At 44.6% G+C, this 51,807-nt stretch carries 46 protein-coding genes, 1 tRNA gene and 2 riboswitches; of the genes, 41 read left to right on the top strand and 6 right to left on the bottom strand.

Going from position 1 to position 51,807, the window contains the following annotated elements; all coding sequences use genetic code 11:
* Window positions 1-171: 171 nt before the first annotated feature.
* Window positions 172-273, top strand: a riboswitch (SAM riboswitch).
* 86 nt (window positions 274-359) lie between these two features.
* The 19 genes from metK to GPK88_RS08640 all read left to right on the top strand — a co-directional run bounded on the left by metK (window position 360) and on the right by GPK88_RS08640 (window position 23,706).
* A complete protein-coding gene (metK, locus tag GPK88_RS08730) occupies window positions 360-1,547 on the top strand; it encodes a methionine adenosyltransferase (RefSeq protein WP_215707699.1) in 1,188 nt (395 codons plus the stop codon).
* Window positions 1,548-1,697: 150 nt separating this feature from the next.
* Window positions 1,698-2,855, top strand: coding sequence for a sensor histidine kinase (locus GPK88_RS08725; RefSeq protein ID WP_173762177.1), 1,158 nt, complete (start codon window positions 1,698-1,700; stop codon window positions 2,853-2,855).
* Complete coding sequence (locus GPK88_RS08720) at window positions 2,848-3,537, top strand: response regulator transcription factor (protein ID WP_148445746.1); 690 nt, start codon at window positions 2,848-2,850, stop codon at window positions 3,535-3,537. The genes GPK88_RS08725 and GPK88_RS08720 overlap by 8 nt, the downstream gene beginning before the upstream one ends.
* Before the next feature lie 112 nt (window positions 3,538-3,649).
* A complete protein-coding gene (locus GPK88_RS08715) occupies window positions 3,650-5,086 on the top strand; it encodes an aminotransferase class I/II-fold pyridoxal phosphate-dependent enzyme (protein WP_178004997.1) in 1,437 nt (478 codons plus the stop codon).
* A 27-nt stretch (window positions 5,087-5,113) separates the two neighbouring features.
* A complete protein-coding gene (locus GPK88_RS08710; protein WP_173771665.1) occupies window positions 5,114-5,701 on the top strand; it encodes a nucleoside/nucleotide kinase family protein in 588 nt (195 codons plus the stop codon).
* Between the two features lie 101 nt (window positions 5,702-5,802).
* Window positions 5,803-6,792, top strand: coding sequence for a DNA polymerase III subunit delta' (holB, locus tag GPK88_RS08705; protein ID WP_148445752.1), 990 nt, complete (start codon window positions 5,803-5,805; stop codon window positions 6,790-6,792).
* 1 nt (window position 6,793) lies between these two features.
* Window positions 6,794-7,684 (top strand): PSP1 domain-containing protein, encoded by an 891-nt coding sequence (locus GPK88_RS08700; RefSeq protein WP_215707698.1) that lies wholly within the window; start codon window positions 6,794-6,796, stop codon window positions 7,682-7,684.
* Window positions 7,674-8,414, top strand: coding sequence for a tRNA1(Val) (adenine(37)-N6)-methyltransferase (locus GPK88_RS08695; RefSeq protein WP_148445756.1), 741 nt, complete (start codon window positions 7,674-7,676; stop codon window positions 8,412-8,414). The genes GPK88_RS08700 and GPK88_RS08695 overlap by 11 nt, the downstream gene beginning before the upstream one ends.
* A gap of 578 nt (window positions 8,415-8,992) precedes the next feature.
* Complete coding sequence (gene rsmI, locus GPK88_RS08690; RefSeq protein ID WP_173762182.1) at window positions 8,993-9,844, top strand: 16S rRNA (cytidine(1402)-2'-O)-methyltransferase; 852 nt, start codon at window positions 8,993-8,995, stop codon at window positions 9,842-9,844.
* Window positions 9,845-10,069: 225 nt separating this feature from the next.
* A complete protein-coding gene (gene gyrB, locus GPK88_RS08685) occupies window positions 10,070-11,995 on the top strand; it encodes a DNA topoisomerase (ATP-hydrolyzing) subunit B (protein WP_021976143.1) in 1,926 nt (641 codons plus the stop codon).
* Between the two features lie 14 nt (window positions 11,996-12,009).
* On the top strand, window positions 12,010-14,565 hold the full coding sequence (gene gyrA / locus GPK88_RS08680) for a DNA gyrase subunit A (protein ID WP_173762183.1): 2,556 nt from the start codon (window positions 12,010-12,012) through the stop codon (window positions 14,563-14,565).
* A gap of 15 nt (window positions 14,566-14,580) precedes the next feature.
* Window positions 14,581-15,210, top strand: a complete 630-nt coding sequence (locus GPK88_RS08675) for a hypothetical protein (protein ID WP_252197723.1) — start codon at window positions 14,581-14,583, stop codon at window positions 15,208-15,210.
* 22 nt (window positions 15,211-15,232) lie between these two features.
* Window positions 15,233-15,949, top strand: a complete 717-nt coding sequence (locus GPK88_RS08670; RefSeq protein WP_215707697.1) for a lysophospholipid acyltransferase family protein — start codon at window positions 15,233-15,235, stop codon at window positions 15,947-15,949.
* 422 nt (window positions 15,950-16,371) lie between these two features.
* On the top strand, window positions 16,372-17,703 hold the full coding sequence (locus tag GPK88_RS08665) for an ABC transporter substrate-binding protein (protein ID WP_215707696.1): 1,332 nt from the start codon (window positions 16,372-16,374) through the stop codon (window positions 17,701-17,703).
* A gap of 98 nt (window positions 17,704-17,801) precedes the next feature.
* The gene (locus tag GPK88_RS08660; RefSeq protein ID WP_215707695.1) at window positions 17,802-18,695 is read left to right on the top strand and encodes a carbohydrate ABC transporter permease; all 894 of its coding nucleotides are present in this window, start codon (window positions 17,802-17,804) and stop codon (window positions 18,693-18,695) included.
* Window positions 18,696-18,725: 30 nt separating this feature from the next.
* Window positions 18,726-19,565, top strand: a complete 840-nt coding sequence (locus GPK88_RS08655; RefSeq protein ID WP_215707694.1) for a carbohydrate ABC transporter permease — start codon at window positions 18,726-18,728, stop codon at window positions 19,563-19,565.
* A 47-nt stretch (window positions 19,566-19,612) separates the two neighbouring features.
* Window positions 19,613-20,860 carry an alpha-L-fucosidase gene (locus GPK88_RS08650; protein ID WP_148445770.1) on the top strand — a complete coding sequence of 416 codons (1,248 nt, stop codon included), beginning with the start codon at window positions 19,613-19,615 and terminating at the stop codon, window positions 20,858-20,860.
* A 20-nt stretch (window positions 20,861-20,880) separates the two neighbouring features.
* Window positions 20,881-22,344 carry an alpha-L-fucosidase gene (locus tag GPK88_RS08645; protein WP_215707693.1) on the top strand — a complete coding sequence of 488 codons (1,464 nt, stop codon included), beginning with the start codon at window positions 20,881-20,883 and terminating at the stop codon, window positions 22,342-22,344.
* A gap of 45 nt (window positions 22,345-22,389) precedes the next feature.
* Window positions 22,390-23,706: an alpha-L-fucosidase gene (locus tag GPK88_RS08640; RefSeq protein WP_173771650.1), complete on the top strand. Its 1,317-nt coding sequence runs from the start codon at window positions 22,390-22,392 to the stop codon at window positions 23,704-23,706.
* Window positions 23,707-23,757: 51 nt separating this feature from the next.
* On the opposite strand, the gene GPK88_RS08635 is transcribed toward GPK88_RS08640, so the two are convergent.
* On the bottom strand, window positions 23,758-24,318 hold the full coding sequence (locus GPK88_RS08635; RefSeq protein ID WP_330626645.1) for a substrate-binding domain-containing protein: 561 nt from the start codon (window positions 24,316-24,318) through the stop codon (window positions 23,758-23,760).
* A 98-nt stretch (window positions 24,319-24,416) separates the two neighbouring features.
* Between GPK88_RS08635 and GPK88_RS08630 the strand changes: the two genes are divergently transcribed.
* From GPK88_RS08630 to GPK88_RS08610, 5 genes are all read left to right on the top strand, one after another.
* Window positions 24,417-25,493 carry a LacI family DNA-binding transcriptional regulator gene (locus GPK88_RS08630; protein WP_215707692.1) on the top strand — a complete coding sequence of 359 codons (1,077 nt, stop codon included), beginning with the start codon at window positions 24,417-24,419 and terminating at the stop codon, window positions 25,491-25,493.
* A 170-nt stretch (window positions 25,494-25,663) separates the two neighbouring features.
* Window positions 25,664-26,689 (top strand): sulfate ABC transporter substrate-binding protein, encoded by a 1,026-nt coding sequence (locus GPK88_RS08625; protein ID WP_252197722.1) that lies wholly within the window; start codon window positions 25,664-25,666, stop codon window positions 26,687-26,689.
* 37 nt (window positions 26,690-26,726) lie between these two features.
* Entirely contained in the window at window positions 26,727-27,566 is an 840-nt protein-coding gene (cysT, locus tag GPK88_RS08620) for a sulfate ABC transporter permease subunit CysT (protein WP_215707691.1), read from the top strand.
* On the top strand, window positions 27,566-28,402 hold the full coding sequence (gene cysW, locus GPK88_RS08615; RefSeq protein ID WP_148445782.1) for a sulfate ABC transporter permease subunit CysW: 837 nt from the start codon (window positions 27,566-27,568) through the stop codon (window positions 28,400-28,402). The genes cysT and cysW overlap by 1 nt, the downstream gene beginning before the upstream one ends.
* Window positions 28,392-29,450 (top strand): sulfate/molybdate ABC transporter ATP-binding protein, encoded by a 1,059-nt coding sequence (locus GPK88_RS08610; RefSeq protein ID WP_195566353.1) that lies wholly within the window; start codon window positions 28,392-28,394, stop codon window positions 29,448-29,450. The genes cysW and GPK88_RS08610 overlap by 11 nt, the downstream gene beginning before the upstream one ends.
* 155 nt (window positions 29,451-29,605) lie before the next feature.
* Here the strand turns inward: GPK88_RS08610 and GPK88_RS08605 are convergent, their stop codons facing one another.
* A complete protein-coding gene (locus GPK88_RS08605) occupies window positions 29,606-30,553 on the bottom strand; it encodes a serine hydrolase domain-containing protein (protein ID WP_215707690.1) in 948 nt (315 codons plus the stop codon).
* Window positions 30,554-30,574: 21 nt separating this feature from the next.
* On the bottom strand, window positions 30,575-31,408 hold the full coding sequence (locus GPK88_RS08600; protein WP_118063617.1) for a MurR/RpiR family transcriptional regulator: 834 nt from the start codon (window positions 31,406-31,408) through the stop codon (window positions 30,575-30,577).
* A 260-nt stretch (window positions 31,409-31,668) separates the two neighbouring features.
* Between GPK88_RS08600 and GPK88_RS08595 the strand changes: the two genes are divergently transcribed.
* The 6 genes from GPK88_RS08595 (at window position 31,669) to GPK88_RS08570 (ending at window position 38,235) form a co-directional block, all read left to right on the top strand.
* Entirely contained in the window at window positions 31,669-33,015 is a 1,347-nt protein-coding gene (locus GPK88_RS08595; RefSeq protein ID WP_021653084.1) for an APC family permease, read from the top strand.
* Window positions 33,016-33,020: 5 nt separating this feature from the next.
* A complete protein-coding gene (locus tag GPK88_RS08590; RefSeq protein WP_173762190.1) occupies window positions 33,021-33,953 on the top strand; it encodes a serine hydrolase domain-containing protein in 933 nt (310 codons plus the stop codon).
* A 192-nt stretch (window positions 33,954-34,145) separates the two neighbouring features.
* Window positions 34,146-34,253, top strand: a riboswitch (TPP riboswitch).
* 198 nt (window positions 34,254-34,451) lie between these two features.
* The gene (gene thiS, locus GPK88_RS08585; RefSeq protein ID WP_021977212.1) at window positions 34,452-34,655 is read left to right on the top strand and encodes a sulfur carrier protein ThiS; all 204 of its coding nucleotides are present in this window, start codon (window positions 34,452-34,454) and stop codon (window positions 34,653-34,655) included.
* Window positions 34,656-34,712: 57 nt separating this feature from the next.
* Complete coding sequence (locus GPK88_RS08580) at window positions 34,713-35,498, top strand: thiazole synthase (RefSeq protein WP_021977211.1); 786 nt, start codon at window positions 34,713-34,715, stop codon at window positions 35,496-35,498.
* Window positions 35,499-35,544: 46 nt separating this feature from the next.
* Window positions 35,545-36,786 carry a 2-iminoacetate synthase ThiH gene (gene thiH / locus GPK88_RS08575; RefSeq protein WP_148445792.1) on the top strand — a complete coding sequence of 414 codons (1,242 nt, stop codon included), beginning with the start codon at window positions 35,545-35,547 and terminating at the stop codon, window positions 36,784-36,786.
* A 432-nt stretch (window positions 36,787-37,218) separates the two neighbouring features.
* The gene (locus tag GPK88_RS08570; protein ID WP_215707689.1) at window positions 37,219-38,235 is read left to right on the top strand and encodes a sulfate ABC transporter substrate-binding protein; all 1,017 of its coding nucleotides are present in this window, start codon (window positions 37,219-37,221) and stop codon (window positions 38,233-38,235) included.
* A gap of 104 nt (window positions 38,236-38,339) precedes the next feature.
* On the opposite strand, the gene GPK88_RS08565 is transcribed toward GPK88_RS08570, so the two are convergent.
* The 3 genes from GPK88_RS08565 to GPK88_RS08555 form a co-directional block, all read right to left on the bottom strand.
* Window positions 38,340-39,626, bottom strand: a complete 1,287-nt coding sequence (locus GPK88_RS08565) for a hypothetical protein (protein WP_173762192.1) — start codon at window positions 39,624-39,626, stop codon at window positions 38,340-38,342.
* 143 nt (window positions 39,627-39,769) lie between these two features.
* Window positions 39,770-40,483, bottom strand: coding sequence for a response regulator transcription factor (locus tag GPK88_RS08560; RefSeq protein ID WP_021977207.1), 714 nt, complete (start codon window positions 40,481-40,483; stop codon window positions 39,770-39,772).
* Complete coding sequence (locus GPK88_RS08555) at window positions 40,484-41,674, bottom strand: sensor histidine kinase (RefSeq protein ID WP_330626644.1); 1,191 nt, start codon at window positions 41,672-41,674, stop codon at window positions 40,484-40,486.
* A 304-nt stretch (window positions 41,675-41,978) separates the two neighbouring features.
* Between GPK88_RS08555 and GPK88_RS08550 the strand changes: the two genes are divergently transcribed.
* The 11 genes from GPK88_RS08550 (at window position 41,979) to GPK88_RS08500 (ending at window position 51,573) form a co-directional block, all read left to right on the top strand.
* Complete coding sequence (locus tag GPK88_RS08550; protein WP_215707688.1) at window positions 41,979-43,217, top strand: O-acetylhomoserine aminocarboxypropyltransferase/cysteine synthase family protein; 1,239 nt, start codon at window positions 41,979-41,981, stop codon at window positions 43,215-43,217.
* A gap of 39 nt (window positions 43,218-43,256) precedes the next feature.
* Window positions 43,257-44,120: a ferredoxin-like domain-containing protein gene (locus tag GPK88_RS08545; protein ID WP_148445800.1), complete on the top strand. Its 864-nt coding sequence runs from the start codon at window positions 43,257-43,259 to the stop codon at window positions 44,118-44,120.
* Complete coding sequence (locus tag GPK88_RS08540) at window positions 44,113-44,355, top strand: sulfurtransferase TusA family protein (RefSeq protein ID WP_148445802.1); 243 nt, start codon at window positions 44,113-44,115, stop codon at window positions 44,353-44,355. The genes GPK88_RS08545 and GPK88_RS08540 overlap by 8 nt, the downstream gene beginning before the upstream one ends.
* A gap of 15 nt (window positions 44,356-44,370) precedes the next feature.
* Window positions 44,371-44,580 (top strand): sulfur carrier protein ThiS, encoded by a 210-nt coding sequence (gene thiS, locus GPK88_RS08535; RefSeq protein WP_021976045.1) that lies wholly within the window; start codon window positions 44,371-44,373, stop codon window positions 44,578-44,580.
* Window positions 44,580-45,386 carry a thiazole biosynthesis adenylyltransferase ThiF gene (gene thiF, locus GPK88_RS08530; protein ID WP_144093822.1) on the top strand — a complete coding sequence of 269 codons (807 nt, stop codon included), beginning with the start codon at window positions 44,580-44,582 and terminating at the stop codon, window positions 45,384-45,386. The genes thiS (GPK88_RS08535) and thiF overlap by 1 nt, the downstream gene beginning before the upstream one ends.
* 77 nt (window positions 45,387-45,463) lie before the next feature.
* A complete protein-coding gene (locus tag GPK88_RS08525) occupies window positions 45,464-45,880 on the top strand; it encodes a M67 family metallopeptidase (protein WP_021976043.1) in 417 nt (138 codons plus the stop codon).
* Between the two features lie 5 nt (window positions 45,881-45,885).
* On the top strand, window positions 45,886-47,592 hold the full coding sequence (locus tag GPK88_RS08520; protein ID WP_118063706.1) for an adenylyl-sulfate reductase subunit alpha: 1,707 nt from the start codon (window positions 45,886-45,888) through the stop codon (window positions 47,590-47,592).
* Window positions 47,576-47,887: a 4Fe-4S dicluster domain-containing protein gene (locus GPK88_RS08515; protein WP_015526617.1), complete on the top strand. Its 312-nt coding sequence runs from the start codon at window positions 47,576-47,578 to the stop codon at window positions 47,885-47,887. Before GPK88_RS08520 ends, GPK88_RS08515 begins: the two co-directional genes overlap by 17 nt.
* A 39-nt stretch (window positions 47,888-47,926) precedes the next feature.
* On the top strand, window positions 47,927-48,841 hold the full coding sequence (gene cysD / locus GPK88_RS08510) for a sulfate adenylyltransferase subunit CysD (RefSeq protein ID WP_330383055.1): 915 nt from the start codon (window positions 47,927-47,929) through the stop codon (window positions 48,839-48,841).
* Between the two features lies 1 nt (window position 48,842).
* Window positions 48,843-50,528 carry a sulfate adenylyltransferase subunit CysN gene (gene cysN / locus GPK88_RS08505; RefSeq protein ID WP_195566342.1) on the top strand — a complete coding sequence of 562 codons (1,686 nt, stop codon included), beginning with the start codon at window positions 48,843-48,845 and terminating at the stop codon, window positions 50,526-50,528.
* A 957-nt stretch (window positions 50,529-51,485) separates the two neighbouring features.
* A tRNA-Ser gene (locus GPK88_RS08500) sits at window positions 51,486-51,573 on the top strand.
* The last annotated feature ends 234 nt before the right edge of the window (window positions 51,574-51,807 follow it).

Raw genomic sequence — 51,807 nt, 5'->3', positions numbered from 1 at the left:
TTTGTTGGTACTTCAATTATACATCCTTCTACAGAGGGTGTCTTTCTTTTGTGCAATATTTTGGATTTGCTCATTTATAGTTATCAAAAGAGAATTTTGCAGAAAAAATTTCTTGACATTTAGGGATGAGAAGTATATTGTATGTGTTGCAGTAATTTTATAAAAGATAGCCTTTTATTCAGAGTGGTGGAGATACAAAGGATCTGAGAAGCCACGGCAACCCCGGAGTATTCTGGAAGGTGCCAACCTGAGCGAGCAATCGAACAATAAGAGGATTGTTTACAGAATTTAAACAGTCCGGATTGTACGGGCTGTTTTTTATGTCTATAACCGTTGTTTTGATACAAAAGGAGAAAAACATGGAGAAAATTTTATTTACATCTGAATCTGTAACTGAAGGACATCCTGACAAAGTCTGCGACTCTATTTCCGATGCCATCCTTGACGCTATGATGGAGCAGGATCCTATGAGCCGTGTTGCATGCGAGACTGCTACTACTACGGGTCTTGTACTTGTTATGGGTGAGATCACAACAAAGGCTAACGTTGATATCCAGAAGATCGTTCGTGATACTATCCGCGAGATCGGATATGACAATGCAGAGTATGGTTTTGATGCAGATACCTGTGCAGTGATCACAGCTCTTGACAAACAGTCCACAGATATCGCTATGGGTGTTGACAAGGCTCTTGAGCAGAAAGAGGACGATATGAATGAGGACGAACTGGATTCCATCGGTGCCGGTGACCAGGGTCTTCAGTTCGGTTATGCTACCAATGAGACTGAGGAGTATATGCCATATGCCATCAACATGGCACATAAGCTGGCTCAGCAGCTGACAAAGGTTCGTAAAGACGGTACTCTGAAATACTTAAGACCAGATGGAAAAACTCAGGTTACCGTTGAGTATGATGAGGCTGGCAAACCGAAGAGAATCGATGCGGTTGTATGCTCTACACAGCATGACCCGGATGTTACTCAGGAGCAGATCCATGAGGACATTAAGAAATATGTTTTTGATGCAATTATCCCGGCTGATATGGTTGATGCTGATACCAAATATTTCATCAATCCGACAGGCCGTTTCGTAATTGGTGGACCTCACGGTGACAGTGGTCTGACAGGACGTAAGATCATCGTTGATACCTACGGTGGAACAGGCCGTCATGGCGGCGGTGCTTTCTCCGGTAAGGACTGCACAAAGGTTGACCGTTCTGCTGCTTATGCTGCCCGTTATGTTGCAAAGAATATCGTTGCAGCAGGTCTTGCTGACAAGTGCGAGATCCAGCTTTCCTATGCGATCGGTGTTGCTCATCCGACATCTGTCAGTGTGAATACTTTCGGAACCGGTAAACTTTCTGAGACCAAGCTTGTTGAGATCGTTCGTGAGAACTTTGATCTTCGTCCGGCTGGTATCATCAAGATGCTTGACCTTCGCCGTCCGATCTACAAACAGACAGCAGCTTATGGTCATTTTGGTCGTACAGATGTTGACCTTCCATGGGAGCATCTGGACAAGGTTGAGACTCTGAAGAAATATCTGTAAGAGATAATAATAGTTCCAAAAGAACAAAGATTGAAGCCCCCGGTAGTGTCAGTACCGGGGGCTTTTTTATAGAAAATTTAGAGATGGGTAATATAGTTTATGTTATAATACGTGTGTGAATGCTTTACAAAATAAAGGACGGAGATATAGATGAAGTTAAAAACACGTATTATTGTGGGCTTCGTTGCGATCATCCTGCTGCCGCTGCTTCTTTTTTCCGCGAGTCTTTATGGGTTCAGCCAGACGCAGGCGAAACATGTACAGGAGAGCAGCAGCCAGGCTTCAGATTCGAATCAGATGATCTACGATATTTCCCTGGCGCAGTCTTCCAGCAGCCAGGTGAAGCTGATGGCCAAGGATATGATTCTGACCGCAACGATCATTCTTGTTTTTACCGCACTGTCTGTGGGACTGTGGATTTATCGGAGTATTGCAGTTCCTCTGGTGAAGCTTAAGAAGGCAACCCAGAACATTAAAGAAGGCAATCTGGATTTTGTGCTGGAGGTTGAGGGAAAGGATGAATTTTCCCAGCTTTGCCAGGATTTTGAGGAGATGCGTAAACGGCTAAAGGAGTCCACGGAAGAGAAGATCCTGATGGATAAAGAGAACAAGGAACTGATCAGTAATATTTCCCATGACCTGAAGACTCCGATTACTGCAGTGAAGGGCTATGTGGAAGGCATTATGGATGGTGTGGCGGATACCCCGGAGAAGATGGATCGCTATGTACGTACCATTTATAATAAAACCAATGAGATGGATCATCTGATTAATGAGCTGACATTTTATTCCAAGATTGATACCAACCGTATTCCGTATACGTTCAGCAAGCTGAATGTGGAGGATTATTTTTCGGACTGTGCAGAGGAACTTGGACTTGAGATGGAGACCAGGGGGATTGAACTTGTGTATGCCAATTATGTGGAGAAAGATGTCCAGGTGATTGCGGATGGAGAGCAGATCCGCCGTGTGATTCATAATATTGTGAGCAATGCCATTAAATATATGGAGAAGCCTAAGGGGATCATTCAGCTTCGTGTGAAGGATGTGGGTGATTTTATTCAGGTGGAGATCGAGGATAACGGCAAGGGAATTGCCGCCAAGGATCTGCCGTATATTTTTGACCGTTTTTACCGTACCGATGTTTCCAGAAATTCTTCCAAGGGAGGAAGCGGTATCGGACTTTCCATCGTAAAGAAGATCATGGAGGATCACGGCGGAAAGGTCTGGGCAACGAGCCGGCTGGGAATCGGAACGATTATGTATTTTGTCCTTAGAAAATATCAGGAGGTACCGATGAATGAGTAGAATTTTGATCATAGAAGATGAGGAAGCGATTGCAGATCTGGAGAAGGACTATCTGGAGCTTTCCGGTTTTGAGGTGGAGATTGAGAACCGTGGAGATACCGGTCTTGTACGTGCCATGAAAGAAGAATTTGATCTGATTATTCTGGATCTGATGCTTCCGGAGGTGGACGGTTTCGACATTTGCCGACAGGTCCGTGAGGAGAAAAATACACCGATCATCATGGTTTCCGCAAAGAAGGACGACATTGATAAGATTCGTGGACTTGGTCTTGGCGCAGATGATTATATGACCAAGCCGTTCAGTCCAAGTGAGCTGGTTGCCCGTGTGAAGGCGCATATGGAGCGTTATAACCGTCTGGTTGGTTCCAATGTGCACAAGAATGATGTGATTGAAATTCGTGGTATTAAGATTGATAAGACGGCAAGACGTGTATGGGTCAATGGCGATGAGACGACATTTACCACCAAAGAGTTTGATCTTCTGACATTCCTAGCTGAAAATCCCAACAGGGTATTTACGAAAGAGGAACTTTTCCGTGAAATCTGGGATATGGAATCTGTGGGTGATATCGCTACTGTGACGGTGCATATTAAGAAGATCCGTGAAAAGATTGAGTTTAATACTGCCAAGCCTCAGTATATTGAGACAATCTGGGGTGTGGGATACCGGTTTAAGGTGTGAGAAAATATCGGATTACAGATACGATGAGGATAAAGAGGGGGAATATCGTTTAAGGATAGTCCCTCTTTATTATTACATGAACGCTTTAATGTTTGGCTGAAAAAGGAGAATTATGGAAGAAAGATTGTATAAAAAACTGGAGTCATACGGCAGAAGTGATTTTTACCCGTTTCATATGCCCGGACATAAGCGCAATCCGCTGGCTGTGGACGGAGATTTTCCGGTGGAGAGAGATATTACGGAGATTAACGGATTCGATAATCTGCATCATGCGGAGGATCTCCTGAAAAGGGCCCAGGAGGATGTTGCCAGGCTCTATGGTGTGCCGGAGAGTTTTTACAGTATTAATGGAAGTTCCGGGGCGATTCTGGCTGCGGTGTCTGCGGCTGTGGGTAAGGGAGGCCAGATCCTGATCGCACGGAATTGTCATAAGGCGGTTTACCATGCAATTTATTTAAGAGATCTGGGGGCTACATATATTTATCCACATGAGGATCCCAGACTGGGGATAAACGGCGGAATCTCACCGAGCCGTGTGGAAATGTACCTGGCAGAGAATCCGGAGATTGAAGCGGTGCTGATCACATCCCCGACCTATGACGGGATCGTGTCGGATGTGGCGCGGATTGCGGAGGTTGTCCATAATCATGGTATTCCGCTGATCGTGGATGAAGCCCATGGAGCACATTTTCACTTTTCGGATTATTTTCCGGTTTCTGCGGCGGAACTTGGCGCAGATGTGGTGATCAACAGTGTGCATAAAACTTTGCCCTGTCTGACACAGACAGGTGTGATCCATCTTTGCAGTGACCGGGTGAGCCGGGAAAAGCTGATACGTTTTCTGGGAATTTACCAGAGCAGCAGTCCGTCCTATGTTCTGATGAGCAGTATTGATGCCTGCATGGATAAGCTGGAGCGTGAGGGCGATGAGATGTTCCGGGTATTTACAGAGAATCTGGAAAAAGCCCGGGAGCGTCTTGGAAAGTGTAAATATATCCGGCTGGTGACTCCGCAGGCCTGTGAGTGCCAGAGGGTTTTTGATTTCGACAGATCCAAGCTTCTGCTTTCCACAGTGGACAGCTCACTGAACGGAAGGCAGCTGCATCAGATTCTCCGGGAGGAGTTCCATCTGGAAATGGAGATGGAGGCGGAGAATTATGTTCTGGCACTGGCTGCTGTGGGAGACACGGCGGAAGGGTTTGAGAGACTTTGCGAAGCGGTTGAAGAGATCGACCGCCGGGAATCGTTAAAGTACAGAAAAGAGGTTGTGGAACAGGAGCCTGTAAAAAACGGAAAGATGAAGCAGATGATGCGTATTTCTGAGGCGATGGATGCAGAGAATGAACGATATCCGCTGGCTGAGTGCATCGGGCGGACTTCTGCAGAATTTGCATATCTTTATCCGCCAGGAATTCCGCTGATTGTTCCGGGGGAACAGATTTCTGGACATTTCGTAAAAAATGTGAGAAGATACCTGGAACAGGGCTTTGAGGTACAGGGCCTGAGTGACCAGACAAGTGAGACTGTATGCGTTGTGAAGAATGAGTAAACAGGCGTATGGCAGCAGAGGAGATAAATGGGAAAGATTTTTTACATTATGGGAAAAAGCTCTTCCGGTAAGGACAGTATTTACAGGCAGCTGGAAGAAAACCAGGAACTGGGGCTTAAACGGCTTGTGATTTATACGACCCGTCCGATCCGTGATGGAGAAAAGAACGGAAGAGAATATTTTTTTACAGATAAGAATAAACTGAAAGAGTTTCGAAGAAACGGGAAGCTGATAGAGGCACGTACCTATCAGACGGTTTATGGCCCGTGGACATATTTTACAGCGGATGACGGACAGGTTTCTGTAGGAAATGACAGTTACCTTGGTATTGGTACGCTGGAGTCTTATATGCGTCTCCGGGAGTATTATGGCAATGAGGTTATCTGGCCGGTTTATATAGAAGTGGAGGACGGGGAGCGTCTGGAACGTGCCCTTGCCCGGGAAAAAACGCAGGAAGTGCCGAAGTACGAGGAGATGTGCAGACGTTTTCTGGCGGATCAGAATGATTTTTCTGAAGAAAATATTCTGAAAGCTGGTATATGGAAGCGATTTCGGAATCATAATCTGGATGAATGTGTGAAGGAAATCGTAAATTATATAAAATCTGTACAATAGGGAAAAATAGTTTTTTTTATACGGAAGATTATGTTATAATTAGTTGAAAGATGTCCGCCGGATATGACGGAGGACACAAAAGGCAGAAAGAGGTGATTCTTATGGCAGGATTTCATGACATCATCGGCCATGACGATATAATCAGGCATTTAAAGAATGCGATAGAGACAGGGAAGGTATCCCACTCTTATATTTTTACAGGAGAAGCAGGTTCTGGCAAGAAGCTTCTTGCGGGAACTTTTGCGGCAGCACTTCAGTGCGAATCAGGAGAGTCTGAACCATGTATGACCTGTGATTCCTGTAAGAAGGTGATCGGCAAGAATCATCCGGATATTATCACAGTGACTCATGAGAAACCTGGTAGCATCAGCATTGACGAGGTGAGAGATCAGGTTGTCCATGATGTGGATATCAAGCCGTATTGCAGTCCGTATAAGATTTATATTATTCCAGATGCGGAGATGATGACAGTACAGGCGCAGAATGCCATTTTGAAAACAATTGAGGAGCCGCCGGAATATGCGGTGATCTTGTTGCTGACCAGCAATATCGACAGCCTTCTTCCTACCATCCGTTCCAGATGTGTGCGTCTGGATCTGAAAGTGGTGGATGATGGTCTTGTAAAAAAATATCTGATGGAGCATCTTCAGGTGCCAGATTATCAGGCTGAGATTGATGCGTCCTATGCACAGGGCAGCATTGGTAAAGCGAAGGAGGCCGCTACTTCCCAGGAGTTTGCGGATATGACTGCCAATGCACTGAAGATTTTGAAATATGCCAATACCATGGAAGTTTATGAGCTGACAGAGGCAATCAAGACTCTGACAGCGAATAAGAACAATATCAATGATTACCTGGATATTTTTCAGTTCTGGTTCCGCGATGTTCTGATGTTTAAGGCAACAAGAGAAATTGACAACCTGGTTTTTAAACAGGAGATTAATTTTATCAGAGAGCAGGCCAGCGAGCGTTCTTATGAGAATATCGAAAAAATCCTTGAGGCACTGGAGAAGACCAAGGTGCGTCTCCGTGCCAATGTTAATCTCGAACTTGCCCTGGAGCTCCTGTTCCTGACAATTAGGGAGAAATAGAATGGAAATGGTAGTTGGAGTTAGATTTCGTAACGTTGGTAAGATTTATTATTTTAATCCTAAAAACTATAAGGTAAAAGTCGGCGATCATGTGATCGTGGAGACTGCCCGTGGTGTGGAATATGGCCGGGTTGTTCTGGATCCGCGCAGTGTGAAGGAGGACGAGGTGGTTCATCCACTGAAAGAGGTTCTTCGTGTTGCGACAAAAGAGGACGAGGAACATGAGGCTGAGAACCGCGTGAAGGAGAAAGAGGCTTTTAAGATCTGCAAAAAAAAGATCCGTGAGCATGGGCTTGAGATGAAGCTGATTGATGCGGAGTATACGTTTGATAATAACAAGGTGCTGTTTTACTTTACAGCGGATGGACGTATTGATTTCCGTCAGCTTGTTAAGGATCTGGCGTCTGTGTTTAAGACAAGGATTGAGCTTCGCCAGATCGGTGTCCGTGATGAGACAAAGATTCTTGGTGGTATTGGTATCTGTGGAAGGACGCTTTGCTGCCATACGTATCTTTCTGAGTTTGCACCGGTTTCTATTAAGATGGCGAAGGAGCAGAATCTTTCTCTGAATCAGACGAAGATTTCCGGTGTCTGCGGCCGTCTGATGTGCTGCCTTAAAAATGAGCAGGAGACTTATGAGGAACTGAACCGTAATCTTCCGGGTATTGGTGATGTGGTGACGACACCGCAGGGTACTACGGGTACGGTGCAGAGTGTGAATGTTCTCCGTCAGATGGTTAAGATTGTTGTGGATGTGAACGATGAGAAGGAGATCCAGGAGTTTCCGGTTCGTGATCTGAAGTTCCGCCCTAAGAAGAAAAAGGGTAAGGGTGGAGCTGACCACGAGGAGAAAGAGGGTAAAAAGGGAGATTTGAAACCGAATGAGAAGTGATCTTGTTAAATGCGGTGAGCGTGTGGATGATCTTCAGAATGGGTTGTTTGTGATCCAGGATCCGAAGAAGTTCTGCTTTGGAATGGATGCTGTTCTGTTGTCTGGTTTTGCCCGGGTGAAGAAGGGTGAAGTTGCGCTGGATATGGGGACTGGTACCGGGATTATTCCGATTTTGCTTTCTGACCGTACGGATGGGGAGCATTTTACGGGGCTGGAGATCCAGCATGAGTGTGCGGAGATGGCTGACCGTAGTGTGAGATATAATGGTCTTGAAGACAGGGTTCGGATCGTTGAAGGTGATATCAAGGAGGCTGCCGGGATTTTTGGGGCGGCTTCTTTTGATGTGGTGACGTGTAATCCGCCGTATATGATCGGGCAGCATGGGTTGACGAATCCGCATGTTCCTAAGGCGATTGCGAGGCATGAGATTCTTTGCACGTTTGATGATGTGGCTTGTCAGGCTGCCCGGGTTCTGAAGGACCGGGGGAGGTTTTTTCTGGTGCACAGGCCGTTTCGGCTGGTGGAGCTGATGGCGACTTTGACGAAGTATAAGCTGGAGCCTAAGAGGATGCAGCTGGTATTTCCTTTTATTGATAAGGAGCCGAATATGGTGTTGATTGAGGCCTGTAAGGGCGGGAATTCCAGGATTCAGATTGAGAGGCCGCTGGTGGTTTATGAGAGGCCTGGGGTTTATACTAAGGATATTCTTGAGTTGTATCGGATGGTGTGAGGGTTGCTGTGGGACTTCTGTTGGTGAAGGGACGGCGAGGGGAGGCAGGCTGCTGGTTGTGACACGCTGCGCCCCCTACTCGACTGCGGCGCCGGTTTGCTGCCATTCGAGCCAACTCGCTTCGCTCAAACAGGCTCTCGGTGGCAGCAGCTATCCTCGTCTCCCTACGGGGGTTCCGCTAACGTCACCACCAGCAGCCTGCCTCCCCTCACCTGAGATTCAGAGCGGGAGATCGCAGTGTGACGCATCGGCACAGCGTAGCGCATTAAGTACCGAAGCATACAGGCACTTCGCCAGAAGCGAAACACAGAGAAAACGCAGAAATAAACGATATCGGCAAAGAGTAGAGCACTGAGTATCGAAGCATACAGACACAAGTCAACAAATCAGAACAAAGAATCCCTTGCACTACTTAAAAAAAAGCCCAAGGGGTGTGCAGAGGGGGCGCGGCTTTGCGGCCCCTTTGCGATTTTCAAAGTTTCCAAACTTAAACAAATCCCCGCGGTTAAGCGAGACATATCCCCTCGCGGTTAAGCGAGAAAAAAGTCCCCCGCGGTCAAGCGAGAAAAGAGGAAAATATGAAACAAAACGGAAAACTATACTTATGCGCCACCCCCATAGGAAACCTCGAAGACATCACCCTTCGAGTCCTAAGAACCCTTCGGGAAGTGGACTTAATCGCTGCGGAAGACACCCGCAACAGTATTAAACTTTTAAATCATTTTGACATAAAAACCCCCATGACCAGTTATCATGAATATAACAAGATCGACAAGGGTCACGTTCTCGTGGAAAAAATGCTCTCGGGCACAAATATTGCATTGATTACAGATGCAGGTACTCCAGGTATCTCGGATCCTGGTGAGGAACTTGCTGCCATGTGTTATGAGGCGGGGATCGAGGTGACTTCGCTGCCGGGGCCTGCTGCCTGTATTACGGCATTGACTTTGTCTGGTTTGCATACACGGCGTTTTGCATTTGAGGCGTTTCTTCCGGCTGATAAGAAAGAACGGAAAACGATTCTGGAGGAGCTTTCCAGTGAGACGAGGACTATTATCCTGTATGAGGCGCCTCACAGGCTTGTACGGACTCTTGGCGAGCTCAGGGAGGTACTTGGTAACCGCAGGATGACTCTTTGCAGGGAGCTGACCAAGAAGCATGAGACAGCGTTTCGGACAACGATTGATGATCTGATGGATTTTTATAAAGATGAGAAGCCTCTGGGCGAGTGTGTTCTTGTGATTGAGGGCAGGAGCCGCAGTGAGATGGAGGCGGAGAAGAGGGCTTCCTGGGAGGAGGTTTCCATTGCGGAGCATGTGGCGATGTATGAGCAGCAGGGGAACTCCAGGAAGGATGCGATGAAGCTTGCCGCTAAGGATCGGGGTGTTTCCAAGAGGGATATTTATAAGGCATTACTGGATTGCATTTAATAAGATACTTTTTTGCCTGTATTTCCTATGATTTTGCGTGGAAATACAGGCTTTTTTGTGCTATAATAAACTCTGTATTCGTATGTAAAAAAACATTTATTTTACAGGTATAAATGACACTTCTGGAGCGGGTTTGAGAATTGCTTTCTGCAAAATGGAAATACTGTGGTTCTGCAGAAATGAATTTTCAAACACGTCCGGACAGACAAGAACAGGAGGAATGACATGGGCGCAGAGAATACAGAATACGGCGCGGATCAGATCCAGATTCTGGAAGGACTGGAAGCCGTACGTAAGAGGCCTGGAATGTATATCGGAAGTACATCCAGCCGTGGACTTCATCATCTCGTATATGAGATCGTAGATAACGCAGTGGATGAAGCACTGGCTGGTTTTTGTACGGAGATTCATGTAGATATCAATCCGGATAATTCCATTACCGTTACAGATAATGGCCGTGGTATCCCGGTTGGCATCAATCATAAGGCTGGTATTCCGGCAGTTGAGGTTGTATTTACCATTCTTCACGCAGGTGGTAAGTTCGGCGGTGGAGGATATAAGGTTTCCGGTGGTCTTCACGGTGTTGGTGCATCGGTTGTAAATGCACTTTCCGAGTGGCTGGAGGTTACTATCTACCACGAGGGTAAAGAATATAAACAGAGATATGAGCGTGGCAAGACCATGTATCCGCTGAAGGTTGTAGGCGACTGTGATCCGGAGCTTTCCGGAACGAAGGTTTATTTCCTTCCGGACAAGGAGATCTTTGAGGAGACCGTTTATGATTACGATATCCTGAAACAGAGACTTCGTGAGATGGCTTTCCTGACCAAGGGTCTTCGCATTGTGCTGGAAGATAAGAGAGAGGGCCAGGAGCGCGAGAAGGTATTCCATTATGAGGGTGGTATCCGTGAGTTTGTAAGTTATTTGAACAGAAGTAAAGAGGCTCTTTACCCGGAGATTATTTACTGTGAGGGTGAGAAGGACGGCGTATCTGTAGAGGTTGCGCTGCAGCATAATGACTCCTATACAGAGAACACTTACGGTTTTGTAAATAATATCAATACACCGGAGGGCGGTACACACATTACCGGTTTCCGTAATGCGATTACGAACACATTCAATGATTATGCACGTAAGAACAAGCTTCTTAAGGACAGCGAGCCGAACTTAAGCGGTGATGATATCCGAGAGGGCCTGACAGCCATTGTCAGCGTTAAGATCGAGAATCCGCAGTTTGAGGGCCAGACCAAGCAGAAACTTGGAAACAGTGAGGCCAGAGGTGCAGTAGACAGCGTTGTAAGTAAGCAGCTGGAGATTTTCCTGGAGCAGAATCCGGCAGTTGCCAAGGCTACCGTTGAGAAATCTGTTCTTGCACAGAGAGCCAGAGAAGCAGCCAGAAAGGCCCGTGACCTTACAAGAAGAAAATCTGCACTGGATAGCATGTCTCTTCCTGGAAAACTTGCAGACTGTTCTGACAAGAATCCGGAGAACTGCGAGATCTACATCGTAGAGGGAGATTCCGCGGGCGGTTCCGCCAAGACAGCGAGAAACCGTGCCACACAGGCGATCCTTCCACTTCGTGGTAAGATCCTGAACGTTGAGAAAGCACGTCTGGACAAGATTTACGGAAACAAAGAGATCAAGGCCATGATCACTGCTTTTGGAACCGGAATCCATGAGGATTTTGATATCTCCAAACTTCGTTATCATAAGATCATCATTATGACCGATGCCGATGTTGACGGTGCACATATCGCCACACTGCTTCTGACATTCCTGTATCGTTTCATGCCGGAGCTGATCAAGCAGGGATATGTATACCTGGCACAGCCTCCTCTCTATAAAGTAGAGAAGAACAAGAAGGTATGGTACGCATACGACGATGATGAACTGAACAATATCCTTACCGAGATCGGACGTGATGGAAACAATAAGATCCAGCGTTATAAAGGTCTGGGTGAGATGGATGCGGAACAGCTCTGGGAGACTACTATGGATCCTGAGAAGAGAATTCTTCTCCGTGTGACCATGGACGAGGCTGCCACATCTGAGATCGATCTGACATTTACCACTCTTATGGGAGACAAGGTAGAGCCAAGACGTGAATTTATCGAAGAAAATGCAAGATTCGTTAAGAACCTTGATATCTAGGAGAATAAAGAAGAATGGAAGATAATATTTTTGACAAAGTCCACGAAGTGGATTTGGAAAAAACTATGAAAGAATCTTACATCGACTATGCCATGAGTGTTATCGCTTCACGAGCTCTGCCGGATGTAAGAGACGGCCTGAAACCGGTACAGCGCCGAGTGCTGTATTCCATGATCGAGCTGAATAACGGTCCTGACAAGCCACACAGAAAATGTGCGCGTATTGTCGGTGATACCATGGGTAAGTATCATCCTCATGGTGACAGCTCCATCTATGGTGCGCTGGTTAATATGGCCCAGGAATGGTCAACAAGATATCCGCTTGTTGACGGACATGGAAACTTTGGTTCCGTGGATGGTGACGGTGCGGCTGCCATGCGATATACAGAGGCACGTCTCAGCAAGATTTCCATGGAGATGCTTGCAGACATCAACAAAGATACTGTTGATTTCCAGCCGAACTTTGATGAGACAGAACGTGAGCCGGTTGTACTTCCGGCACGTTTTCCGAATCTGCTGGTAAATGGTACTACCGGTATCGCTGTTGGTATGGCAACCAACATTCCACCTCACAATCTTCGTGAGACGGTTAATGCCGTTGTTAAGATCATTGATAACATTGTGGAAGAAGATCGTGAGACAGCGATGGAAGAGCTTCTTGAGATTGTCAAAGGTCCGGACTTCCCTACAGGAGCGACGATCCTTGGTACACGTGGAATCGAGGAAGCTTATCGTACAGGACGTGGCAAGATCCGTGTCCGCGCCGTAACAAATATCGAGACTTTGCCTAACGGTAAATCCCGTATCGTAGTTACCGAGCTTCCGTACCTTGTAAACAAGGCACGTCTCATCGAGAAGATCGCAGAGCTTGTCCGTGACAAAAAGATCGACGGAATCACAGACTTGAACGACCATTCCAGCCGTGAGGGTATGCGTATCTGTATCGATCTCCGTAAAGACGCCAATGCCAATGTAATCCTGAATCTGCTCTACAAACATACACAGCTGCAGGATACTTTTGGTGTGATCATGCTTTCTCTTGTTCCGAATCATGGAAGCATGGAACCGAAAGTTCTGAACCTGAAAGAGATGCTGGAGTATTATCTGGAGCATCAGGAGAACGTTGTCCGCAGAAGAACACAGTACGATCTCAATAAAGCCCAGGAGAGAGCCCACATTTTGGAAGGTCTCTTGAAAGCACTTGATAATATCGATGAAGTGATCAGCATCATTCGTGGTTCCCGTAACGTACAGATCGCCAAGCAGGAACTGATTGATCGTTTTGAGCTGACAGATGTTCAGGCTCAGGCTATCGTGGATATGCGTCTCCGTGCACTGACAGGTCTGGAAAGAGAGAAGCTGGAAGCCGAGTATGCAGAGCTTATGGAGAAGATCCGCAAGTTCCAGGCAATCCTTGCTGACCGTAAGCTTCTTCTCCGCGTGATCCGTGAGGAGATCCTTGCCATTGCAGAGAAATATGGCGATGACAGAAAGACTTCCATCGGATACGATGTATACGATATTTCCACAGAGGATCTGATCCCGAGAGAGAATACTGTGATCGCAATGACCAGGCTTGGTTATATTAAACGTATGACGGTTGACAACTTCCGTAGCCAGAATCGTGGCGGCAGAGGAATCAAGGGTATGCAGACCATTGAGGATGACTATATCGAAGAACTTCTGATGACCACAACTCATCATTATCTCATGTTCTTTACCAATACCGGACGTGTATACAGACTGAAGGCTTATGAGATTCCGGAGGCCAGCCGTACAGCCAGAGGAACTGCGATCATCAATCTGCTGCAGCTTGCACCGGGAGAAAAGATCACAGCTGTGATTCCACTTCGCAAGTACGAAGATGGTCATTATCTGATGATGGCAACCAAGAAGGGCCTTGTAAAGAAAACTCCGATCAAGGATTACGAAAATGTCCGTAAGACAGGTCTTACAGCCATTGTTCTCCGTGATGACGATGAGCTGATCGAGGTTAAGGCAACCGATAATAATAAAGATATCATCCTTGTGACCAAGTACGGACAGTGTATCCGCTTTAAGGAAACCGATGTCCGCAGCACAGGCCGTGCATCTATGGGTGTAAGAGGCATGAACCTTGGTGATGGTGATGAAGTTGTTGCCATGCAGCTGAATACCCAGGGAGATTATCTGCTGGTAGTTTCTGAGAACGGAATGGGCAAACGTACAGCAATGAGCGAGTTCGTCGTCCAGAACCGTGGCGGTAAAGGTGTGAAGTGTTACAAGATCACCGAAAAGACCGGAAACGTTGTCGGAGCCAAGGCTGTCAACGAAGAGAACGAGATCATGATGATCACAACAGAGGGTATTATCATCCGTCTGCAGTGCGCAGATATCTCAGTTCTTGGAAGAATTACTTCCGGTGTCAAGATGATCAATCTTACAGATGGTGTAACTGTTGCAAGCATTGCCAAGGTAAGAGATAAAGACCCGGAGGCAGATACAAACTCTGAAAAAACTGACGGTGAGATCAGTGATAACGAGATTGAAGAGTCCGCAGATGAAGCTGTCACAGACAGTGAAGAAGAATAAGGTCGAGGATAAGTCATGACGACGACAAAAAAGAAACGCAGAAAAAAATCTGTGAAGAAACTGAAATATTCCAATAAAAATCTGAATTTTATCCATGTGGCGACACTGGCAGGTATCATTTTGATCCTGCTGGTGATCATCCTGGCAGTCAGAGGCTGTGGGGGAATCAGTCACAGAACCCCGGAAGGGCTTGTGGAAGGTTGTATCAAGGCAGCGGTAGCAGGTAAGGACAAAAAAATGCAGGAATGTTATGGCACGGATAAGATTTCTGATGAAGCGAAAACAGAAATTTCATCCACGGTCAAATATTTTCAGGCTCATGGAGCAAAGGATGTAAATATTGACAGCTGTGATGCCATTTCTGAGAGTAAAAATTATACGTATGTTTATATTCGTTATAATCTTGTACTGCAGAATGACCAGGAATATCCGTGCATCAGTACTTACCTTGTGAAAGTGCAGGATAAGAAATATTATCTGTATTCGCCGGCGGAAATTTCAGATGAGATCAGCCAGCAGGCTGCGGCAGACTATCAGAAATTTATGACCACCAAGACTTATACAGACTATACCAAGGCTTACGAAGTCTTTCTGAAAAAGAATCCGGGATATGAGGACAAAATTGCAAGTAAACTGAACGGATAAAAACAGGCAGGAGGACATAAGAATGAAGCGAATTTTGCTGATGGTGATCAGGAATCTGATCTTTGTTCCTTACTGGTGGATTAAACTTTGCTGGTATGCGGCGCATACAGATGATTATCCGGAAGAGAAGAAATACACATTCCTGAGACATGTAGATGAGCATGCCATCGAAGGCGGAAATATCCATATTGATGTGCATGGGCAGGAAAACATCCCCAAGGAAAACGGATTTATGTTTTTTCCGAATCACCAGGGACTGTTTGATGTACTGGCGATCATTAAAGCCTGCCCGGTTCCTTTCTCTGTGGTAGCTAAGAAAGAAGTGGGAGATATTCCATTCCTGAAGCAGGTTTTTGCCTGTATGAAGGCCTTTATCATTGACAGGGAAGACCTGAAGCAGTCCATGCAGGTCATTGTCAATGTAATACGGGAAGTGAAGGCTGGTCGTAATTATCTGATCTTTCCGGAGGGAACCAGAAGTAAAAACGGAAATCATCCGGGGCCGTTCAAGGGCGGCAGCTTCAAGACTGCCACCAAGACGAAATGCCCGATCGTTCCGGTTGCACTGATCGATTCCTTTAAGGCTTTTGATACCGGCTCTACAGAGAGGATCACCGTACAGGTGCATATCCTTCCTCCGATGTATTATGAGGAATACAAAGATATGCATACCACAGAGCTCGCAGAAGAAGTGAAGAGACGGATCGAAAAAGTGATCGAAGAGAATATCCGAAAATAATAAATATGTTAGTGTAGTAAAAACCACTGCAGACGGCGATATGAAATGTCTGCAGTGGTTTTTTTGCAAAAAACAGAAAAAATATATAAATGAAAATAAGAAACATAAAAGAACAATATTTCATGATGAAGTGCAAAACTGTTAAAATGAATAATGATAATAAAAAATAACAAAGTAACATGTGCATATTAAATAAAAGAATATTGAGAAAATTGTGAAACAATGGGTATGTACAACTAAAAAGTTTGATGGTAATATATGCTCATATATTAAAAGCGAATAAAAAAGAAAAAGGAGGTAAAAAATAAAAAAACGTCGAAAAATATCTGTTAAAAAAGTGCGCGCGTAAAAAAATACAGAAAAATTTTCGTGAGGTATTGGGGCAAGAAACAAAAAAATGTAAAAGAGAAGGGGGATACAAAATGAAGAAAAAACTACTGGCAGCTGTATTGGCAGCAGCAATGGTAGCATCAACAGGGTGTGTAGTTATGGCCGCAGACGGCGATACAGATTATGATGTGGAAAACAGAGAATATAAGGACGTGACAATTACTCTCCATACCAGATGGGATGCAGCAGACATAACGGGAACACTCTATCAGAACATCGTAGATGGTTTTATGAAAAAATATCCGGGGATTAAGGTAGAGAGTATTAATATTCCGACAGAGTCTGAGTGGTTGAATTCCGAATCTGTTCTTATGGCAGATAAGAGCTCAATGCCAAATATTATTGTAGAGTACGGCGGATCCCGTGTTGCAGGTTATGTACAGGAAGATCTGATCGTAGATATGGATCCGTATTATGAGCAGTATCCGGAGTGGAAAGAAAGATTTAACTCAATTGGTGACGGAATGACAGATTATACAGCGTATGGAGTTGAGGGAACATATGGTGTACCTTGGTCTGCATATGAAGTAATGTTGTTCTATAATGAAGATATCCTCAATGAAAATGGCATTGATCCTGCATCTCTTAAAAGCTGGGATGATCTGATGGATGCATGTGCGAAACTGAAAGAGAATGGGGTACAGCCATTTGAGATGGGTGAGAAAGATGATTACCGTTTCGGACATCTTCATTCCGTACTGAACTACAAGACATATGGCTGCGAAATCGCTGAGAAACTTGGAAGTCGTGAAATTTCTTACGATGGTGAAGAAGAGAAAAAGATCTATGACATGATCAAAGATGCAGTAGATAAAGGCTATCTTGGAACAAATCTTCTTGGAAACGATGATGGTCAGGAGAGATCTATCTTTAATACCGGCGGTTGTGCATTTATTACCATGGGAACATGGTTCTGTGCAGAAGATCATGATGCACTTGAGCTTTTTGACAGCCAGAAAGTTCATGCAATTCGTTTCCCATATGTAGATGAAAAATATGAGTTCCACGATATGGGCGGTGGAAACGAAGCTTATTACATTGTTGATACTGGCGATGCAGATGAGGTTGCAGCATCTGTTCTCTTCATGAAATATATGACAAGTGAAGATGTTGTTAATACGTTTTATGAAGGATATCCGGCACCTATGAGTGTTAACGTAACAACAGAGGCCGGTGATTATCTGACAGCAGAGGCAAATGAGATTATTGCCGGAACAAAAGAGGTTCGTGGCGATATTGAGAACTATGATAGTGCAACTCATATGATCAATACTGTTCGTCAGGCATTACAGGGTATTGCAATGGGACATTCTTCCGAAGAAGTAGGAAAAACAATTACAGATCTGATTGCTGAATATGAATAAGATAACAGAATAACAGAGTGAGAATGTAAACAGCGGCGGGCAGTGCGGAATATATATGTTCGGTACGCCTGCCGCTTCAAATTTTAGGAGGGATGTTCGTGTTTTTTAAATCAGCCAAATATAGAAAAGCTTTTCTTAAGTCCCTGCTTTTTGTACTTCCGGGAGTAATTATTACACTGGTGTTCGTTATCTATCCGGTTATCAATACAGCCTGGCTTTCTCTGAACAGCTGGAATGGAATCGGTGGATCTCCGATAAAATGGGTGGGACTTCAGAATTACATAAAAACATTGACAAGTGTCAAGTTCTGGAACAGTATGCTGAATGCATTGTATTTTGTGATTGGTGGTTTTGTCATTCTGATGCCAATTGCGTTTGGACTGGCGCTTCTTGTAACAAGTAAGCTTAAAGGAACTAAATTTTTTAAAGCAGCATATCTGATGCCAGTTATGCTTGGAACAACAGCTGTAGGTCTTATGTGGTCTTTTATGCTGAATGCAAACTTCGGTGTGCTTGCGCAGTTCCTGAAAGCAATCGGACATTCTGAATGGATCATAAACTGGCTGGCAACACCTACAGTAAATATCTGGTGTGTCGTACTGGTAAATGAGTGGATGTACGCAGGCTATAATATGCTGATCTTTGCAGCAGGCATTGTAGCAATTCCGGATGATGTTCATGAGGCAGCACTCCTTGACGGATGTACAGGAATTAAGAAGGTCATTTATATCACAGCACCTCTTTGTAAAAATATGTTTATGGTATTCTCAGTACTGTGTATCACAGGATGTCTGAAAGCTTTCGATATTGTATGGGCTATGACCAATGGAGGACCTATGGATTCCAGTGCTACACCCGCAGTTCTTCTGTATACACAGGGATTCCAGTATAAGCTTATGGGACGAAGCGGATCAATCAGTATCATTCTTCTGGTATTAGGACTGATTCTATCATTATTGCTTAATAACGTGATCTTCAAAGAAAGAGACTGATGTGTAACAGAAGAAAGGATGATGATGTCAATGAATAAAAATAGATTCTGGAGAGGCCTGAAAAAAGGTCTTATGTATTTCATTGCAATATTTGCGGCAATGGTGACATTTTTTCCACTGATTGTAACATTTCTCTCTTCACTGAAAACAAATGAGGAGATTTTGCTTGGAATGTTTTCCTGGCCTAAAGTATGGAACTTTGGTAATTATCCGGAGGCTGTCCGGGCGGCAAATGCATTTAAGGCAATTGGTAATTCCCTGTTTGTAGCCATTGCCACACTGGCGGTTACTGTTATTATTGCAATGCCTGGAGCTTATGCAATTGCACGTAAGAATTATTCCTATCTGAAAGCAGTATATATCCTGTTTATGGCAGGTGTTATGGTCCCGGTACATTGTACCCTGGTTTCTGTAACAAAAATTTCCAGTGCACTGGGAACAAAAAACAGCTATATGTTCCTGATTTTAATTTATACAGCGTTTAATCTTTCACAGGCAGTTTTTTTGTTTACAGGATATATTTCCAGCCTTGATAAAGGACTGGATGAGGCTGCTAAGATTGATGGCTGCGGTGATCTGAGGATTCTTGTTCAGATTTTGCTGCCGATTTGTAAACCGATTATTGCTACAGAAGCAATTCTGGTATTTATTTATGGATACAGTGAACTGATTTTCTCACTGATTCTGATTACAGACAGTACAAAATATACAATTTCAAGAGCAATGCTTAACTTTACATCAAACTTTACTACGAATTATGGTCCGCAGTTTGCATTCGTAATCATGTCTATGGTTCCGATGTTAATTATTTATCTGATTCTTCATGAGAAGGTAGAAGCCGGTATGCTTGCCGGAGCGGTTAAAGGTTGATAAAAATTCATATGTAAATTTATATGTATAATATGGAGGGTTAAGAAATGGCAAAAACAAGACAGCAGTGGTTTGATGATGCAAAGTACGGTTTATTTATTCACTGGGGACTGTATTCCATCCTTGCAGGTGAGTACAAAGGAAGAAAGACGGACCGTATTGCAGAGTGGATCGAGAACAACTTCGATATTCCGGTAGAGGAGTATGAGAAACTTGCAGAGCAGTTTAATCCGACACAGTTTAATGCAGATGCTTTTGTAAAGAGAGCGAAAGAGCAGTGGGGTGTAAAATACATTGTTCTCACAGCAAAACATCACGAAGGCTTTGCAATGTATGATTCCAAAGTCAGCGATTTCAACGTTGTAAAAGCAACTCCTTATGGAAAAGATATCCTGAAAGATCTGCAGCTTGCATGCGAAAAATATGATGTTCGTATGGGATTCTATTATTCACAGGCTCAGGACTGGGATGATCCAAACGGATATATGGCTCATAAAGATAACTCCGGAAAAGATTTCCAGAAATATCTCGATGAGAAATGTAAACCACAGGTAAAAGAGCTTCTTGAGAACTACGGAAAAATCAGCCTGATCTGGTTCGATACTCCGATGGGAATTACAGTAGCTCAGACACAGGAACTGATTGATCTTGTAAAATCCATTCAGCCGGACTGCCTGCTCAGTGGACGTACAGGAAACCACATGGGTGATTATATGACAACCGGAGATAACTTTATCCCGAGACTGCCATACGAAGATCCATGGGAAATCCCTGCAACTGTAAATGATACATGGGGATTTAACAAATATGATACAAACTGGAAGAGTGCAGACCATATTATCAGTCTCCTTCTGAAGATCATCAGCAGAGGTGGAAACTATCTTCTGAACGTAGGACCGACAGCAGACGGTGTTGTTCCGGAGAAATGTGTGGAAGTACTGAATGAAGTTGGAAAATATGTAACAGAAAACAGCGAAGCTATTTACGGAACCAAGACAGTTGGTATTTATCCGTATGATATTCCTGGTATCGAGTTTACAAGAAGAGAGCATAAACTTTATGTACATGTTCTTTCTCCAAGAATCCGTATTGAACTCCTTAACGTTGGAAACCAGCTTACCGGTGCATATCTGGTAAGAAACGGACAGAAACTTGATTACAGAGTTCTGAGATCCTGCGAGGGAGATGGAATGATTGAGGTAGAGATTCCGGAAGAGCTTCACAATGAGAAGAACTACTGCGTATGCCTTGAGCTCGTAGAAGAAGAACCAATTTTTGAGTCTATCAAAGGATGATATAAAAAGAGGATAACGGGATGAAAAAAGAAGAATATCTTTCCCTGATTGATGAAGTGATCGCACAGGGACCATATACAGATACGTGGGACTCGCTCTGCGAGCATCCCACTCCGAAATGGTACGCAAGAGACAAATTTGGTATTTTTATCCACTGGGGTGTTTACAGTGTTCCGGCATTCGGAAATGAATGGTATCCCAGAAATATGTACATAAAAGGCTCCAAAGAAAATTTGCATCACGAAGAAAAATACGGAACTCTGGATAAATTTGGATATAAAGATTTTATTCCGCAGTTCAAAGCAGAGAAATTTGACCCGAAGGAATGGGCTGAGCTTTTTAAAGAAGCAGGAGCGAGATTTGTTGTTCCGGTTGCTGAGCATCACGATGGATTCCAGATGTATGCCAGCGATCTCTGCCGTTGGAATGCAGCAGAGATGGGACCAAAGAGAGATATTCTCGGAGAACTGAAAACAGAAGTTGAAAAAGAAGGAATGGTACTTGGTGCTTCTACTCACAGAGCAGAGCATTACTGGTTCTTTAATGGCGGACGTCAGATTCCTGAATCGGATGTCAATGATCCGGAGTATGATGATCTTTACGGACCGGCAGCAGGAATCAGCAGAGATATCAGCAGCATTTATGACAATCCTCCTTCAGAGGAGCATATGCAGGACTGGCTTGTCCGTACATGTGAGATTGTAGATAAATATCAGCCTTCCATCGTATATTTTGACTGGTGGATTCAGCAGTATGCATGGAAACCGTATCTCCGCAAATTTGCGGCATACTATTACAACCGTTCCGCACAGTGGGGAAAAGAAACGGCTATTGATGCGAAATTTGACGCATATGTTTATGGCAGTGCTGTAAATGATCTGGAAAGAGGCCAGTTAGACCATATCACACCGGATCTGTGGCAGAATGATACCTCTGTGGCAAAGAATTCCTGGGGTTATACTGTTGGAAATGATTACAAAAAGCCGTCAGATGTAGTTCTGGATCTTGTTGATGTAGTCAGCAAAAACGGTGCGCTTCTTCTGAACATCGGACCGAAACCGGATGGAACTATTCCGGAAGAGGATGCACATATCCTGAGAGAGATGGGAAAATGGCTGAAAGTAAATGGTGAGTCCATATATGGAACCAGATACTGGAAAGTATTTGGTGAGGGACAAACTGTAGTTCCGGAAGGACATTTTACAGACACTTATGACAAGCATTTTACTTCTGAGGATATCCGTTTTACAAGTAAGAGCAATCATATTTATGCTACCGTGCTTCACTGGCCGGAAGATGGAGAGATTCATATTAAATCCCTTGGAAATGAGATGAAACTTCTGAAATCTTCCATTAAGGATATTGAGATTCTGGGAACAGATCTTCATCCGTCTTATTCAAGAAACAAAACGCTGGATATTTCCTGTGGCAAAGTTATCGAGCCAGGAGATATGCCGGTTGTATTAAAGATTACAATTGAATGATAATACAATAAGTCTGAACAGACAGAGAGGATATGGGACTGTATTATGGAAAGATATAAGGGAAACTGGAACTCCGTAAATACACATACCGTTCCAAAATGGTATGAGGACTGTAAATTCGGAATTTTTATCCACTGGGGAATTTATTCTGTACCGGCTTTTGCGCCACATACATGGGAACTGGGAGAAGTTGATTCTAAAGAGTGGTTTGCCGATAATCCTTACGCAGAGTGGTATTATAACTCCCTGAATATAGGAAAAGGCCCGACATATGAGCATCACATGGAGAAATACGGAAAAGATTTCAAATATGAAGATTTTATTCCTATGTGGAAAGCTGAAAACTGGGATCCGAAACAGTGGGCAGAGATTTTCAAAGAAGCAGGTGCAGAGTATGTTGTTCTGACAACCAAGCATCATGATGGATTCTGCCTGTTCCCAAGTAAGTATACACACTTTAACTCTGTGGAAATGGGACCGAAGAGAAATATTACCGGTGAGCTGACAGAGGCTGTCCGGGATGCAGGTATTCGTATGGGGCTGTATTATTCAGGCCTGATTGACTGGCAGTATGCAAATGATCCTATTTTTGAGGATGATGATCTGTTTGGAACAGCCAGCCCGACATTTGCATATGCAGATTATTCATACAACCAGATGAATGAGCTGGTAGATGATTATGCACCAAGCGTTTTCTGGAACGACATCGGATGGCCGAAACAGAGCGAAGAGATGATGCCATATTTCCTGGCACATTATTATAACAAAGTGCCGGAAGGTGTAGTAAACGACCGTTTCAATGACCGTTACCATGACTTCCTTACCAAGGAGTACAAATCTGGTTCTGTGAATCGAAAAGAGAAATGGGAAATGTGCCGTGGAATGGGATTATCCTTCGGTTATAATGCCAATGAAGGTGATGACAAACTGATTTCTGTTCCGGATCTGATTTCACTTCTGGTAGGAACTGTTGCAAATAACGGAAACCTGCTTCTGAATATCGGACCGAAAGCAGACGGAACCATTCCGGAAGAACAGGTAAAGAGACTGAAGATTCTTGGCGCATGGCTGAAAGTTAACCATGATGGTATTTATGGCACACGCTGCAGCGACCGCGAATCTGAGATGCTGGAGAATGGAATTGAGCTGCATTATACACAGAAAGAGGGAAATCTCAATGTGTTTGCAGATCATCTGAAAGAGGGAGCAAATGAGTTCCTGATCAAAGGTTATCATGGACAGCTGAGACCATTCGATCCAAGTGTTAAAGTAGAAACAACGGATACAGAAGAGGGACTTCTGGTTAAGATTCCAGAGTACAGAAAAGAACTGTATATAGTTGGACTTACTAACAAACTGTAATTAAGATCATAAGATAAGGGGAGGAATGAAAATTCCTCCCCTTGTTTTTGTCTATATTTTTTTTACAGAGTCGCGGATGACAAGCTGTGTTCCGATACGGGTTTTCAGGGAACTGGTCCAGCAGTTGTTGTTCTGCTTTTTGCTGATGAGATTGATGATGGAATCAACGGCAGCGGTACCAAATGCACCTTTTGGAACATTGATGGTGGTCAGCGACGGCCGGGTCAGCGATGCGTTTGGTCTGTCATTAAAACCAATCAGGGAAATGTCTTCCGGGATTTTGTAACCAAGCATATGAAACGCTCTTAAGGCACCGGCGGCAATGGTATCGTCATCACAGATAAAGGCAGTTGAGTGAACTGGAGAATCTTTAAAAATCCGGTAAATATCCTGGTAACTTTCTTCCTCAGAATAATGGACATAGTAGATGTCGTCCTGGGGTAGCTCCAGATGAAAATGCTTCATGGCGGAAAAATAGCCATCTCTGCGTTCGTCAAAACTGCTGATAGATTCAAGGCTGTGCAGATACAGCGAAAAAGAATACGTTTTCACAAAATAAGATTGACTTTTTAGACCGGCCTTATTATCATATAAATCATATTTAGCTACTATGAAATTAGGAATGGGAAAATTATCTGTTTTAGATAGATTTGAGAGGTTTACTGGACTGGCAGTGAGTAGAAATTTTTTCAGAGGGAGGGGAAAGGCACATGTCCATTAAGAAGATCGCAGAAAAGGCAGGGGTTTCACCGGCGACGGTTTCCCGGGTTTTGAATAATCCCAATTATAAATGTTCCATTCCCGGACTCCGGGATAAGATATGGAAAACAGCCATCGAGATGAATTATGTGCCAAATGAGGCGGCCCGGAATCTGAAAAGAGGTGTTTCCGCGAAGCAGGAGAAAACCTGGTACATCAATATTCTGATGACAAGAACCGATTCTTCCACCACCGATCCGTTTTTTGCGGAGCTTCTCCGGGTGATCGAAAGTGAGATCCATGATAAAAACTGCATCCTTTCCAAAGTATGGTATATGTCGGTATTTTCTGATGACCGGAAGTGCCGCAGGGAGAATCTGGACCGGCTGGTTGATGGAATGTATGACGAGGTAGACGGGAAGAGGGACGGACTGATCATCATAGGCAGATGTAATAAGGAAGCCCTGAAAAAACTGAATAAGAAATATAAGAGCGTGGTGTCGGTGAACCGGAATTCTACCAATTATGAAGTGGATGAAGTCCTTTGCGATGGAAAAAAGATCGCGTCAGCGGCAGTGGAATATCTGATTTCCCTGGGGCATAAAAATATCGGATATATTGGTCAGTGCCACAGCGAAGACCGGTACAATGGATATCTGGAAACCCTGAAGAAGCATGATCTGGATGTGATTCCTGAGTATGTTATTGAGACGAAACAGACAGAGGCCGAGGGCTATGAAGCCATGGAAAAATTCCTCCAGTCGGACGATATGCCAACAGGAATCTACTGTGCCAATGACATTTCGGCCATCGGAATGCTGAAGTGCCTGAATAAATTCCGGAACCGGTATTATATGCCTTCGATCATATCCAGCGATGATATCCAGGAAGCACAGTTTACCAAGCCGATGCTGACAACGGTAAGTCTGCCGAAAGAGGATATGGGAAAATTCGCACTGTATCTGCTGCTGGACCGGCTGAAGGGCGGACATTCCGGCATTGTGCGGATGGAACTGGAAGGAAAGCTGGTGATCCGGAACAGCTGCAGCAGTGTGGAGGACAGTATGTGGAGCGATTATTGTATCTGAGGATTGCTGATATGATGAGATATGAAATATTTGCAGCTTTGACAGAATATATGCGTGAAAACGTTTTCAAATATTCCTATTTAATTAATGGGAATAATATGGTTTAATGTATTCAATCAGGATAACGTTTACAGAAGGTCGCAGCAGTGACAAAAAGGAGTACATAAATCATGAAAAAAAGACGCATCGCAGGTGTTTGTATCGCACTGGTAGCAGTGGTACTGGCAGGAACTTTTGCAGTATCAGGAAACAATACAAAGGATAAAAATCAGGTAGAGATCATCAATGTGTCCTATGATCCAACCAGAGAATTTTATGAGGAATACAACAAGATCTTTGCAGATTACTGGAAAGGGGAAACCGGCCAGAGTGTGGATGTGATCCAGTCTCATGGCGGTTCTGGAAAACAGGCGTTGGAGATTTCCAACGGACTTCCGGCAGATGTGGCAACACTTGCCCTGGAATACGACATTGATGCAATCCAGAATTCCGGACTGATCGACAATGGCTGGATTAATGAATATCCGGATGACAGTGCTCCTTATACTTCCACCATTGTATTTCTGGTACGGAAGGGAAATCCGAAGAACATCCACGACTGGGATGATCTGACGAAGGATGGTGTGGGAGTGATTACACCAAACCCGAAAACTTCCGGAGGTGCCCGCTGGAATTACATGGCAGCCTGGGCTTATGCCAATGAGAAATATAACGGCAACGAGATAGAGATGAAGGCTTTTATTAAGAAGCTTTACAAAAATGTCCTGGTTCTGGATTCCGGAGCAAGAGGTGCCACCACTTCTTTTGTGGAAAACGGACAGGGTGATGTGCTGATCGCCTGGGAAAATGAAGCGTTTCTTTCTGTAAGGGACAATCCGGATGATTACGAGATCGTAATACCGAGCATCAGTATCCTGGCACAGCCGTCCGTTGCTGTTGTAGATGAAAATGTAAAAAAACACGATAACGCAGATGCCGCAAAAGCTTATCTGAAATATCTGTATTCCGATGAAGCGCAGGAGCTGATCGCTGAGAATTATTACAGACCGGTCAATCAGACCATCTTGAAAAAACATGCAGATACTTTTAACCTGAGTGTGAAGCTGACTACTATCAAAGATTTCGGCGGATGGGATGCAGTACAGAAGAAACATTTTGCGGACGGTGGAGTGTTTGATGAGATTTATGAAGAGTAAAAAAGCATAGCGGATACAGAAAAGAGGGGAGACAGAAATGAAGAAACAACAGAGTAAACGGGTGATACCAGGCTTTGGACTGACAATGGGAGTGACTTTGGCGATGCTGAGTATCGTGGTTCTGATTCCCCTTGCATCTCTGGCAGTTTATTCGGCGCGGCTGGGATTTCGGGAATTTATCCAGGTGATCACGAGACCTCGAGTTTTGTCCGGATTTTACGTAAGTTTTATTACCGCATTTGCGGCCACGGTGGTGAATGCCATCATGGGACTGATCCTTGCGTGGGTGCTGGTAAGATATGATTTTCCGGGAAAACGGATCATGGATGGAATGATCGAGCTGCCGTTTGCGCTGCCAACTGCGGTTGCCGGTATCTCGTTGACATCACTGACATCCGATAAAGGTCTGGTGGGAAGCTTTTTTGCAAAGTTCGGGATCAAGATCGCGTATACCAGGATCGGTATCACGGTAGCTCTGATCTTTGTGGGGATTCCTTTTGTAGTCCGGGCCATTCAGCCGGTGCTGGAAAAACTGGACGGTTCCTATGAGGAGGCGGCCCGTGTCATGGGTGCAAAACCATTCACCATTTTCCGGAGGGTTATCCTTCCAGAGCTTCTTCCGGCAATGCTTTCCGGTGCCGGACTTGCTTTCGGACGCTGCCTGGGAGAATACGGAAGCGTTGTTTTTATCGCAGGAAATAAACCATATTATACAGAGATCACACCGCTGATCATTATGTCAAAACTTCAGGAGTTTGATTATGAAAGCGCAACATCTATCGCACTGGTTACACTGGCAGTTTCATTCCTGATCCTGTTTGGCGTAAACATGGTGCAGGCAAGAAATACGAAACGAATCAGAGGGAGGGACGCGTAATGGACGAAAAAAAGAAGCAGGCTTCCGGGCCGGTGAAATGGATCCTCATCGGGATCTCCGTGATCTTTCTTTTTGTAATGCTGGTGCTTCCGCTGGTGGTTGTTGTGACCCAGGCGCTGAGTAAAGGCTGGGAGTGCTATGTGCAGGCTGTGACGGATTCTTATACGCTGAAAGCTCTGGCGCTGACTATTGAGGCAACGGTGGCTGCTGTTGTATGCAACACGATCTTCGGACTGTGTGCAGCATGGGCTATGACCAGATTTCATTTCCGGGGGAAAAAGATCCTCACAACTCTGATCGATATTCCGGTTACGGTATCACCGGTTATCGCAGGTCTTATCTATATTCTGGTTTTTGGAAAACAGAGCCCCCTTTATTCTGTGCTTGAAAGTGCAGGGATACAGATCGTGTTTGCAGTTCCTGGAATTGTCCTGGCAACGATCTTTGTCACATTTCCATTTGTGTCCAGAGAGATCATACCGGTCCTGGAATCCATAGGATCGGATGAGGAAGAGGCGGCAGCACTAATGGGAGCCAAAGGCTGGACCATTTTTACAAAGGTGACATTCCCGCATATCAAGTGGGCGTTTCTCTATGGCGTTGTGTTGTGTACAGCGAGGGCCATGGGAGAGTTTGGAGCCGTGTCCGTATTGTCCGGACATCTCCGTGGAAAAACAAATACACTTCCGCTTCATGTGGAAATTCTTTATAACGAATTCCAGTATGTTCCGGCGTTTGCGGTTTCTTCGATCCTTGTGATCCTGGCGGTGATCCTTCTGATTGCGAGAAATGTTTTGGAACATAAAGGAAAGGGGGAAAAAGGCGATGTACGTTGAGTTAAAAAATATCAATAAAACATATGGAGATTACAAGGCATCTGACAACGTAAGTTTTGGCATCGAAAAAGGTAAGCTGATCGGTCTCTTAGGCCCAAGCGGAAGCGGAAAGACAACGATCCTCCGTATGATCGCTGGTCTGGAGCAGCCGGACAGCGGTGAGATCATCATTGACGGAAGAGTGGTCAATGATGTTCCTGCCAGCGAGCGAGGCATTGGATTTGTGTTCCAGAATTATGCCCTTTTCCGGTATATGACTGTGTATGATAATATTGCGTTTGGTCTGAAAGTACAGAAGGCGGATAAGAAGTATATCAAGCAGAGGGTTATGGAACTGGTAGAGCTGATCGGGCTGAAAGGCCTGGAAAAAAGATATCCAAGTCAGCTGTCCGGTGGCCAGAGACAGCGAGTTGCTTTTGCCCGGGCACTGGCTCCGAATCCGCAGCTGCTTCTTCTGGATGAGCCTTTTGCCGCGATTGATGCAAAGATTCGTACAGAGCTTCGAAGCTGGCTGAAGGATATGATCGAGAAGCTGGGAATCACCAGTATTTTCGTTACGCATGACCAGGATGAAGCTATTGAGGTGGCAGATGAGATCATCATTACAAACCGTGGTCGCATTGAACAGAAGGGAACGCCGCTGGAAGTTTACCAGAATCCGGATACTGCGTTTACGGCGGGATTTTTCGGACAGACTTCTGTGATCGGTAACTATCAGGTGTTCAATCACTTCGAGGAAGTTCCGGGAGGTGAAAAGGCCATTGTGCGGCCGGAATTTGTGAAGGTGACGAAGAAAAATGAGGAGCAGAAATATAAGAGTTCTGCAACAGAGGGTGTTGTAGAGCGAGTTGCTTTCCGTGGAAGCAGCCTGGAACTGAGAGTCCGTGTAGGAGACACCGTCCTCAGCGCCAGGAGAAGCCTGGACGAAGAACCCGTCCGGGAAGGCGAAGTTGTGGATGTGTTTGTGCAGAGGATCTTTGTGACGAAGGGGAATGAAGCTGTGCTGCTGCATAATACGGCTATGGTTGAGGATTGGTTGGTTATATAAAAAAATGCCGCGGGAGCGGCATTTTTTTATGAGCAAGTAGCGCTAGCGGATTGCGAATATCATATGATTTGCCGCGGGAGCGGCATTTTTTTATGAGCAAGTAGCGTTAGCGGATTGCGAATATCATATGATGAGGCCGCGGGAACGGCATTTTTTTAGATGTGTGAAATTTTTACACCATAATATTCTGCAAGAGAATCCACCAGATCATCACGGATTTTTTTATGGTCATTGCCATCCAGAGACATAACAGAGGATACCATTTGACGTTTTTTGTCAATGACACAATATTGGCCATAATTGCCGGCCAGGATCAGTGTATCTTCCATGGGCCCCATATATATGAAATATCCATAGCCATAACTCTGATAATCCGGACGCTCGGTTAATGGATTGTAGGAATCGATATGTTTTCGGCAGGCATCCATAACAAAGTTTTTTGGGACAATCTGTTTTCCGTTCAGAGCACCTTCATGCAGAAGCAGATGCCCAAAACGGGCCAGTTCATCAATCGTCAGATACAGTCCATTAGCTGCCATGCAATGTCCCTGAGGGCAGAGGGTCCAGTCCGGATTCGGGATGCCAATTGGTTCAAACAGACGATATCGCAGATAATTCAACAAACCGGTTCCGGATTTTTCTTCCAGAAGAACAGACAAAATATAGGAACAGAAATTGCTGTACACGAAATGGGTACCTGGTGTATAGGGAAAAGAATCATTCTGGAAAAAATATCTTACCCAGTCTTTTTCTCTGTATCGTTCCGGACCGTCGCAGAAAAAGAGAGGATCTTTCTGACCGGATGACATCGTAAGCAGATCACGGATCTTTATTTTGTAAAGATTTTCGGAAGGATCAGATGGGAAATATTTTTCAAACCAGGGATAAATATATTCATCAAGAGTGATCAGTCCTTCGCGTTCTGCGATACCAGCAGCCATGGCAACAAAAGGCTTGCTGATAGACCATATATTTAATCGGGTTTTTACCGGAAAAAGCCTGAATTCTTCTTTTAAAACATCGTTTTTATATATCTGGGCATAGATAATATTGGAATGATGATGTTTAGATTTTTCAAGAAAAATATCTAAAATTTCCTGCATGATAATCCCTCCCTGTAATTATTATTCGTAAAAAAGATCAAAGTCTGAGTAAAGTTCTTCCAGGTCATGAAGGCGTGTACTGATGGACTTGCACTTGCTTTTTCGGATTTTTGCAACAATGCTGTCAAAAAGACAATAGAGACAGGAAAAGGAGTTAAATCCCATTTCATTGAGATTGATCTCTGTAATGACCGCATGATCTGCCAGAGACCATGCCGGTGATGAAATACTGTCTGTGATGGCAAGGATCTTTGCACCATGGTTTTTGGCAACCTGTGCGTATTTCAGTGACCATTTGGTATAGCGGGCAAAAGAGAGCAGAAGAACAACAGTATCTTCAGAAGCTTCCGTGAGATATTCAAAATGGGGATCATAAAATTCATGAACCACCTTGGTATTTCCAAGAAGCTGATTCAGCAAGGTTCCCATCCAGAGTGCTGCACTGTAAGAGGAACGGGCGCCTACAATCAGACGTTTCTTCGCATTGGTCAGATAGGTAACGATCTGATCCATATCATCCTGACTCAGGTGTGAAGCCCAGTTTTCCATGGAATGGAGTTCTTTTGCAATGATGTTCTGATAGAAATTCCCATTGTCCAGTGTGTCATCTGCTGTAGCTGTGGGAATGGAAAGAATATCATTCTGTACAGTACGCTGCATTTCAGAAAAACTTTCAAATCCCAGAGAATAAGCGAGGCGTATGATAGTGGTTTCGCTTACGGAAATTTCCTTGCTGAGTTTCGCAAGGGTGGAATAACTGAAAGAATCAAGGTGTTGTAATATATATTCGGCAACTTTCTTCTGACCGGCAGAAAGAGAAGATATTTTTTCACGGATCAACTGTTCTATTTTCATGAAAACCTCCTGTATTGTACGATTAGTATAATAAATTATAACAGGTGTAAAGTTTGATTACAATATAATGGAGTAAAAAATTCTTCTTGATATAAAAAAGATGTAAATAATGCACAAATTAAAGTGTGTATTTTTAATAATATTGTCAATAGAAATCTTGAAACCTAGATGTTAATATAGCATTAAATAATTCATATTACGTCAGAAAAAGAATTAATTGCACTATTAATATTAGAGCCAATAAAAAAGGGGGGGCTTTTATGTCGTCAACAGTAAAGGAAATAAAAGAAAAAACAGGTTACCTGAAACGAAGTGATCTTTATACAATCGGTGTAGGACAGGCGATTGGATCGGGTGTTCTGACACTGATCGGACCGGCAATTCTTTTGACTGGTCAGTCAGCATGGCTGGCATATGTAGCTGCATGTATCTGGGGATTTATGATGATTGCACCAATTCCATGGATCACATCTACACTGAAACTTGGAGGAGGATTTTATTCTCTGGTAGGAGATATGGCCGGCAAACGAGTTGCCGGTATGTATGCAGTAGGATTTTTGCCACAGACGATCAATCTGGCGACTTATGGTGTGGCAATTGGTATGTATGCAAATTCCCTGTGGCCGCAGATCAATGCGAAATGGTTTGGAATTGCAGCCCTGAGTGTGTTCTTTGCCATCAATCTGTGTGGTGTGGATGTAATGGCGAAGGTACAGAAAATTCTGGTTATCCTGCTGTTTGTTGCACTTGGTCTGTTTATTGTTCTGGGATGCCTCCAGCTGAAAAATCCGGTGTTTGAGTTTACAGCACCAGACTTTTTCTCCAATGGTCCATCCGGATTCTTTTCCGCAATCATGCTGTATGTATATTCAACAAACGGATATTCCTGCATTATGAATTATGGTAAACAGGCAAAAGAAGCACATAAAGATATTCCAAAGGCACTTCTGTACTGTATTCCGACACTGATGGTTGTATATGGCGGTGTTGCAATTGTAGCAAGTGGTGTGCTTCCTCTGGATCAGGTAGCCGGACAGCCGCTTACCCTGGTTGCAAAAAATATTTTAAATCCGGCACTTTTCACAGTATTTATGATTGGTGGTCCGGTACTTGCACTGTCTTCATCCATTAATTCAACAATTTCCAATAACTGTATTCCGGTTGCACAGTCCTGTAAAGATGGATGGCTTCCGAAATCATGGGCAGCTCAGAACAGAAGAGGGGCTTACTGGAAACTGATGACATTTACTTATCTTATGGGAATATTACCTGTGTTACTGGACTTTTCTATCAGTGATGTTGTAAATAATATTATGCTTCTGGCATCAGCACTGGCATTTCTGCAGATTTATGCTTATTTCCAGCTTCCGAAAAAACATGCAGAAGCATGGGAAAAATCACCAATGCATATTTCTAACGGAAAATATTATTTCCTCTGCTGTTTGAGCCTGTTTGCATATATCTGCATTTTTATCAATTCTTGCAGAAGCCTGAAACTTCCGGTAGTAATCATCAGTCTGATAGCCATTGTAGTATGCATGGCTTACGGATGGTTTAGAAGTGTAAGTCCTGATGTAAAGATGGAAACAAGTGTGTGGGAGGATTAATGTTTATGAATAAAGACCAGAACCTGATTAATGAATTTGCTATCAAAACTTTAAAAGAAAATCTCAATGTTATGTATGCGCAGATATGGCGTGAAGGACAGTTAACGGCAGAATATAAAAGAATGCCGGTGAAAACCCGCCTGAATACCTGGTCTGCATGCAAAGGCGTGGTATCCTGTGCAGTGGGAATTGCACTGGATGAGGGATTGATTCAGCTGGATGAGAAGATCGTTGATATTTTTCCGGAGTATGTTCCAGAAAAAACAGAAGGATATCTTGGTGATGTGACCCTGGAAAATATGCTGACAATGACCACCGGTCTGGAAAGCTCACTGTTTTTCTGTGACTGGCCGGAACGTTATACAACACCGGACTGGATCAGATATTTCTTTGAGAACGCGAAGGTTGTAAATAAACCAGGAACCCAGTGGCTGTACAGTAATTTCAACACATATATGATCAGTTGTGCCATTGAAAAACGTGCGGGTGTCAACCTTCTGGAATATCTGAGAAATCGATTTTTTGAACCATTGGGAATTGGAAATCCGGACTGGACTTTGTGTCCGAAAGGTCATGTACATGCTGCGAATGGTCTTTATGTAAATATTGACGAGTTCACCAGATATGGACAGCTGATCCTTCATAAAGGAAAATACAATGGAAAACAGTTGGTGCCGGAAGAGTATATGAAAGTTGCGACTTCCAATCTTGTAGACAATTCAGCGGCAGGAAGTCCGGGAAATCTTTATTCCGGTTTTGGATATGGATATCAGTTTGTCATGAATCCGGAAGCCGGTTCCTATCGATCCGATGGAAATTATGGTCAGTTCTGTCTGGCGTTTCCTGACAAGGATGCAGTAGTAACTGTAATGTCTCTGGAGGGGGATTTCCAGAAAATAGGAAATCATCTATGGACTACAGTGGTTCCGGAATTGTAATATACTCTGGTTGACAAAACAGAGTGGAAAGCATGAGATAATAGTAGCTAAGAAATGTGATGAAATTCAAACATTGGCAAAAACGAAAACCCCGGAAGTGTGCGAGCCTTCCGGGGTTTTCTATTCCGTTATGTAAGGTGGCTTAAGCCTTTCAGGCTTGACATTAATCATAATTCGCCTTATACTAAGCATTGTAAATAACAGGGGAGCTTGTGATGGCAGGCTGAGAGGAAGTCTTCAACTTCGACCCTTATACCTGATTTGGATAATGCCAACGTAGGAACGTATAGGATGAATTTACGGGAGATACTTTGGTGTATCTCCTTTTTTATTTATGATCAGGATTTACAAGGAAGGGCTTAAGAGCAGATGCTTTTAACCCTGGTATCTACAACGGAATACAGGAAATTTTGAGAGTGAACTGAGTTCATGAAGGGGTGCACCACCGCGGGTGTATTTCTTTGTGGACTCTTTTTTTATTCTCGGAAAGGAGAGCTTATGATCACAGTAAACGGCGAGAAAAGAACACTGGAAAATCCGGTGACAGTAACCGAATATCTGAAAGCCTGCAATTATGTTCCGGTGCAGGTAGTAGTTGAACTGAATGAAGAGATCATCAAGAGAGAGACTTACGATACAACAGTGCTGAAAGACGGCGATGTTGTGGAGATTCTGCAGTTTATGGGCGGCGGAAGCTGCTGAGATAAAAGGCGATATTATTATGTAATTGACAGATAAAAAGAAAGGTGGACATAAAAAATGACAACAGCAAACACAAATGAAGACAAACTGATCCTGGGAGGCCATGAGTTTACTTCCCGTTTTATTCTTGGTTCCGGAAAATTTTCTCTGGATCTTGTAAAAGCATGTATCGAAAAAGCAGGAACACAGATCGTAACACTTGCCCTGCGCCGTGCAAATGAAGGCGGACTTGCCAACATTCTGGACTACGTGCCGAAGGATGTTACACTTCTTCCAAATACATCCGGTGCCAGAAACGCACAGGAAGCAGTCCGTATCGCAAGACTTTCCCGTGAGCTTGGCTGCGGAGATTTTGTAAAGATCGAAGTTATCCATGATTCCAAATATCTTCTCCCGGATAATTATGAGACTATCAAAGCAACTGAGATCCTTGCAAAAGAAGGCTTCGTTGTCATGCCGTACATGTATCCGGATCTGAACGCTGCCAGAGATCTGGTAAACGCAGGAGCTGCCTGTGTAATGCCGCTTGGTTCTCCGATCGGTTCCAACAAAGGAATCTGCACAAAAGAATTCATCCAGATCCTCATAGATGAGATCGACCTTCCGATCATTGTAGACGCAGGAATCGGCCGTCCGTCACAGGCATGTGAGGCTATGGAAATGGGTGCTGCGGCAGTTATGGCAAACACAGCCATCGCAACAGCAGGAGACGTCCGTGTTATGGCAGAGGCCTTTAAGAAAGCTATCGAGGCAGGAAGAAGTGCATACCTTTCCGGCATGGGAAGAACTCTGGAAAGAGGAGCCAGCGCGTCTTCACCGCTGACCGGATTTCTTCATGAATAAAATAGTTTAGAGATAATAAAAGTGCGAGAGGAGCGACACAACAACAATGGCAGAAACAGTACAGGCCAGTCAGCAGGACGGCCATTTTAATGAGAGTATCGTAAACGAAGAAATTCTGGAAGACATGAAAAAGAATCGTATTGATCATATGAAGTATCTTCCAGATATGGAGCAGCTGGAAGAGTCTGATGTGATGGATCAGGTTATTTCTGCAATGAATGCATATGATTATGATAAATATACAGAAGCAGATGTACGCAGAGCCCTGGCCCATGACAACCGTACACCGGAAGATTTTCAGGCACTGCTTTCACCGGCAGCACTGCCTCTTCTGGAAGAGATCGCACAGGCAGCGCGGATCGAAACAAGAAAACATTTTGGAAACAGTGTCTGTATGTTTACACCGATCTACATTGCAAACTACTGCGAAAATTACTGTATTTACTGTGGATTTAACTGCCACAACAAGATCCGCCGTGCACAGCTGAATGAGGAAGAGATTGAGAAGGAAATGGCAGCTATTGCAGAAACCGGCCTTCAGGAAATCCTGATCCTTACCGGTGAAAGCAAATCCAAATCCAATGTAGAATATATCGGAAAAGCCTGCGAGATTGCCCGGAAATATTTCAAGGTGGTAGGTCTTGAAGTGTATCCGATGAATTCTGATGAGTATGCATATCTTCACAAATGCGGTGCAGATTATGTAACTGTTTTCCAGGAGACCTATAATTCTGATAAATACGAAACCCTGCATCTGGCAGGCCACAAGAGGATTTTTCCATACAGATTAAATACACAGGAGCGTGCACTGAAAGGCGGCATGCGAGGAGTTGGCTTTGCGGCGCTTCTGGGGCTGGATGATTTCCGTAAAGATGCTTTTGCGACGGGATATCACGCATACCTTCTGCAGAGAAAATATCCACACGCAGAGATTGCTTTTTCCTGCCCGAGACTCCGCCCGATCATCAACAATGACCGGATTAATCCGAAGGATGTCCATGAACCACAGCTTCTGCAGGTAGTCTGTGCATACCGTCTGTTTATGCCGTTTGCAAGTATCACCGTATCCACCAGAGAGTGCGAGCGTGTCCGTGACAACCTGGTAAATATCGCAGCAACCAAGATTTCTGCAGGTGTCAGCACAGGAATCGGAAGCCATGTGGAAGACATCGAAGATAAAGGCGATGACCAGTTTGAGATTTCTGATGCAAGATCCGTGGACGAAGTCTTCAACGCCCTGAAAGACCACGGCCTGCAGCCGGTAATGAATGATTATATATATCTGTAAAAAGAGATAATGTCGCACAAGCGCATAGATGACTGCACAGCCAACAGGGGATAATTTCTGTGGAATATGTGGAAAACCACCCGCCCGAAAGAATGATTTTTTGGGGGCGGGTGTGGATAACTGTTTCAGAAAAATGAATGCGGAAAGATTTTTGTCAAACAGAGGAGCGTACTGGGAGAAATTGTTGGATTCACAAGGCTGATGACGTTTTCACATATACTCCCGGAACAATAAAATACGATGCAAAAATCAACAAAAACAACATAATATCGGCCGGAATCAGATATAAAAACCTGTGAAATCCGCAAAAACACCCCTGTTTCTGAAAACTGCTGAAAACGGTTTCTAATCTAACAGTTTTCATATGGACTTACTCATGTTTATAATAGCCCCAACAACAAAACACGAGGCAAAATACAGGAGGTAAGTATTATGAAAAGAAAATGGAAATCAGCAGTAGCAGTTCTTGCAGCAGTAGCAGCAATCGGAAGCCTTACAGGTGTGACAACATATGCGGCGGACAGTGTCAGCATTACCAATGTATCCTACGATCCGACCAGAGAACTTTATGAACAGTACAACAAGATATTCCAGGAGTACTGGAAAGAAAAAACAGGACAGGATGTGGATATCACGCAGTCCCATGGAGGCTCCGGCAAGCAGGCACTTGAAGTTGCCAACGGACTGGAAGCAGATGTGGTAACACTGGCACTGGAGTATGACGTGGATGCGATCCAGGATGCAGGACTTATCGATGACGGATGGGTAGATGAGTTTCCGGAAGACAGTTCTCCCTACACTTCAACCATCGTATTCCTTGTAAGAAAAGGAAATCCCAAGAACATCAAAGACTGGGACGATCTGGTAAAAAAAGACGTAGGTGTGATCACACCAAACCCGAAAACATCCGGCGGAGCAAGATGGAACTATCTGGCAGCCTGGGCCTATGCAAAAGATAAATATAACGGAGACGAGGACAAAATTAAAGAATTCATCGGAGACCTTTACAAAAACGTACTTGTCCTGGACACCGGAGCCAGAGGCGCAACGACCTCTTTCGTGGAAAACGGACAGGGTGATGTACTGATCGCCTGGGAAAATGAAGCCTATCTTTCCGTAAAAGATTATCCGGACGACTACGAGATCGTAACACCAAGCATCAGCATCCTTGCACAGCCATCTGTAGCAGTAGTCGATAAAGTCGTAGACAAAAGAGGCACCAGAGATGTGGCAGAGGAATATCTGAATTATCTCTATTCCGATGAAGCACAGCGGATCGCCGGTGATAATTATTACCGTCCGTCAAACCAGGATATTCTGAAGGAATACTCCGATGTGTTTGACCTGGACATCAATCTTGTCACCATTGATGATTTCGGTGGATGGAAAAAGGCACAGGAAACGCATTTCTCAGATGGAGGAATTTTTGATCAGATTTACGAAGGATAGACAGCAGAAGATATAGTTGGACATAATAACACAAAGAAGCTGCAGAACAGTGAAAAAACAGAGTCTGCAGCTTCTTTTATGTAAATATTGTGAATCACAAAGGATCAGGCATGGCTTCCTTCCACCAGAGAACAGCCATCCAGCATACGGATTCCATTTATAACATCTTCGTAAGTATCATACATTTCTTTCCACTCATCGGAGGCATCCTCAGAATACTGGCTGACAGTGGCAAGAAGATCGTATTTTTTACCATCCATTGCTTCGATACGACCGAGATAACCCTGCCATACACTGTCCAGAGGCTGGTCTTTGCCATCGTAATATCTGGCTTCCAGAGTCAGGACCGGAACATCTTCATTATAATAAGTAAGTTTATAGCCACCGTTTTCTGTTTCGGTTGTCTCATAATGGCAGAGATATTTCCAACGCTCCGGAGTGAGAACCTGGAAATGATCGGTCATGGCCATATCAATACGCTCCGCATAAATGAAATTTACAGATTTGATCAGTTCAGCTGCTGCTTTTTCGGCAGCTTTATCATAAGTATCAGATGGAGTCAGGATAAAAAGTCCAAATGTATAATCGTCAGTCTGGCATACAAGGGCATCTACATTTTTATCTTCCTCATTGACGGAAGTTACATACTGATATTTTGTAGCCGGATAAGATTCAAAAGTAAGGTCTTTCTTTGTAGTGATCTCACCTTTTACCGGATAATATTCCGCCAGAAAATCATTCGCGGAGGAATCCTCCAGAGAAGAATTAGCTACTTTTAAAACAGCAGCAGTGCTTTTTTCATCGTTTACATAACGTCGTTCGAAATAATTTTCTTTTTCGGGCATGGATTCTATGACCGTGTCACTGTCATGGAATCCAACCCGCATATGAAGCTCGCCGCGCTTTTCCGATTCAGAAGATTCTTCTGTATCTATATTGGAAGAGGAATCGGGGTATGAAGAATCGGAAGTTTGCGAGGAGGAGTTTCCAGTAGTATTGGAGGAGGAATTATTTTCTGAATCGGAATATTCCTGAAGATTGCCGTAGTCATCAATATAATATTTATCTCTGGAGCCAATATATGTGGTTCCGGTGGCATCTTCCAGCCACACACTGCCGTCCTCATAATAATAATGAGGCTCAAAATAACCGTCCTGTTCGGTCCAGCCGGCATCGTTGCCTTCCATCAGTTCACCGGAATCCGGGTCAGGGGCATAATTACCTTCCCCGATATATTCATCCTCGGAACCATTGCGGTACCAGTAATCTCCGTTTTCATCCTGCCAGATGTACTGACCGTCATCGGTTGGAGGGTCAGAAGCGAGGACCGGGACTGCAGATATGGAAAGAGCGATCGCGCCTGTTAAAAGAACTAAGATTTTTTTATGCATAGGCACCTCCTGATAAATTGCGCAGCAGTTATTCAGTTACTGTCCACGGATCATAAATTTTTACAAAATAAAAAGGATCTGTTTGTTAAGTATATTGTAACAGACAGATCCTGATATCCGGAAATGTGAAGAAAAAGAGACATTTACCGGCAGGTAAAAAGATATCCCTTCCCATAAACCGAGACAATGTCATACTCATCGGTATCTTCGGCACCGATCTTGGTCCGGAGGTTAAAGATATGCCGCCGTACCGTGCTGGTATCTGTTCCTGCACAGCTGCCCCATACCGCTTCGTAGAGCTCCTTTGCAGAAAAAATCTTCTCCTGGTTTTCTGCAAGGAGACGCAGCAGAGAGAATTCGGTCCGGGTAAGGCCTGTGTCGGCATTATTGAGATATGCATGGCCGTCCGAAAGATCCAGCCGCAGGCTGCCGATGGTGATCTGACGGGAGGACTGAAATTTTTCTCTTATTTTTTCTTCCATTCGTTTCTGGCGTTCCAGAAGCATCTGGATCACAGCCAGAAATTCATCGAAATTGTAGGGCTTGGTGAGATAATAATCCCCACCCGTCTGAAGACCTTCCACTTTGTCACGGATATCGCTTTTTCCTGTGAGAAAAAGCACCGGATTCATGGTTTTTTCGCGGAAGCGGCGGCAGATATCCAGACCGTTTCCGTCCGGAAGCATAATGTCCAGGATAAGAAGATCCGGCAGATATTCTTCAAGCTGATGACAGGCTTCGGCGGCTGTCTGTGCAATGCGGACATCGTAGCCACGGCGCCGTAGCATCCGGCAGTTGGTATTCAGCACCTGTTCTTCATCCTCGACCATAAGGATAAGTGATTTCTTTTCATTCATTTATGATTCCTCCTCCGGAAGTGAGAAGAACACCTGAGTTCCCTCGCCTTCTTTACTTTTCAGCCATATTTTGCCGCCGTGGGCAGTGATGATCTGATGACATACATAGAGACCTATGCCGTGCCGCCAGTAATCTTTATCTGCAGAAACATAACCCTTGAGTGCGTTTTTTCGCATTTCTTCTGACATGCCGGTTCCGGTGTCGGAGACGCAAATGGTCTGCCAGCCCGGTTCGCCGGTAAGAGAAATGGTGATGGTTCCGTTTTGGGTGTGACGCTCTGCATTGGAGAGCAGATTGGTGACAACCTGGATCAGCCGTTCCGGGTCTGCAGAGATTTCCGGGAGGTTGGGCTGTATCGTAAGGACCAGCTGGTTATTCCCGGGACTTGGATGACTGCTGAAATCTTTTTCCACAGAATGTAAAAGTGCTCCCAGATCTGATGGTACAAGGGAAAGGGCAAGCCGTCCCTGCTCAATGGAAACGGTATCCATAAGATCCAGCACAATCCGGTCAATCCGCATTACTGATTGTTCGATGGTGCGGAGATTTTCCTGCATAAGAGAGAAATCCAGAGGATCTTCCTCAAGGAGCTCGGAGGTGTCACGGGCGTGGAGAGCGATGGAGTTCAGAGGATTTTTGATCTCGTGGGCAACGGTGGTCAGGAAGGTGGACTTGGCATTATCAAGGGAGCGCAGTCGCAGATTCTGTTCCTCCAGAAGGAGCTGCTGCTGGTTATATTCCTTCAGATGAAAATAGAGAACACTGCCGCAGACAATACTTACAGAGACAAACGCCAGAAGGATATCTGCTAGCCGGTCTGCTTCCGTGGCAAAAGGAGTTACAGTGTCCGGGAAATGGTATGCAACCAGACACAGTCCCATATAAAGGAGAATCTCCAGTAGGGAAACGATCAGAGCGCGTCTTTTTTCCAGCATCAGCACGGTAAAAATAATAGCAAACACAAAGAATGCCGGCATGCCGCCACGATAACCGCCGCTGGTAAAAAACATCACCGGAAAAACGATCAGAAAGATCACGACAATGGTGATCAGGTAGCAGCGCTGATATTTTCCACTGTAATAGGAATAAAGAAAAAGCCCTCCGGAGATTGCAACCAGCGCAAAATTGATCAGTACATTTCCCCAGGAACCGGTCCCGAGACTGAGAAAGGCCATGATCAGGCTGATCACAGTACCTCCCAAGGCGAGGATGTTGAACAGCCGGACGCGGAAATCAAGGGTGGGACTGAATAAAGAGTGAAAAATATTCCGGAGTTTCGGGTTTATATTGATAGGGATCACCTCCTGTTCTTAATGTAGGTTTGTATGCCTGCGGGCATCTTTCTTTTGGTGCTGTAATTATCGTAACTGTTATAATTGTATCATGCTGTCGTATAGGTGTGTACACAAAAAAATACATTTAATCCCGTTTTCCTATTGACATACTATGAATAGTAGGTTAATATAAGTGTCAACAAAAGAAAGGGAAGAGGCTATGAACGAATACGGCTTTAATACAGGGCTGCTCCACGGCACCAACGAGAAATATCCACAGGGTGCAACACAGGTTCCAATCTATCAGAGCAGCGCATTCCGACATGACAGCGCGGAAGACCTGGAGAAAATTTTTGACAATAAAAAAATGGGCTTCTCCTATACAAGGATCAACAATCCTACGGTAGAGTCCTTTGAGAGGAGAGTGACCATACTGGAGGATGGGATCGGCAGTGTGGCCTGTGCTTCCGGAATGGCTGCGCTGACCAATGCGTTTCTGAACATTCTTCAGGCGGGAGATGAGATCGTGGCAGCCTGCGGACTGTATGGCGGAACCGTGGAACTGTTCGATGATCTGAAGCCTTTCGGGATTTCCGTAAAATATGTGAAAGAGAATAAGCCGGAAGCTTTTGAGGCAGAGATCACAGAGAAGACGCGACTTGTTTTTGCGGAGACCATTGGCAACCCCAAGCTGGATGTTACCGATATCCAGGCAGTTGCGGAAGTGGCACATAAGCATGACGTACCGCTGATCGTAGACAACACGGTGGCAACCCCGTATCTGATCCAGCCACTGAAGCTTGGAGCTGACATTGTGGTTCATTCCTCTTCCAAATATATCAATGGAAGCAGCGATGCCATCAGCGGTATTCTTGTCTGTGGTAAGGGTCTGAAATGGGACCCTGACCGATATCCGGGACTTGCTCCATACCGGAAATTCGGACCATTTGCATACATCGCCAAGCTTAGAAACGGACTTTTCCGGAACACTGGCGCGTGTCTTGCTCCGCAGAATGCTTTCCTTAATAATCTGGGACTGGAAACCCTGGGACTTCGAATGCAGAGACAGTGTGACAACGCACTGGAACTTGCCAGATTTTTACAGAGCCTGGGTGGTGACATTGAAGTAAATTATCCGGGACTGGAAGAGAGCCCTTATCACGAAATTGCGAAAAAGCAGTTCAGGAATGGTTACGGAGCTATCGTAACCGTAAGAACCGGAAGCAAGGAGAAAGCTTTTTCCATTATCAATTCCCTGAAGGTCCCGCTGATCATCTCCAACATCGGAGATACGAAGACACTGGTGATCCATCCGGAATCCACCATCGCGGCACACATCTCCGATGAGGAGAAACAGCAGTCCGGAGTGTTCGAAGACCTGATCCGGATCAGCGTGGGAATTGAAGACATTGAAGATTTAAAAGAAGATTTCAAACAAGCGATAGAGAGTAACAGATAAAATCGATAGCTGCACCAGCAGAGAAATGGAGAGTTCGCTATGGCAAAAGTAGATTACGCTACATTAAAAAAAGGTGGTTTCATGAGACAGAAGCAGAAAAATAATTTTTCTCTTCGTCTTGCCTGTGTAGGCGGTACGCTTACAGCAGAAAACCTTAAGAAAATCGCAGAAGTAGCTGAGAAATACGGTGACGGATATGTACATCTTACTTCCAGACAGGGAGTTGAGATCCCGTTCATTAAATTAGATGATATTGATGATGTAAAAGATGATCTTGCGAAAGGCGGATGCAAACCTGGTGTCTGCGGACCGAGAGTCCGTACAGTTACAGCCTGCCAGGGTAATGCAGTCTGTCCAAGCGGAAACATCAACAGCTATGACATTGCGGTGAAATTAAATGAGAGATATTTTGGAAGAGAGCTTCCTCATAAATTCAAATTCGGTGTTACCGGATGTCAGAACAACTGTCTGAAAGCAGAGGAGAACGATGTAGGAATCAAAGGAGCAGCACAGGTCAGCTGGAAAGAAGATACATGTATCCACTGTGGAGTCTGTGAAAAAGCCTGTAGAGAAAACGCCATCTCCTTTAAAGATGACAAGCTGGTGATCGACACAGAGAAATGTAACTACTGCGGCAGATGTGCAAAATCCTGTCCTGTAGATGCATGGTATGAAAACGAAGCATTTATCGTTTCCTTTGGCGGAACGTTTGGAAATCACATCAGCAAGGGACAGGAATTCCTTCCGCTGATCACCTCTGAAGAACAGCTTTTCAGAGTGACCGATGCAGCGATCCAGTTCTTTGATGACTATGCAAATCCGGGAGAGCGTTTTAAATTTACCATCGACCGGGTAGGCGCTGAAAAACTTCAGGAAGTTTTGAAAGGAGCATACAATGGCTGATATTAAAATTGATGATACAGTAGATATTACCGATGTAGTTTGCCCGGTAACTTTTGTAAAAGCAAAAGTAGCACTTGAGGAGCTGGACGACGGACAGATCCTGGCGATCAAAATGAACGATGGCGAGCCAGTACAGAATGTACCGAGAAGCGTAAAAGAAGAAGGACATCAGATCCTGAAACTTGAAGATAATGAAGATGGAACTTATACACTGATCGTAAGAAAAGTTGAATAATAGGAGAACAGAGAAATGACAATCACAGTTGCAGGAAATAAAAAAGAATACGAAGACGGACTGAAACTTACAGAGCTTATTGAGAAAGAGGATATCGAAAGTCCTGAGTATGTAACCGTAACCATCAACGATGAATTCATCAGCAAAGAAGACGTTCCGAACACAGTTGTAAAAGACGGTGATGTTGTTGAGTTCCTGTACTACATGGGAGGAGGCGCAAGATAATGGCTTTTACAAATGAGCAGCTTGAGCGTTACTCTCGCCACATCATCCTGAAAGAGGTGGGAGTAAAAGGCCAGAAAAAGCTTCTGAATGCAAAGGTTCTTATCATCGGAGCCGGCGGACTTGGAGCACCGGCAGCCCTTTACCTTGCAGCAGCAGGTGTGGGAACAATCGGAATCGTAGATGCAGATGAGGTAGATCTTTCCAATCTTCAGAGACAGGTCATCCACACAACTGCAGATGTTGGCAAACTGAAAGTAGAGTCTGCGGCTGAGACTATGAAAGCCATCAACCCGGACGTTACCGTAAATACATATCATACATTTGTAGATTCCAGCAACATTATGGATCTGATCAAAGATTACGATTTCATTCTGGATGGAACGGACAACTTCCCTGCAAAATTCCTTATCAACGATGCCTGTGTAATGGCTGAGAAACCGTTTTCACATGCAGGTATCATCCGTTTCCAGGGACAGCTGATGACTTACGTTCCGGGACAGGGACCATGCTACAGATGTGCATTCCAGAGCCCGCCACCAAAGGATGCCGTACCGACCTGTAAGCAGGCTGGTGTTATCGGAGCCATGGGCGGCGTGATCGGAAGCCTTCAGGCAATGGAAGCCATCAAGTACATCATCGGACAGGGTGACCTTCTTACAGGAAGACTTCTTACCTACGATGCGCTGAAGATGACATTCCGTACCGTAAAACTTCCGAAGAACCATCACTGCCCGGTATGCGGCGATGATCCGACGATTACAGAGCTGATCGATTACGAGCAGGCTGTGTGCGAGCTGAAACACTGATCATATAGAAGTCAAAAGTGTCTGCTGGTGCAGGCAGTATAAATAAGTATAGAAACCCATTGGAGGCTGCGAAGATAATGCTGAAATTAAAAAAAGAAGATTACGAAAAAATATTAGACCATTGCAGAAAGGGACTTCCCAATGAGTCCTGCGGCCTTCTGGGCGGGACCATTGAGGGCGATGTAAAAACCATCGAGAAGGTGTATTTACTGACAAATATCGACGAGAGTAACGAGCACTTTTCCATGGACCCGAAAGAACAGCTGAGCGCGATCAAAGATATCCGTCAGAACGGATATCAGATGATCGGAAACTTTCATTCTCATCCGGAGTCTCCGTCAAGGCCTTCCGAAGAAGACAAACGACTTGCTTTTGACCCGAACATCGAATATCTGATCCTCTCCCTTATGGATGCAGAAAACCCGGTGCTGAAGGCCTTCGGCGTAGACAAAGAAAAAAATGTAACTGTACATGAGATTCAGATAACAGAGTGATGAGTATGAAAAACAGATTAAACACAAAAGAAATTACAACGGATGTGCTGATCATAGGCGGAGGTACCGCAGGCTGCTATGCGGCGCTGGTTCTCTCAGAACAGAAAGCCGGCAGGGTACTGATCGCAGAAAAAGCAAATATCAAGCGAAGCGGCTGTCTGGCAGCTGGTGTCAACGCCATCAATGCCTACATTGTAAAAGGCCGCAAGCCTCAGGACTATGTAGATTACGCCACAAAAGATGCCGCCGGGATCGTAAGACAGGACCTTCTTCTTACAGCAGCGGAGAACTTCAACGAAGTTACCGCAAAAATGGAAAAACTTGGACTTGTGATCCTGAAGGATGAAAATGGCGATTATGTAGCCAGAGGAAACCGTAACATCAAGATCAACGGCGAGAATTTCAAACCACTTCTTGCGGATGCAGTTCATGAAGCTGAGAATGTAGATGTTCTGAATTATGTAAATATCACAGACCTTCTTGTAAAAGACGGTCAGGTTTACGGAGCCGTTGGTTTTTCTATTATGGAAGAAACCGCTTACGTTATCCGGGCAAAAGCAGTTCTTGTTGCAACCGGCGGAGCGGCTGGACTTTATAAACCGAACAATCCTGGATTTTCCAGACATAAGATGTGGTATCCGCCATTTAACACAGGTGCCGGATACGCAATGGGAATCCTGGCAGGCGCGGAGATGACATCTTTTGAGATGCGTTTTATTGCTCTTCGCTGCAAGGACACCATCGCTCCTACAGGAACCATCGCACAGGGTGTCGGCGCAAAACAGATCAATGCGGCAGGAGAGATCTACGAGACAAAATACGGTCTGACCACAAGCGAGCGAGTTTACGGAACAGTCCGGGAAAATCAGCTTGGCCATGGCCCGTGTTACCTGAAGACTACAGGGATCACGAAAGAGCAGGATGAAGATCTTCTGAAAGCTTATCTGAACATGGCACCAAGCCAGACTCTGAAATGGATCGAAAGTGGAAAAAACCCAAGTGAGCAGGATGTGGAGATCCAGGGAACAGAGCCCTATATCGTAGGCGGCCATACAGCCAGCGGCTACTGGGTAAACACAGGCCGTGAGACTACTGTGAAAGGTCTTTATGCAGCAGGTGATGTTGCAGGCGGATGTCCCCAGAAATATGTAACAGGGGCACTTGCAGAAGGAAAACTTGCAGCACTGGATATGGTGAAACAGTTTTCCGCAGGATCTCTGAAAGAAGCGGATATTACCACAGAAGCGGAGATCAAAGTTCAGGAAGAAAAAATCCTTTCTCAGTACGAAAAGTTCCGTAATGAAGATGCACCGGCATTTTCCGTTGAGGAGCTTGAGGAAGCCATGCAGAAAGTCATGGACGAGTATGCGGGAGGAATTGCTTCCAATTATCAGTTCAATGAGAAACAGCTTGACCTTGCAGATGAAAAAATCCTCAAGCTTCAGGCCCTTGCCGAAAAAACAGCGGCAGCAGATATGCATGAGCTGATGTTTGCATACGAACTTCGTGAGCGTCTCATTGTGTGCCGTTCACTGATCGCTCATCTGAAAAACCGAAAAGAGACCAGATGGCATTCTTTCAACGAAAATCTGGATCATCCGGAAACCGATGAGAAATTTTATAAATATGTAAATTCGAAACTGGAAAACGGCGAGATCAAGATCATTTTCCGTGACATTGTAAAGGAGGACACATATGAGCATACGAATTGATCAGAAAAAATGTGTTGGCTGCAGAAAGTGCAGTGAAGTATGTCCGGGAACCCTGATTGTCATGGAAGACAAAAAAGCCGTGATGAAATATCCGAAAAACTGCTGGGGCTGTGTTTCCTGTGTAAAGGAATGTAAAGCCGGCGCCATTGACTTTTTCCTTGGTGCGGATATCGGTGGTAACGGAAGTATCATGAATGTAAAAAGCGAAGGTGATATCCTTCACTGGATCATTACAAAAACAGACGGTTCCACATCCGTGATTGATGTGGACCGACGAAATTCGAATAAATACTAGAAGACAGGTGCTGCCGGTTCTGGCGGCCAAAACAGGAGGATGAGATCAGATATGAGTGGATTATCACATTTGGATGAGCTGGAAGCAGAGGCAATTTACATCATCCGTGAAGTTGCAGCAGAGTGCGAAAAGCCGGTAATGCTTTATTCTATAGGAAAAGACAGTTCTGTAATGCTTCATCTTGCGATGAAAGCTTTTTACCCGGAGAAACCGCCATTCCCGTTTCTTCATGTAAATACAACCTGGAAATTTAAAGAGATGATCGAGTTCCGTGACAAGACTGCAAAAGATCTCGGGATCGAAATGCTTGAGTACATTAACCAGGACGGTGTGAAACAGGGAATCAATCCTTTTGACAGCGGTTCCGCATATACAGATATCATGAAAACACAGGCCCTGAAACAGGCTCTTAAGAAATATGGTTTCACAGCTGCATTTGGCGGCGGCCGTCGTGATGAGGAGAAAAGCCGTGCAAAAGAGCGTATTTTCTCCTTCCGTAACGCAGAGCAGGCCTGGGATCCGAAGAACCAGCGTCCGGAGATGTGGAAGCTTTACAATACTGAGATCAACAAAGGTGAAAGCATCCGTGTTTTCCCAATCTCCAACTGGACTGAGACTGATATCTGGCAGTACATTAAGAGAGAAAATATCCCGATCGTTCCGCTGTATTTTGCAAAAGAGCGTCCGGTTGTATACAGAGACGGCAACATCATTATGGTGGATGACGACAGAATGCGTCTGAACCCGGGTGAGGAGCCGCAGATGAAAAAGGTCCGTTTCCGTACTCTTGGATGCTATCCTCTGACAGGTGGTATCGAGTCTGACGCGGAGACACTGGACGAGATCATTGACGAGACTTTAAGCTCTGTGGAATCTGAGAGAACTACACGTGTTATCGATTCTGACGGCGGAGCTGCCAGCATGGAAAAAAGAAAGAGAGAGGGGTACTTCTAGGATGAGCGGATTACTGAAATTTATCACTTGCGGAAGTGTGGATGATGGAAAGTCTACACTGATCGGCCATATTCTTTATGATTCCAAGCTTTTATATGCAGACCAGGAAAAAGCCCTTCTTCTGGACAGCAAGGTAGGTTCCAGAGGTGGTGCCATTGATTATTCTCTTCTTCTGGATGGTCTGATGGCTGAGCGTGAGCAGGGTATCACCATTGATGTTGCTTACCGTTATTTTACAACGGATAAGAGAAGTTTTATTGTTGCGGATACTCCTGGTCATGAAGAGTATACAAGAAACATGGCAGTTGGTGCTTCTTTTGCCCAGCTTTCCATTATTCTTGTGGATGCAAAACAGGGTGTTCTGGTGCAGACAAGACGTCATGCGCGTATCTGCGCTCTGATGGGTATCCATCATTTCGTATTTGCTGTTAATAAGATGGATCTTGTTGATTACAGTGAGAGCCGTTTTAACGAGATCGTGAAGGATATTAATGAGCTTTCAAAGACTCTGGGTCTTCAGGATGTTGTGATTATTCCTGTCAGTGCTACAGAGGGTGATAACGTAACCAAGAAGTCTCCGAATATGTCGTGGTATACGGGCAAAGCTCTTCTGGATCATCTTGAGACTGTAGATGTTTCCGAGGCTGAGAATGTCAGCGAGTTTTATCTTCCTGTCCAGCGAGTTTCCCGTCCAAACCATGAATTCCGTGGTTTCCAGGGCCAGATCGAGAGTGGCCGGGTTCATGTAGGCGATACCATCACTACGCTCCCCAGCAACGAGACAGCGGCTGTTAAGACGATCCTGGTGGGCAGTGATAACCGTGAGGAGGCTGTTGCAGGCCAGGCTGTTACCATTCAGCTGGATAAAGAGGTGGATGTCAGCCGTGGCTGTGTTCTTACCAATAATAATGAGATTCCGGTGGCTAAAGGTTTTGAGGCTACGCTTCTCTGGATGGATGATTCCAGGCTTGAAGTGGGCAAGGAGTATCTTGTGAAGGTTGGTACCAAGAAGATTGCAGGTGTGGTTAAGAGTATTGAGTTTAAGACGGATGTAAATACCGGAGAGCATCTGCATGCAGATACTATTGAGAAGAATGAGATCGCTCTGTGCAAGATCGGTCTTTCTGATAAGGTTGTGCTGGATGAGTTTAAGAAGAATAAGACTCTTGGTGAGCTGATCCTGATCGATCGTGTGAGTCATATGACTTCTGCGTGTGGTGTTGTGGAGTCTGTTGATACTGAGGGTGAGAAGCCTTATTTCCAGAAGGATGATGTGAAGGTTGGCGGTTATGTTTTTGAGGAGTTTTATTTTAACCTTGAGAATGCGCTGCTTTCTAAGGCGGATAAAGAGGTTAAGACTTATCATGTAGGGGATGCTGTACCTACAGAAGGTGATAGCTTCGAGTATCCGGGTTATTTTGATATTGTATCCCTGGAGGACAATGCAGCTGTTCTTATTCGTGATAAGAAGGTGCTGGATATTATTCCGCTGGATAAGTATGCCTTTATGGGACTTCCTGTTGTAGATGAGAGAGGTTTTGCGCTGGAGATCCGCAGTAATGATGATTATCAGCAGTTCCTGGAGGAGTTTAAGGGGGCTGATAATAAGTCGGAGTTTCATAATAAGTGGTTTAAGTTTGAGACTTATAGGAAGATTGTCTGCACGGATAATTTCTGGATGATCTAACGAAAAACTGTATCAATAACATTAAGAGGCTGCATGGGTGTGCAGTCTCTTTTTTTGTTGAATTTGAAGGTTGTTGAGCCATCAGCGCTGCGCTGGATGGCTGGGAGGGTGGGCTTCTGCGGGAGGTTGTTGGTGATTGGACGGTTTGGTGGCTGACGGGACGCCGAGGCTCAGGATACTGTCCGGTCTGCGGCTTCGTCGGGGGCTGGCTTCTAAGATGCCGAAAATCTGCTAAAACCGTTTTCCAAAAGTCCGAACTCGCTTCGCTCAAACAGCGAACTTTTGAAAAACAACGCAGATTCCCGCCATCTAAGAAGCGCACCCCTCCTGTAGAAGCAGAGCCAGCCAGTATCCTGAGCCTTGGCTGTGCATTCAGGCCGGAAAGGAGAAAACAAGCCTGCAGAGGGACGGAGGCGGGCGCTGTGGCGCCCTGTCCTGGTTGTGTGGAGTTTCTTATAGTGTATATGGATTAAATTGGTGAAGGGAAGTATTTTGAAATAGAGTGGCATATAGAAAACTAGATCGGCAAAGAGAACCATTTTGAATATCGTAGCATACAGAAGATTGGATCGGCAAAGAGCTACATCCTGAATACCGAAGAATACAGACAAGAGTCAACTGTGTTACACATCGAAGATGTAACACTGGTTTCCGTGCCCAAGAGGGTGGGGGGGGCAGGGGGAGGGCCTTCGGGCTTACGGAACTCTGAGATGGCCTTCCCCCTGCATCTCCCGCATTGAAAATGCGACCCGCGTAGCCCTATGCAATAAGGCAATAAACAACAGTATACATCCTTTGTTATTCCCCATCTATCGCAATACAATAAAATTAATGTAAAAAAATAAAAAAAGGTGTTGACAAAGCATATCGCCTTCCGCTATAATTAAACCTGCGTTTCGGATGAAAAGACAGAAGAAATGCACTCCAATTTAATAAGAAATTATGAGTTCGGAGTCTGGAGAAGTACTCAAGAGGCCGAAGAGGTGCCCCTGCTAAGGGTATAGGTCGCTAACGCGGCGCGAGGGTTCAAATCCCTCCTTCTCCGTTATTTTTTTGAAAAAAATAAACTTTTCAAAAAAATGAAAAAACTTGTTGACAAACGCTTGCAAACATGATAAAGTAAACAAGCTGTCAGCAAGACAGAGATTCATCAAAAAAGAATTTGAAAAAAGTTGAAAAAAGCACTTGACAAATGATTTGAGATGAGATAAAATAAACGAGCTGTCTGAGAGACAGAACGAAAAACCTTGATAACTAAACAGTGAAACACATACGATTC

Origin of the sequence: Blautia sp. MCC269, from assembly GCF_018785655.1 — a bacterium.
In the GTDB taxonomy this organism is placed as follows: Bacteria; Bacillota; Clostridia; order Lachnospirales; family Lachnospiraceae; genus Blautia_A.
This window is presented reverse-complemented; position numbering and strand designations above follow the sequence as displayed.

Coding starts and splice junctions, on each gene's coding strand:
- metK (WP_215707699.1), top strand. CDS start 360: ATGGAGAAAATTTTATTTACATCTGAATCTGTAACTGAAGGACATCCT.
- GPK88_RS08725 (WP_173762177.1), top strand. CDS start 1,698: ATGAAGTTAAAAACACGTATTATTGTGGGCTTCGTTGCGATCATCCTG.
- GPK88_RS08720 (WP_148445746.1), top strand. CDS start 2,848: ATGAGTAGAATTTTGATCATAGAAGATGAGGAAGCGATTGCAGATCTG.
- GPK88_RS08715 (WP_178004997.1), top strand. CDS start 3,650: ATGGAAGAAAGATTGTATAAAAAACTGGAGTCATACGGCAGAAGTGAT.
- GPK88_RS08710 (WP_173771665.1), top strand. CDS start 5,114: ATGGGAAAGATTTTTTACATTATGGGAAAAAGCTCTTCCGGTAAGGAC.
- holB (WP_148445752.1), top strand. CDS start 5,803: ATGGCAGGATTTCATGACATCATCGGCCATGACGATATAATCAGGCAT.
- GPK88_RS08700 (WP_215707698.1), top strand. CDS start 6,794: ATGGAAATGGTAGTTGGAGTTAGATTTCGTAACGTTGGTAAGATTTAT.
- GPK88_RS08695 (WP_148445756.1), top strand. CDS start 7,674: ATGAGAAGTGATCTTGTTAAATGCGGTGAGCGTGTGGATGATCTTCAG.
- rsmI (WP_173762182.1), top strand. CDS start 8,993: ATGAAACAAAACGGAAAACTATACTTATGCGCCACCCCCATAGGAAAC.
- gyrB (WP_021976143.1), top strand. CDS start 10,070: ATGGGCGCAGAGAATACAGAATACGGCGCGGATCAGATCCAGATTCTG.
- gyrA (WP_173762183.1), top strand. CDS start 12,010: ATGGAAGATAATATTTTTGACAAAGTCCACGAAGTGGATTTGGAAAAA.
- GPK88_RS08675 (WP_252197723.1), top strand. CDS start 14,581: ATGACGACGACAAAAAAGAAACGCAGAAAAAAATCTGTGAAGAAACTG.
- GPK88_RS08670 (WP_215707697.1), top strand. CDS start 15,233: ATGAAGCGAATTTTGCTGATGGTGATCAGGAATCTGATCTTTGTTCCT.
- GPK88_RS08665 (WP_215707696.1), top strand. CDS start 16,372: ATGAAGAAAAAACTACTGGCAGCTGTATTGGCAGCAGCAATGGTAGCA.
- GPK88_RS08655 (WP_215707694.1), top strand. CDS start 18,726: ATGAATAAAAATAGATTCTGGAGAGGCCTGAAAAAAGGTCTTATGTAT.
- GPK88_RS08650 (WP_148445770.1), top strand. CDS start 19,613: ATGGCAAAAACAAGACAGCAGTGGTTTGATGATGCAAAGTACGGTTTA.
- GPK88_RS08645 (WP_215707693.1), top strand. CDS start 20,881: ATGAAAAAAGAAGAATATCTTTCCCTGATTGATGAAGTGATCGCACAG.
- GPK88_RS08640 (WP_173771650.1), top strand. CDS start 22,390: ATGGAAAGATATAAGGGAAACTGGAACTCCGTAAATACACATACCGTT.
- GPK88_RS08630 (WP_215707692.1), top strand. CDS start 24,417: ATGTCCATTAAGAAGATCGCAGAAAAGGCAGGGGTTTCACCGGCGACG.
- GPK88_RS08625 (WP_252197722.1), top strand. CDS start 25,664: ATGAAAAAAAGACGCATCGCAGGTGTTTGTATCGCACTGGTAGCAGTG.
- cysT (WP_215707691.1), top strand. CDS start 26,727: ATGAAGAAACAACAGAGTAAACGGGTGATACCAGGCTTTGGACTGACA.
- cysW (WP_148445782.1), top strand. CDS start 27,566: ATGGACGAAAAAAAGAAGCAGGCTTCCGGGCCGGTGAAATGGATCCTC.
- GPK88_RS08610 (WP_195566353.1), top strand. CDS start 28,392: ATGTACGTTGAGTTAAAAAATATCAATAAAACATATGGAGATTACAAG.
- GPK88_RS08605 (WP_215707690.1), bottom strand. CDS start 30,553: ATGCAGGAAATTTTAGATATTTTTCTTGAAAAATCTAAACATCATCAT.
- GPK88_RS08600 (WP_118063617.1), bottom strand. CDS start 31,408: ATGAAAATAGAACAGTTGATCCGTGAAAAAATATCTTCTCTTTCTGCC.
- GPK88_RS08595 (WP_021653084.1), top strand. CDS start 31,669: ATGTCGTCAACAGTAAAGGAAATAAAAGAAAAAACAGGTTACCTGAAA.
- GPK88_RS08590 (WP_173762190.1), top strand. CDS start 33,021: ATGAATAAAGACCAGAACCTGATTAATGAATTTGCTATCAAAACTTTA.
- thiS (WP_021977212.1), top strand. CDS start 34,452: ATGATCACAGTAAACGGCGAGAAAAGAACACTGGAAAATCCGGTGACA.
- GPK88_RS08580 (WP_021977211.1), top strand. CDS start 34,713: ATGACAACAGCAAACACAAATGAAGACAAACTGATCCTGGGAGGCCAT.
- thiH (WP_148445792.1), top strand. CDS start 35,545: ATGGCAGAAACAGTACAGGCCAGTCAGCAGGACGGCCATTTTAATGAG.
- GPK88_RS08570 (WP_215707689.1), top strand. CDS start 37,219: ATGAAAAGAAAATGGAAATCAGCAGTAGCAGTTCTTGCAGCAGTAGCA.
- GPK88_RS08565 (WP_173762192.1), bottom strand. CDS start 39,626: ATGCATAAAAAAATCTTAGTTCTTTTAACAGGCGCGATCGCTCTTTCC.
- GPK88_RS08560 (WP_021977207.1), bottom strand. CDS start 40,483: ATGAATGAAAAGAAATCACTTATCCTTATGGTCGAGGATGAAGAACAG.
- GPK88_RS08550 (WP_215707688.1), top strand. CDS start 41,979: ATGAACGAATACGGCTTTAATACAGGGCTGCTCCACGGCACCAACGAG.
- GPK88_RS08545 (WP_148445800.1), top strand. CDS start 43,257: ATGGCAAAAGTAGATTACGCTACATTAAAAAAAGGTGGTTTCATGAGA.
- GPK88_RS08540 (WP_148445802.1), top strand. CDS start 44,113: ATGGCTGATATTAAAATTGATGATACAGTAGATATTACCGATGTAGTT.
- thiS (WP_021976045.1), top strand. CDS start 44,371: ATGACAATCACAGTTGCAGGAAATAAAAAAGAATACGAAGACGGACTG.
- thiF (WP_144093822.1), top strand. CDS start 44,580: ATGGCTTTTACAAATGAGCAGCTTGAGCGTTACTCTCGCCACATCATC.
- GPK88_RS08525 (WP_021976043.1), top strand. CDS start 45,464: ATGCTGAAATTAAAAAAAGAAGATTACGAAAAAATATTAGACCATTGC.
- GPK88_RS08520 (WP_118063706.1), top strand. CDS start 45,886: ATGAAAAACAGATTAAACACAAAAGAAATTACAACGGATGTGCTGATC.
- GPK88_RS08515 (WP_015526617.1), top strand. CDS start 47,576: ATGAGCATACGAATTGATCAGAAAAAATGTGTTGGCTGCAGAAAGTGC.
- cysD (WP_330383055.1), top strand. CDS start 47,927: ATGAGATCAGATATGAGTGGATTATCACATTTGGATGAGCTGGAAGCA.
- cysN (WP_195566342.1), top strand. CDS start 48,843: ATGAGCGGATTACTGAAATTTATCACTTGCGGAAGTGTGGATGATGGA.